Source organism: Georgenia wangjunii, from assembly GCF_036421975.1.
Taxonomy (GTDB): domain Bacteria; phylum Actinomycetota; class Actinomycetes; order Actinomycetales; family Actinomycetaceae; genus Georgenia_A; species Georgenia_A wangjunii.
This window is the reverse complement of sequence record NZ_JAZGON010000010.1, coordinates 1-57,671: the sequence shown is the minus strand read 5'-3', so window position 1 is coordinate 57,671 and position 57,671 is coordinate 1. Positions and strand designations below refer to the sequence as shown.

The 57,671-nt window shown below is 72.8% G+C and carries 44 protein-coding genes and 1 riboswitch (1 of these 45 running past the window's edge); of the genes, 23 read left to right on the top strand and 21 right to left on the bottom strand.

Going from position 1 to position 57,671, the window contains the following annotated elements:
* On the bottom strand, positions 1-612 hold the beginning of the coding sequence (aztD, locus tag V2J63_RS13545) for a zinc metallochaperone AztD (RefSeq protein WP_331230268.1). It extends 780 nt beyond the left edge of the window; 612 of the gene's 1,392 nt are visible here — the first part of the coding sequence; it begins with the start codon at positions 610-612; its stop codon lies off the left edge, out of view.
* A gap of 374 nt (positions 613-986) precedes the next feature.
* Here aztD and V2J63_RS13540 point away from each other — a divergent pair, with 374 nt between their 5' ends.
* Complete coding sequence (locus V2J63_RS13540; protein ID WP_331230269.1) at positions 987-3,893, top strand: amidase family protein; 2,907 nt, start codon at positions 987-989, stop codon at positions 3,891-3,893.
* Positions 3,894-3,948: 55 nt separating this feature from the next.
* Here V2J63_RS13540 and V2J63_RS13535 read toward each other — a convergent pair whose 3' ends face one another.
* The 3 genes from V2J63_RS13535 to V2J63_RS13525 form a co-directional block, all read right to left on the bottom strand.
* Positions 3,949-4,770, bottom strand: a complete 822-nt coding sequence (locus V2J63_RS13535) for an alpha/beta fold hydrolase (protein WP_331230270.1) — start codon at positions 4,768-4,770, stop codon at positions 3,949-3,951.
* Positions 4,771-4,979: 209 nt separating this feature from the next.
* Complete coding sequence (locus tag V2J63_RS13530) at positions 4,980-5,426, bottom strand: DUF4383 domain-containing protein (protein WP_331230271.1); 447 nt, start codon at positions 5,424-5,426, stop codon at positions 4,980-4,982.
* Positions 5,427-5,643: 217 nt separating this feature from the next.
* Positions 5,644-7,776: a hypothetical protein gene (locus V2J63_RS13525; RefSeq protein WP_331230272.1), complete on the bottom strand. Its 2,133-nt coding sequence runs from the start codon at positions 7,774-7,776 to the stop codon at positions 5,644-5,646.
* A gap of 826 nt (positions 7,777-8,602) precedes the next feature.
* Between V2J63_RS13525 and V2J63_RS13520 the strand changes: the two genes are divergently transcribed.
* On the top strand, positions 8,603-9,943 hold the full coding sequence (locus tag V2J63_RS13520; RefSeq protein WP_331230273.1) for an MFS transporter: 1,341 nt from the start codon (positions 8,603-8,605) through the stop codon (positions 9,941-9,943).
* Positions 9,944-9,993: 50 nt separating this feature from the next.
* On the opposite strand, the gene V2J63_RS13515 is transcribed toward V2J63_RS13520, so the two are convergent.
* Both V2J63_RS13515 and V2J63_RS13510 read right to left on the bottom strand, forming a co-directional pair.
* The gene (locus V2J63_RS13515; RefSeq protein ID WP_331230274.1) at positions 9,994-11,160 is read right to left on the bottom strand and encodes a MalY/PatB family protein; all 1,167 of its coding nucleotides are present in this window, start codon (positions 11,158-11,160) and stop codon (positions 9,994-9,996) included.
* Positions 11,157-11,957, bottom strand: a complete 801-nt coding sequence (locus tag V2J63_RS13510) for a helix-turn-helix transcriptional regulator (protein ID WP_331230275.1) — start codon at positions 11,955-11,957, stop codon at positions 11,157-11,159. The genes V2J63_RS13515 and V2J63_RS13510 overlap by 4 nt, the downstream gene beginning before the upstream one ends.
* A 232-nt stretch (positions 11,958-12,189) precedes the next feature.
* Here V2J63_RS13510 and V2J63_RS13505 point away from each other — a divergent pair, with 232 nt between their 5' ends.
* From V2J63_RS13505 to nadE, 12 genes are all read left to right on the top strand, one after another.
* On the top strand, positions 12,190-13,848 hold the full coding sequence (locus V2J63_RS13505) for an ABC transporter substrate-binding protein (protein WP_331230276.1): 1,659 nt from the start codon (positions 12,190-12,192) through the stop codon (positions 13,846-13,848).
* 33 nt (positions 13,849-13,881) lie between these two features.
* On the top strand, positions 13,882-14,817 hold the full coding sequence (locus tag V2J63_RS13500; RefSeq protein ID WP_331230277.1) for an ABC transporter permease: 936 nt from the start codon (positions 13,882-13,884) through the stop codon (positions 14,815-14,817).
* Positions 14,818-14,829: 12 nt separating this feature from the next.
* Positions 14,830-16,242, top strand: a complete 1,413-nt coding sequence (locus V2J63_RS13495; RefSeq protein ID WP_331230278.1) for a metal-dependent hydrolase family protein — start codon at positions 14,830-14,832, stop codon at positions 16,240-16,242.
* Positions 16,239-17,117 carry an ABC transporter permease gene (locus V2J63_RS13490; protein ID WP_331230279.1) on the top strand — a complete coding sequence of 293 codons (879 nt, stop codon included), beginning with the start codon at positions 16,239-16,241 and terminating at the stop codon, positions 17,115-17,117. The genes V2J63_RS13495 and V2J63_RS13490 overlap by 4 nt, the downstream gene beginning before the upstream one ends.
* A gap of 9 nt (positions 17,118-17,126) precedes the next feature.
* Positions 17,127-18,164: an ABC transporter ATP-binding protein gene (locus V2J63_RS13485; RefSeq protein WP_331230280.1), complete on the top strand. Its 1,038-nt coding sequence runs from the start codon at positions 17,127-17,129 to the stop codon at positions 18,162-18,164.
* 38 nt (positions 18,165-18,202) lie between these two features.
* Complete coding sequence (locus V2J63_RS13480) at positions 18,203-19,180, top strand: ABC transporter ATP-binding protein (protein WP_331230281.1); 978 nt, start codon at positions 18,203-18,205, stop codon at positions 19,178-19,180.
* Positions 19,181-19,188: 8 nt separating this feature from the next.
* Positions 19,189-20,592: an MFS transporter gene (locus tag V2J63_RS13475; RefSeq protein WP_331230282.1), complete on the top strand. Its 1,404-nt coding sequence runs from the start codon at positions 19,189-19,191 to the stop codon at positions 20,590-20,592.
* A 160-nt stretch (positions 20,593-20,752) separates the two neighbouring features.
* Positions 20,753-24,946: a phosphodiester glycosidase family protein gene (locus V2J63_RS13470; RefSeq protein ID WP_331231544.1), complete on the top strand. Its 4,194-nt coding sequence runs from the start codon at positions 20,753-20,755 to the stop codon at positions 24,944-24,946.
* A 270-nt stretch (positions 24,947-25,216) separates the two neighbouring features.
* Positions 25,217-28,252: a fibronectin type III domain-containing protein gene (locus tag V2J63_RS13465; protein WP_331230284.1), complete on the top strand. Its 3,036-nt coding sequence runs from the start codon at positions 25,217-25,219 to the stop codon at positions 28,250-28,252.
* A gap of 158 nt (positions 28,253-28,410) precedes the next feature.
* Positions 28,411-28,545 (top strand): hypothetical protein, encoded by a 135-nt coding sequence (locus V2J63_RS13460; RefSeq protein WP_331230285.1) that lies wholly within the window; start codon positions 28,411-28,413, stop codon positions 28,543-28,545.
* A gap of 125 nt (positions 28,546-28,670) precedes the next feature.
* Positions 28,671-33,389 carry a lamin tail domain-containing protein gene (locus V2J63_RS13455; protein ID WP_331230286.1) on the top strand — a complete coding sequence of 1,573 codons (4,719 nt, stop codon included), beginning with the start codon at positions 28,671-28,673 and terminating at the stop codon, positions 33,387-33,389.
* A 237-nt stretch (positions 33,390-33,626) separates the two neighbouring features.
* Positions 33,627-34,496 carry an NAD(+) synthase gene (nadE, locus tag V2J63_RS13450; protein WP_331230287.1) on the top strand — a complete coding sequence of 290 codons (870 nt, stop codon included), beginning with the start codon at positions 33,627-33,629 and terminating at the stop codon, positions 34,494-34,496.
* Positions 34,497-34,603: 107 nt separating this feature from the next.
* Here the strand turns inward: nadE and V2J63_RS13445 are convergent, their stop codons facing one another.
* The 5 genes from V2J63_RS13445 to V2J63_RS13425 all read right to left on the bottom strand — a co-directional run bounded on the left by V2J63_RS13445 (position 34,604) and on the right by V2J63_RS13425 (position 37,175).
* A complete protein-coding gene (locus tag V2J63_RS13445) occupies positions 34,604-35,179 on the bottom strand; it encodes a GNAT family N-acetyltransferase (RefSeq protein WP_331230288.1) in 576 nt (191 codons plus the stop codon).
* A gap of 166 nt (positions 35,180-35,345) precedes the next feature.
* On the bottom strand, positions 35,346-35,708 hold the full coding sequence (locus tag V2J63_RS13440; RefSeq protein ID WP_331230289.1) for a DUF2530 domain-containing protein: 363 nt from the start codon (positions 35,706-35,708) through the stop codon (positions 35,346-35,348).
* 108 nt (positions 35,709-35,816) lie between these two features.
* Complete coding sequence (locus tag V2J63_RS13435) at positions 35,817-36,149, bottom strand: YnfA family protein (protein WP_331230290.1); 333 nt, start codon at positions 36,147-36,149, stop codon at positions 35,817-35,819.
* 96 nt (positions 36,150-36,245) lie between these two features.
* On the bottom strand, positions 36,246-36,701 hold the full coding sequence (locus V2J63_RS13430) for a hypothetical protein (RefSeq protein ID WP_331230291.1): 456 nt from the start codon (positions 36,699-36,701) through the stop codon (positions 36,246-36,248).
* Entirely contained in the window at positions 36,702-37,175 is a 474-nt protein-coding gene (locus V2J63_RS13425; protein WP_331230292.1) for a DUF1648 domain-containing protein, read from the bottom strand.
* A gap of 173 nt (positions 37,176-37,348) precedes the next feature.
* On the opposite strand from V2J63_RS13425, the gene V2J63_RS13420 reads away from it, so the two are divergent.
* Positions 37,349-38,812, top strand: coding sequence for an NCS2 family permease (locus tag V2J63_RS13420; protein ID WP_331230293.1), 1,464 nt, complete (start codon positions 37,349-37,351; stop codon positions 38,810-38,812).
* Positions 38,813-38,881: 69 nt separating this feature from the next.
* Here the strand turns inward: V2J63_RS13420 and V2J63_RS13415 are convergent, their stop codons facing one another.
* Positions 38,882-40,096, bottom strand: a complete 1,215-nt coding sequence (locus tag V2J63_RS13415) for a cobalamin-independent methionine synthase II family protein (RefSeq protein ID WP_331230294.1) — start codon at positions 40,094-40,096, stop codon at positions 38,882-38,884.
* 200 nt (positions 40,097-40,296) lie between these two features.
* On the opposite strand from V2J63_RS13415, the gene V2J63_RS13410 reads away from it, so the two are divergent.
* Both V2J63_RS13410 and V2J63_RS13405 read left to right on the top strand, forming a co-directional pair.
* Positions 40,297-40,761 (top strand): MarR family winged helix-turn-helix transcriptional regulator, encoded by a 465-nt coding sequence (locus V2J63_RS13410; RefSeq protein ID WP_331230295.1) that lies wholly within the window; start codon positions 40,297-40,299, stop codon positions 40,759-40,761.
* A complete protein-coding gene (locus tag V2J63_RS13405) occupies positions 40,758-42,089 on the top strand; it encodes an MFS transporter (protein WP_331230296.1) in 1,332 nt (443 codons plus the stop codon). The genes V2J63_RS13410 and V2J63_RS13405 overlap by 4 nt, the downstream gene beginning before the upstream one ends.
* Positions 42,090-42,277: 188 nt before the next feature.
* Here V2J63_RS13405 and V2J63_RS13400 read toward each other — a convergent pair whose 3' ends face one another.
* Positions 42,278-43,678 carry a TrkH family potassium uptake protein gene (locus V2J63_RS13400; protein ID WP_331230297.1) on the bottom strand — a complete coding sequence of 467 codons (1,401 nt, stop codon included), beginning with the start codon at positions 43,676-43,678 and terminating at the stop codon, positions 42,278-42,280.
* Positions 43,679-44,131: 453 nt separating this feature from the next.
* Here V2J63_RS13400 and V2J63_RS13395 point away from each other — a divergent pair, with 453 nt between their 5' ends.
* The gene (locus V2J63_RS13395; RefSeq protein ID WP_331230298.1) at positions 44,132-45,175 is read left to right on the top strand and encodes a sensor histidine kinase; all 1,044 of its coding nucleotides are present in this window, start codon (positions 44,132-44,134) and stop codon (positions 45,173-45,175) included.
* Positions 45,172-45,846: a response regulator gene (locus tag V2J63_RS13390; RefSeq protein WP_331230299.1), complete on the top strand. Its 675-nt coding sequence runs from the start codon at positions 45,172-45,174 to the stop codon at positions 45,844-45,846. The genes V2J63_RS13395 and V2J63_RS13390 overlap by 4 nt, the downstream gene beginning before the upstream one ends.
* Before the next feature lie 38 nt (positions 45,847-45,884).
* Here V2J63_RS13390 and V2J63_RS13385 read toward each other — a convergent pair whose 3' ends face one another.
* Complete coding sequence (locus tag V2J63_RS13385) at positions 45,885-46,523, bottom strand: TetR/AcrR family transcriptional regulator (protein ID WP_331230300.1); 639 nt, start codon at positions 46,521-46,523, stop codon at positions 45,885-45,887.
* Positions 46,524-46,680: 157 nt separating this feature from the next.
* Here V2J63_RS13385 and V2J63_RS13380 point away from each other — a divergent pair, with 157 nt between their 5' ends.
* On the top strand, positions 46,681-48,210 hold the full coding sequence (locus tag V2J63_RS13380) for an MFS transporter (protein ID WP_331230301.1): 1,530 nt from the start codon (positions 46,681-46,683) through the stop codon (positions 48,208-48,210).
* A gap of 195 nt (positions 48,211-48,405) precedes the next feature.
* Here the strand turns inward: V2J63_RS13380 and V2J63_RS13375 are convergent, their stop codons facing one another.
* The 3 genes from V2J63_RS13375 to V2J63_RS13365 all read right to left on the bottom strand — a co-directional run bounded on the left by V2J63_RS13375 (position 48,406) and on the right by V2J63_RS13365 (position 51,469).
* Positions 48,406-49,101: a biliverdin-producing heme oxygenase gene (locus V2J63_RS13375; RefSeq protein ID WP_331230302.1), complete on the bottom strand. Its 696-nt coding sequence runs from the start codon at positions 49,099-49,101 to the stop codon at positions 48,406-48,408.
* Between the two features lie 24 nt (positions 49,102-49,125).
* A complete protein-coding gene (gene serC, locus V2J63_RS13370) occupies positions 49,126-50,256 on the bottom strand; it encodes a phosphoserine transaminase (RefSeq protein ID WP_331230303.1) in 1,131 nt (376 codons plus the stop codon).
* A 151-nt stretch (positions 50,257-50,407) separates the two neighbouring features.
* Complete coding sequence (locus V2J63_RS13365) at positions 50,408-51,469, bottom strand: citrate synthase (protein WP_331230304.1); 1,062 nt, start codon at positions 51,467-51,469, stop codon at positions 50,408-50,410.
* 147 nt (positions 51,470-51,616) lie between these two features.
* On the opposite strand from V2J63_RS13365, the gene V2J63_RS13360 reads away from it, so the two are divergent.
* The 3 genes from V2J63_RS13360 to V2J63_RS13350 all read left to right on the top strand — a co-directional run bounded on the left by V2J63_RS13360 (position 51,617) and on the right by V2J63_RS13350 (position 54,715).
* Positions 51,617-52,318, top strand: coding sequence for an iron-dependent transcriptional repressor DtxR (locus V2J63_RS13360; RefSeq protein WP_331230305.1), 702 nt, complete (start codon positions 51,617-51,619; stop codon positions 52,316-52,318).
* Between the two features lie 196 nt (positions 52,319-52,514).
* A riboswitch (cyclic di-AMP (ydaO/yuaA leader) is annotated at positions 52,515-52,675 on the top strand.
* 5 nt (positions 52,676-52,680) lie between these two features.
* Positions 52,681-53,568, top strand: a complete 888-nt coding sequence (locus tag V2J63_RS13355; protein WP_331230306.1) for a C40 family peptidase — start codon at positions 52,681-52,683, stop codon at positions 53,566-53,568.
* Between the two features lie 211 nt (positions 53,569-53,779).
* Positions 53,780-54,715, top strand: coding sequence for a universal stress protein (locus V2J63_RS13350; RefSeq protein WP_331230307.1), 936 nt, complete (start codon positions 53,780-53,782; stop codon positions 54,713-54,715).
* 78 nt (positions 54,716-54,793) lie between these two features.
* On the opposite strand, the gene ddaH is transcribed toward V2J63_RS13350, so the two are convergent.
* The 4 genes from ddaH to V2J63_RS13330 all read right to left on the bottom strand — a co-directional run.
* Positions 54,794-55,606, bottom strand: a complete 813-nt coding sequence (gene ddaH, locus V2J63_RS13345; RefSeq protein WP_331230308.1) for a dimethylargininase — start codon at positions 55,604-55,606, stop codon at positions 54,794-54,796.
* Between the two features lie 140 nt (positions 55,607-55,746).
* A complete protein-coding gene (locus V2J63_RS13340; RefSeq protein WP_331230309.1) occupies positions 55,747-56,169 on the bottom strand; it encodes a hypothetical protein in 423 nt (140 codons plus the stop codon).
* A gap of 35 nt (positions 56,170-56,204) precedes the next feature.
* Positions 56,205-57,131, bottom strand: coding sequence for a hypothetical protein (locus V2J63_RS13335; protein ID WP_331230310.1), 927 nt, complete (start codon positions 57,129-57,131; stop codon positions 56,205-56,207).
* Positions 57,132-57,437: 306 nt separating this feature from the next.
* A partial coding sequence (locus V2J63_RS13330) for a hypothetical protein (RefSeq protein WP_331231543.1) occupies positions 57,438-57,671 on the bottom strand: 234 nt, incomplete at its 5' end.

Sequence of the window (57,671 nt, the reverse complement as noted above, 5' to 3'; positions counted from 1 at the left end):
GCTCGAGAAGAGCGTGCCGTCGCTCAGCGCGACGGCGACGCCGTGGTGGGCTGCGTCCGGGGCCGTCCACGTGTCGACGTGCGGCTCGCCGTCGGCGAGCTCGGTCGGGTCGAGGACCTGCACCTCGCCCGTGCCGTCCGCGAACAGAGCCGTCCGGCCGGCGTGGACGACGACGTGCCCGGCCTCCTCGGCCGGGAGGACGAGGTCGGTCAGGCGCGGGTCGCCCGCACGGTAGTGCGCGTGGTCGCCGTGCGCCTCGGCGAGGAGGGCGCCGTCGTAGGCGTGGAACCCCTCGGCGGTGGTGATGAGGACGTGCCGCCCGTCGCCCGCGGCGTTGACCCGCAGGTACCCGGGGAGCTCGACGTCGTCGAGGATCTCGCCCGAGCCGGTGTCGAGGGTCATGATGCCGCCGTCGTAGGTCATGACGATGCGGGGGTCGAGGGTGGCGACCTCGACGAGCGCGGCGCCGTCGTCGTCCCCGGTGGCCGTGGTGGCCTCGGCGGTGGGCGTCGCGGTGGACGCGGCCGGGGTGGTTCCCGCGCCGGAGCATCCGGCCAGGGTGGCCGCGAGGGTAACGGCCGCGAGGGCCGGGAGAGGGGTGGGTCTACGCATGGTCGGGAGTCTCGCTCATCTATCTCGGTGACGGATCTCGGTGCCTCCGATGCGGACTCGTCAGCCCCGAGAGGGCTCGCTGGGTCTGCAGAGGCAGTTCAGGCGCCGCGCCGGGATCGCCGGGCGGCATGATCATGAGACTAGATAGTGAGAACCATTATCGTCAAGCCCGTACGTCCGCCTCGCCGCCTCGCGCCCTTCCGCCTCACCCCCTCGTCAGGGCGGAGTTGTGTCGTGGTGCCTTAACGCCTGCGAAACACCCACCACAACCAGGCGAAACGCCGCCTCAATACGTTGCGGGGGAAGCGGAAACCATCCCTTGGCCGCATCGCGCGCTCAGCCGCTTCAGCGGGCGCGCCGTGCTGGAGAAACCCATGACCCTGGACCCTCGGCAACGCCCGCGCCGGCGCAGACTCGGCGCGAGCGTCGCCGTCACCGCGCTCGCCACGACCGCCATCGCGGCCGGTGCCACGACACCCGCGCTGGCCTACAACACCGTCAGCGTCGCCGGCGGTGACGCCTGGAACGTCCACGACGCGGCGAGCCCGGGCATCGACACCGGCAGCGTCATGGACACCGACGGCCGGGCCCTCATGGGCTACGGCGGCCTGCGCGTCGACGTCGCGGGCGGTGACAGCCCGCTCAACGGGATCCTCCTGCGGGGCTTCGAGCTGACCTTCGACGGGCTCGACACGTTCACGACGGAGCAGGGTGTCTCCGTCGACGGCGTCGTGGTCCAGCGCGAGCTCCACGTCGACCGGGGGACCAGCACGGGCCGCTTCTTCGACTCCTTCACCAACTCGACCGGCTCCCCGGTGAGCGTCTCGGTCGCCTTCGGCGGCCAGCTCGGCTACGACACGGGGACGAACCAGAGCGCGATCGCCGGCACGTCCAGCGGCGACCTCGCCATCAGCGACGACGACGGCTGGGTCTCCTGGTACTCCCCGACGGACGGCGCCGGCTCGGCCAGCCAGAACGGCCCCTCGGCGACGACGGTCGGCACCCCGGGCTACGGCGGCTCCCTCGAGCGGATGGGCACCTTCCTGCGCGACCCGTTCATCAACGACCTCCCCGCGAGCGGTGACGACGCCAACCACCCGGCGTTCGTCAACACCCTGACGATCGACCCGGGCGAGACGCTCTCACTGGCGACGTTCGTCGTCACCGGCCTCTCGGAGACGACGGAGATCACCGACGGCGCGACCATCCCCCCGGCGGGGAGCCAGGTCGCCGCCGTCCAGGAGCGCGCCGCGGCGCTGACGGAGGCGCCCGACTTCAGCGACCTCACGAGCGCCGAGGTCTGCTCGCTGGCCAACTACGACCTCACCGCGCTCGCGGTCGACTGCACCGCACCGGCGGGCGGGATCCAGGACGACGTCCCGGTCGCCTCCCCGGTGACGCTGCGGACCAGCGTGGCGTACGACGTCGTCGGCAAGACGATCACGGACCTGCGCCGCGACATGGACGCCGGCACGACGAGCGCCGAGCAGATCACCCAGGCCTACCTCGACCGCATCGCGGCCTACGACCGCGGGCCCTTCGGGCTGCACTCCGTCATCACCGTCGCCCCGACCGCCCTCGCGCAGGCCCGGGCCGCGGACGCCGCGCGCGCCGCCGGCGACGACCGGCCGCTGCTCGGCATCCCGATCCTCGTCAAGGACATCGTCGACACGATCGACATGCCCACCACCGGCGGCTCGCTCGTCTTCGACGGCTACCAGCCCACCGCGGACTCGTGGCAGGTGGCGAAGCTGCGCGAGGCCGGCGCGATCATCCTCGGCAAGGCCAACCTCGCCGAGTTCGCCAACGACGGGCACTTCAGCCCCAGCGCGTACGGCCAGGTGTGGAACGCGTTCGACCCGTCGCGCAGCTCGATCGGGTCGAGCGGCGGGTCCGCTGTCGCCGTCGCGTCGAGCTTCGCCGCCGCCGCGATCGGCACGCAGACCGGTGACTCGCTGTGGGGCCCGGCCGGGGCGGCGAGCCTGTTCTCGCTGCGCGGCACGGACGGCATGCAGAGCAGCGCCGGCACGATGCCGCTCACGCTCATCCAGGACTACGTCGGGTTCATCACCCAGTCCACGGACGACCTCGCCCTCCTCCTCGAGGCGACCGCCGTCGACAACCCCGACGACGTCCTCGACGACGTCGCCAACGGGCACCGTCCGGACGACTGGATGGAGTACCTGTCCGAGGACGCCCTCGAGGGCAAGGTCATCGGCATCCCCGAGGGGGCGTTCATCGACCCGTTCGGCACGCCCGAGACGAGCGAGGCGCTCCAGGCCCGGTTCGCGCAGTTCGAGGCGGCCGGCGCGACGCTCGTCGAGATGCCGGCGGCCCCGTCCGCACCCGGCACGCGGCCCGGCGGTGACCTCGGCTACGAGGGCTGGGCGCAGTGGATCGACGCCCACCCGGACAACCCGTACACGCTCGCCGAGCAGATCACGCGCAGCCCGCTGCGGATCCCGACGCGCGTCAACACCACGCCCTACACCGGCACCGGCCGGATGAGCGACGCCGAGCAGCGCGCGTTCGAGCAGTGGCGCGCCGGCTGGCGCACCGCCCTGGGGGAGTGGATGGACACGAGCGGAGTGGACGCCGTGCTCTACGCGACCGAGCTGAGCGACATCCACCTCAACGACTCCGTCATCCCGAGCTTCGGGCGGATCGACCCGCAGTCCTCGGGCGCCGGTGTGCCCACCGTCGTCTTCCCCGCGGGCGTCAACGTCCACGGCAACCCGGTGGGCTTCCAGCTCCAGGGCAAGGAGTTCCAGGACGCCGAGCTCCTCGGGTTCGCGTATGCCTTCGACGCCGTCGAGGCCGGCCGGGTCCTCCCGTCCATCTCCCCGGCGCTCGCCTACGCCCCGGCCGCGCCCGCGCAGGTGGTCGCGCCGCTCCCGGCGCTGGCGCAGGCGCAGCCCGTCGTGCCGTGGGAGCCGGAGCCCCCGACGGAGGAGCCGACCGAGCCCCCGGTCGAGGAGCCGACGGAGCCGCCGGTCGAGGAGCCCACGGAGCCCCCGACCGAGGTGCCCACGGAGACCCCGACCGATGTTCCCACGGAGACCCCGACCGGCCCGGCGCCCGGCCAGGGTGACGGCGACGACGACGGCGGCGCGCTGCCGGGCGACGGCGGCCCGGTCTCGGGTGGCCCGGGCACGCTGCCGAGCACCGGCGTCGACGGGATCGTCATGCTCTGGGCGGCGCTCGCCGCAGCAGGGACCGGCGCCGCGCTGCTCGCCGGGACCGGCGTGAGGAAGCGGAAGTCCATCCTCAGCGAGGTGTAGCCGGACCGGCGGAGGCGGCGCCCGTGATCACGGGCGCCGCCTTCGTCGTGGGCCGTCAGGCGGGGCCGAACCAGTCCTCCGCCGCCTCGCGCAGGGCCGCGTCGGCCTCGCGCGGGTAGGGGAAGCACGCGTTGTGCGCGCCCGGGAGGACGACGGCGCGGGCTCCCGCGAGCTCGGCGAGGTGGCGCGACCACGCCGCGGGAGCAAAGCCGTCCCGCCAGCCGGTGGTGACGAGCGTCGGGATCCCGAGCGCGCGCAGCTCGGGGGCGGCGTCCTCGGGGCGGTCGGCCATCGCGTCGAGCAGCAAGCGGAGGAGCGGCACGCCGCCACTGCTCACGTACGACGGGACCGCGGCCGGGAGCTCGCCCCCTGCCTCGCGCGGGAGCGTCGTGAGCGCGCGGGCCACGAGGGAAGGGACGGTCCGCGAGGAGGGGACGAAGGTCGGCCCGGCGAGGACGACGCCGGCCAGCCGCTCCGGTGCGAGCAGCGCCGCCCGGAGCACGCCCTGGGCGCCGGTCGAGTGGCCGAGGAGGATGACGTCGCGCTTGCCGCTCGCCTCGAGCCAGCGGACGATCCCGGCAGCGAGGCCGTGGACCGTCGGCTCGCAGGCGCGCGCCCGGCCGCGGTGCCAGCCCGGGAGGTCGAGCACGGTCGCGCGGGTCCACGCCGAGGCGGCGCGAGCCCACGGCGCGATGTAACCCGGGGCGCCGAGGCCCGGCACGAAGACGACCTCGGGGAGGCCGCGGACCTCGCCGGCGCTGAGCGAGCGGACCGGACGGCCGTCGACGACCGTCGTCGTCCGCGCGAGGGCGTAGTCGCCGTGGAGCTCCTGCCACCGCGCGCGCCACGGCTGGGGGTGACGCTCGGTTGTGGGCATGGCGCACGAGCGTATAGGCCGGGGGGCGGGGATGCCGCGCCAGGCCCGGCGGTCCAGGAGTGCGTTGGGGTGTGGCGCCGCCAGGTGGGACGGCGTCGGCCCCCTGGGCTGCGTGATCGTGCATACGTGCAGGACAACGTCGGGCCCCGGCCCCGCTCGCGTGGAGCGGGAACCGGGGCCCGATGGTCGTGCCGTGCGCGGGGAGCGGCTCAGCGGCGCGTGGTGCTCGTGCCAGCCGCGCGGCCGTCGTCGCGGCGGGGCCAGAGGGCGATCGCGAGGCCCGCGAGGGCGCTCACGACGTGGAGCCAGTTGTCCGCCTGGTTGATGTTGAGGAGGTTGGCGTCCGGGTTGTCGGCCACGATGAAGCCGTAGATCGCCGCGGCGCCGTAGCCGATGGCAAGGAGCCAGCCATAGGTGCGGGCGCTGCTCGCCTTCGACCACATGATGACGCCGGCGAGGCCGATGACGAGGTGGACGATGTTGTGCAGCGGGTTGATCGCGAAGCCGAGGAGCGTCTGGTCGTGGTTGTGCTCGGTGAACCCGTCGAAGCCGGTGACGAAGAATCCAGCGACACCGACCAGCAGGTAGACCACACCGATGACGAGCGCGAGGTACTGGTGCGGAGCCTTGCGGTCCGTCGCCGTTGACTGAGCCATGATTTCCCTCCAGAGGTGACGAGGTGCACGTGCGATCAAGGGTTGCGCATGACCGGTTTGTCCGCACGCCGGGGTGAAGGGCAGATTCCGACGAACCCGGCGGTTCTTCGATTGTTGACTGCCCCACGAGGTGCGGACACCAGGTGGAGATCACTGTTATGTACGTGGGCGGTCGACCTGGGCCAGGAGTCGACTCGCTGACGGGCGAAGCCCGTCGTCAAGCCTCGTTCGACGGCGGCGCCCCCAACCACGCGGCGAGGTCAGCCTCCTTGGGTGGAGCCTTAAGGGAGGCGCCCATGCTCGTGAACAGCTCCGTCACGAGATCAGGACGCTCGCCTGGGACGACCTCGAACTCTCCACGTGAGGTCAGAAGGTCTGCGATCTCCAGGCGCCACGCGCCCAGCCGCCCCGGAACGTCCAGTGTGAGGCGTGCAGTCTGCCGAATTCTCGCGGCTTCGGCTGGCGTCGTGTTCAGCAGTGTGTCGAGGTGCGGGGTCCTCAGGGTGGCGCTGGCCGACGTGGCACCGATGCGCTTGAGCATCGTCGCGTGGGGCTCGATCACCGTCAGTTCGAGGAAGTCGCCGACCGGCTCACGCCCGAATGCGCGTCTGTACGAGCTATGTTCCTTCAGGTGCTTGAGCTGCGGGTCCTCGATCCGCCACTTGTCGAGCCACTCTTCCCCGACGGCGGCGCGCAGATGTTTGACGGCCTCGTTCCATCTGCCGTCCGAGGCGAAGGAGCAGGCCCAGTCATAGGCGACGACAGGGGGCCACAGCCGTGGCTCCATAGCCTGCGCGCTGTCTGCTAAGAGCTTCGCCGCTATGAGAGTTTCCTTGGCCTTACTCAAGGCAGCCTGGGCGGCGTCGGCCCGGGCGGCAGCAGCCGTCCGGATGACGGCAGGCGTTCCCGGCACACTGGCATCGGCCTTCGCCTTGGCAGCCTCCTTCGCCGTGCGGCACTCATACGCCACCAACAGATTGAGCGCCGGCGCCAGGCGGGCGCGCATCGTCCTAAGCCACGACTCATCCACCCCGGGGGCGTACGTCGCGCTGCGAACCGCCGCGTCGAGCGCGTAGATCGCCGCGACGATGTTCGCCCTTTCCGCGCCCTGCGGCCCGTCCGGGCATCGGACGTAGGCGCGGTTGACGAGGGCGGCGAAGCGCGAATATCGAGCACGCAGAATCAACGACTCCGTCGGACTCGGTTCCTCGAGCGCGACGAAGTCACCCAGGAAGCTGGCATACAAGAGAAGGTCGTGCTGGTCAGTCGACTGGCGGAACCGGTGGTGCCAGTACTCGAGCAGCACCGGCCGGTTGTCGGGGTCCTCGGCCAGGGCCCGGCCGAGGATCTCGCCGCGCTCAGGCTTGTTGTGAACCAGATCGGTCTTGGCGACGAAGTGCAGCCCGATCCCTATCCAGTTGCTGGCGCCCGCAAGGGTGGGCATCGCGTAGCGTTCCGCGAACGCCGCGACGACGACCGCCGCACACATGCGGTGCATGTCGGGCAGCACCGGCGTTGCGTCCTTTCCCACCGCGGTCGTCTTTCCAGAGGAATCTGCCAGCGGCACGCGCAGACCAAGCAGGTCGCGTTCGACGACGTCCGCGCGCACCACCCGGCCGTGCTGTGAGACGGAGACCGCGTGCACGTCATCCGACTCGACCTGGATGCGAACCACCCATGGGGTGCGGGGGACGAGGAGCTCGAGGACTTTGTAGACCGCCTTGGCGACGCGGCCCTCGGGCGTCGTCGACAGCCCGGCCATGGCGAGGCCTGTGTCCCCGGCCGGAGCCGGCGTCTCAAGGCCCTTGAGGTCGCCGAGCGTCAGCTCACGGATGAGCGCGGCGACGTGCCCCGACGCGTTGTGGTCGTCCTTCCCGGAGTTGTCGGTGACCCGGACAGACAGGCGGAGCGACTGGCTCATGGCCCACGCCGTCAGCACCGCTCCTACGGCGAGGGTCAGCGCGATGGCCCCGAGCACGTGCTCGTGCTGAGGGAGGACGATCGGTGCCAGGGTCCCCATGGCGAGCACCGCCACGCCGAGTGCCATGCGCACGAGCCGGTCACCTTCACTGACCGCTACCGCCTTCCGGCCGGGGCCGCCCGGGCCGCTGCCGCGCCGCCCGCCGGTGGTGACCCACGTCGTGAGCCACCCGACCGGCCACGTCAGCAGCAGGGAGACGACAACGCCGACGGCGAAGATCGCCAGGGCGCCGACCGCCGTGTCCACAAGCGGGGCGAGGTGCTTCTTCGACAGTGCCTCCCACGACGTCTCCACCTCCTCGCTCCATGTCGGCGACGCCTCGGCGGCGAGCGAGCCCCGGTCGCAGGACCTCGCCGCCGCCCGCAGCACGTCCTCGAGCGTCGGCGCCGGCGGCGTCGCGGGAAGCGCGGGCGCCGAGCACCTCAGCGCCGCCGGTAGCCGGGTTGGCTCCCGATCGAGATCGACGCCGGGAAGGAGCAGAGCGAGCTCCGCCCTCGCCCGCTCGAGCGGACTCGGGGACCCCGTCGCGTCGGAGGACGGCTCCTCGGTTGCGGTCGTCCCTCGCGAAGGACTCGCAGGAGCGGCCGACGGCGAGGGCTCGTCGAGCGTCGCGGCTGCGTCCGCGGCTCGCGCGAGCTGCTTCCCCAGCGCCGTCCGGCGGAGCGCCTCGTTGCGCTCAGCGTGACAGCTCGCCCCCGCCCTGTCCGGGCGCAGGAGGTCCTCCACGCCGTCCGTCCCGACGCCACGGAGGTCGTCGATGAGGGTGAGCGCCTCCGCCGGTTGTCCCTGGGCGTTGAGGGCGGCCGCACGCGCGCAGACGTCGTCGACCGTGGAGATCGGGGAGACGGTGGCGACCGAGGCGAGCCCGGCCGGCGCCCGCGCCCCCGGCCCGGCGTGAGCGGCAGACGCCGCACCGGCGAGGACGGCGAGGGCGAGAGCGCCCACCCATGCCGCGCGCGACCGACGTCGGACGGGGCGGTCAGCACGGTCCATGACGGCTCCTCGTTGAGCAACGCACGACCTTTTCGGCGAGCGTAGTACGAGCGAGGGGCGCGCGGAATGCGCCCGGAGGTAGACGGCCCTTTCGGGAATGCTGTTCGATGACGCAGGGCATCCGCACCGACATCGCACCCAGCGGCGCGGGGCGGGCGGGCACAACCTGGTGCCGCCCGGCTGGAGTGCCCGAGGAGGATCCGTGCCGACGCAAGCAGGCCGACGGCGTCTGACCGTCCTCATCGTCAGCAACCTCCTCGGCGGGGTTGGGATCGCCTCCGGTGCCGCGGTGGGTGCGCTGCTCGTCGAGGAGCACGGCGGCACCGCGATCGCGGGCGTGGGCCAGGCCGCGAGCGTCCTCGGTGCGGCGATAGCGGCGATCCCGCTCGCCACGATGGCCGCGCGCCATGGCCGCCGTCGGTCCCTCGCGACGGGCTACGGGATCGCGCTGACGGGCGCGGTGCTCATCATCACCGCCGCGCTGCTGGGGCAGATCCTCGTCCTGCTCCTCGGGCTCGGGCTCTTCGGGGTCGCCCAGGCGGTCAACCTGCAGTCCCGGTACGCGGCCACCGAGGGGGTGCCCGTCGCGAGCCGCGCGAAGTCGATGTCGATCGTCATCTGGGCCACGACGATCGGCTCCGTCGCCGGCCCGAACCTCAGTGCCGTCGGCGCGCGGCTCGGGGAGTCGGTGGGGGTGCCAGGGCTCGCTGGGCCGTATCTCTTCTCGCTCGTGTCGTTCGCCACAGCCGGCCTCGCCGTGGCGCTGTTCTACCGGCCGGCTCAGGCCCCGGCCGTGGACGAGCTGGACGACGGCGAGGACGCCGTCGCTCCTCCGGTCGAGTCAGCCACCACCACCACGGCCGCCATCGACACGACACCGACGATGGGAGCGATCCAGGCACTGCGGTGGGCGCTCGGCCGACGCGTGCCGCGTTTCGCCGTCGTCCTCCTCGCCGGCGGCCACGCCGTCATGGTCATGGTCATGGTGATGACCCCGCTCCACCTGCAGCACAACGGGATGTCCCTCGAGGTCGTCGGGATCGTCATCAGCCTCCACGTGCTCGGGATGTTCGCCCTCAGCCCGGTGTTCGGCTGGCTCGTCGACCGCTTCGGCGCGATCCCGACGGCGACTCTCGGGGTCTTCGTGCTCGTGCTCGCCGTCGTCCTCGGGTTCGCCGCGGCCTGGACGCACGCGCACGGCTCCCTCACCGCGGTGGCGCTGACGGTGCTCGGGCTCGGCTGGTCGGCGACGACGATCTCCGCCTCCGCGCTCATCACGAGCACGTCGACGGACGCCGTGCGCGTGCCCCTGCAGGGCGTCACGGACGCCGGCATGAACTACGCCGGCGCCAGCGCCGCGGCCGTCGCCGGGCCCGTCCTCGCCGCCGGCGGCTTCCAGGCGGTCAACATCGGCGGTGCGCTCATCCTCGTGCCGGTCATCGTCCTCCTCGTCGGCCTCCTCCGGCGCCCGGAGCACCCGGCGGAACCGCCGTCCACGACGACGCCCGCGACCGCGCCTCCCGCGGCGGCCGGAGGCAGCTGAAGTCCCCGGCTCTCGTGAGGTTCACAGTGCTCGCCTTGAGCGCGAGTCCCTCAGCGGCGCGCGAGCGCCTCGGCCATCTGGGTGACGGCGCGCTCGAGGATCGGCCGCGGCGTCGCGACGTTGAAGCGGGAGAAACCGATGCCGGCCTGCCCGCACATCGCCCCGTCCGTCATCGCCACGCCCGCCTCGTCGAGGAAGAACGTGGCCGGGCTGACCCCGAGGTCGAGCTCACGGCAGTCGAGCCACGCGAGGTACGTGCCCTCGGGTGCGACGTAGCGGATCTCGGGAATCTGCCCCGCGAGGAGCACGCCGAGCGCCTTCCGGTTCGCGTCGAGGTAGCCGAGGACGTCGTCGAGCCACTGCCCGCCGGCGGTGTACGCGGCGGTGTTGGCCACGACGCCGAGGTTCGCCGCGCCGTGCTCAGCCATCATGCCGACCTTCGCCCACACGGCGGCGTCGGCGTCGTTGGACAGGACCAGCTGGGCGCACTTCATCCCGGGCAGGTTCCACGCCTTGGAGGCAGATGTGGCGGTGACCGTGTGGCCGGCGGCGGCCTCCGAGATGGACGCGTAGGGCACGTGCTGGTAGCCGGCGAAGACGAGTGGGGCGTGGATCTCGTCGGAGAAGACGCGGCCGCCGTGGCGCTCCACGACCTCGCTGATGGCAAGCATCTCCGCTCGCTCGAGCACCCGGCCCACCGGGTTGTGGGGGTTGCACAGGATGAGGAGGTTCCCGCCGGCGCGGAAGGCGGCGTCGAGGGCGTCGAGGTCGTAGACGTAGCGGCCGTCCTCGACCGCCATCGGCACCTCGATGACCTCACGGCCGAGGGCGGGCGGCATGGAGACGAACGGCATGTACGCCGGGGTCGGCAGGATGACCGCGGAGCCGGGCGTGGAGAAGTGCCGGATCGCGGCCTCGAGCCCGGCGAGGACGTCGGGCAGCGGGCGCACGCGCTCGGCCGGGACGTCCCAGCCGTAACGGGTGCGGGACCACTCGGCGTAGGCCTCGGACATCCGCGTCGCCATCGCCGTCGGCAGGTAGCCGAAGGAACCGACGTCCACGGCGCTGTGCAGGGCCTGGGTGATGGCCGGGGCGGTCCCGAAGTCCATCTCGGCGACGAAGGCGCCGATCGTTCCCGGGAACGCGGTCCATTTCACGCCTCCGACGCCGCGGAGCTCGTCGATCGTGACCTCGTCAAAGCCGGTCGCCTGAATCATGAGGTTTCCCTTCGTTTGGCCAGGCGCGCCTCGGTGCGCTTGGTGGGTGTGCTGCCGTTCTGGTCGTCGATCTCGTTGAGGTAGTTGTAGATGGTGAAGCGGGTGACCTCGAGGGACGTCGCGATCATCTCCACGGCGTCGCGCAGGAGGAACATCCCCCGCTCCTTGAGGGAGCGCACCACCGCGAGCTTGTGCTCCTTCTTCATGAGGTTGACCGGGACCGCCTGCTCGCGGATCGCCTCGTGGATGAGGGTCGCGGCCAGCTCGTCCACGTCGCGGACGAAGACCTCGCCGGCGGCGCCCGGTTCGTGCGGCTCGGCGTCGGTCGGCGCCGGGGCGCCGCCGTTGGCCCCGATCATCTGGCCGGCCACGCGCTGCAACGACTCCCACAGGGAGAGGTCCGAGTTGATGCACAGGGCGGCGAACGGCTCGCCGCCGCTGTCCCGCAGGACCATCGTCGTCGAGCGCAGGGCCCGACCGTCCGCGAGCTGCGTGCGGTAGCCGATCATGTGGCGCAGGTCGCCCGACGCGGCCTGCTCGAGGAGGAGGTCGGTCGCTGGGTCTCCCACCCGGCGGCCGGTGACGTCCCCGTGGACGGCCACGATCGAGTGGGGTAGGCACCCGAGGTCGTGCAGGACCACCTCGGAGTAGGTCGGCAGCGCCTGGCCGAGGGGTTCGACGAGGTCGACGAACAGGGCCATGAGCCGGTCCCGCTCGTCGGCCACGGCCGCCGGAGGGGTCTCGGCCACGGCCGCCGTCGGGATGTCGGCGGGGCGTGCGGTCGTCCTGGAACTCATCACGGTGTCCTCTCCGGCGCGGGGCGCGGCGTCGCACGTCGACCTTGATGTCGACGTTCTCCCTGGGATGTTGCCGCCGTGTTTCTCGCCCGTCAACAGTTGGTTGCTTCTTTCAACAGACTCTTGTGGGACTCAATCAAGAGTTCCTAATGTCAACAGCACGTCGAAAGTTCCGTCCCCTCAGAGGCGGCGGTGGCCCTCCACCGATCCACCCGGCGTCCAAGGAGGAGCAATGTCTTCTGCGCACAGCCCCCTACGCACCGCCGCAGTCGCGGCCATCGCCGCGCTCGCCCTCGCGGCGTGCTCGAGCACGGACGACGGCGAGAGCGCGGACGCCGGCGCAGCCGGCACCGCTACCGGGGAACCCACCTCCGGTGGCTCCGCCACGTTCGCCGTCGACTCCGGATTCTTCGGGTTCGACCCCAACGTCACGCCCGCCGCGCAGGACGCCCGCGTCCTGCGGCAGGTGTTCGACTCGCTCCTCTACCTCGACGAGGACGGCGCCCTCCAGCCGTGGCTCGCGACCGACTTCGCCGTCAGCGACGACGGGCTCGAGTACACCTTCACCGTCCGGGACGACGTCACCTTCCACGACGGGACGGCCTTCGACGCCGCGGCCGTGTGCTTCAACCTCGACCGGATCGCGGACCCGGAGACGGCGTCGATCTACGCCATCGGCCTCATCGGGTCCTACACGTCCTGCACCGCGCCCGACGCGGTCACCGCCGTGGTGACGATGTCCGCGCCGTTCGCGCCGTTCCTCAACAACCTCACGTCGCCGTTCCTCGGCATGAACTCCCCGACGGCGGCCGCTGCGGTACCGCCCGCGGACTACCTCATCGACCCGACGGGCTCCGGCCCGTACGAGTTCGACAGCTACACCCCGGACGACCGCGTCGAGCTCGTCCGTAACGAGGCCTACGACTGGGCCCCGGGCAACGCCGAGCACACCGGCGCCGCGCACCTCGAGACGTTGACCTTCCAGATCATCCCGGACGCCACCGTGCGGATGGGCTCCGTGCGCAACGGCAGCGTCCAGGCGGGCAGCGGCGTCCCGGAGGAGGAGGTCGCTGCCTTCGAGGCCGACTCGAGCCTCGAGTTCGTCTCCCAGGAGCAGTCCGGCGCGCCGTACCAGCTCCACTTCAACAGCTCGAAGCCGCCGTTCGACGACCAGGCGGTCCGTGAGGCGGCACGCGCGGCCCTCGACATCGACTCCGCGGTGAGCGCCCTCTACATGGGCGTGCGGGAGCGGGCCTGGACAGCCCTCGCGCCGAGCACCATCGCTTACGCCGAGGACCTCGAGGGGGCGTTCGAGTTCGACGCGGAGGCCGCCGCGACGCTGCTGGACGAGGCCGGGTGGATCGAGGGCGCCGACGGCGTGCGCGAGAAGGACGGCGCACGCCTCGAGATCGTCTACATGGAGGCCTCGCCCAACCGGGAGAAGCGCCAGGACCTCGCGACGTTCTTCGAGGCGAACCTCGAGGACGTCGGCTTCGACGTCGAGGTGGTCTTCGAGCAGCTCGCCCAGACGACGACACGGTCGCAGGAGAACGAGTACAACATCAGCGGGCTGAGCCTCGTGGCCGTCGACCCCAACGTGCTCTACCAGATGTACGACCCCGCCTTCATCCCCGCGCCCGGGCGCAACGGCTTCAACGGCAGCCACACGGACGTCCCCGCGATCACCGAGCTCCTGGCCCAGGGTCAGCAGAGCACCGACGCCGACGAGCGGGCCGAGATCTACGCCGAGGTCCAGGCCACCGTCATCGACGAGGCGCGCTCGGTCGCCATCTACGTCCCGACGTACTCCCTGGCCCTCAACGGCCTCGCGGGCGTGCGCTTCGACGCCGAGGGCTACCCGATCCTCTACGACGCGTACCTCGCCGAGTAGGCCTCCAGCCCTCAACGAGAGGAGACGACCGGCATGGGCTACGTCATCGGCAAGCGGGTGCTCGCGGGCATCCCCACGCTCCTGGGCGTCACCGTCATCCTGTTCATCACCCTCCGCCTCCTCCCGGGCGACCCGCTCGCGGCTCTCCTGGGAGGGGCGGCGGCCACCCCCGAGATGGTGGCCAACCTCCGGACGCAGTTCGGCCTCGACCAACCGCTGCTCGTGCAGTACTGGCGGTTCCTCACCGACGCCCTCACGTTCGACCTCGGGACCTCCTACGCCTCCCGGCAACCCGTCAGCGGGATGATCGTGGACAAGATCGGCCCCACCCTCCAGCTGGCGCTCGCGGCAGCTGCCGTCTCAGCGGTCACCGGCATCGTGCTCGGCTCGATCGCCGCCATCCGGCGCAACGGCCCGATCGACAGCGCCATCCGGGTGCTCAGCCTCGTGACGACGGCGATGCCCTCCTTCTGGGTCGGGCTCCTCCTCATCATGGTCTTCTCCCTGGCGCTCGGTTGGTTCCCGGCCACCGGCAACGACGGGCTCATCGCCCTCGTGCTGCCGGCGATCACGCTCGGCCTCTCGGCGGCCGGGACGGTGACCCGGCTCGTGCGCAACAGCGTCATCGAGGTCATGGGCGACACCTTCGTCACGGCGCTGCACGCCAAGGGGCTGCGCTCCGGCGTCGTCGTCATGAAGCACGTGCTGCGCAACGCGATCATCCCCACGGTGACCATCGTCGGGCTCCAGCTCGGTGCGCTCGTGGCCGGCGCGGTCATCGTCGAGGCGGTCTTCACCCGGCAGGGCCTGGGCCAGATGCTCGTACAGGCCATCGCCGGCAACGACTACCCCGTCATCCAAGGCGTCGTGCTCGTCATCGCGGCCCTCTACATCGTCATCAACATCGTCGTCGACATCTCCTACGCCGTCATCGACCCGCGCGTGCGGTCGACCGCGGCGAAGGCATGAGAGCGGAGAACCATGAAGATCCTCATCGCAGACCGTGTCCTGTCCGGCGCCGATCTCGAGCTCGTCGAGCGGGGAGCCGTCGTCATCGACGGCGGCACCATCGCCTGGGTGGGCCCGGCCGCCGAGCTCACCACCGACGTCACGGGGGTTGACCCCGACATCGAGGACCTCGGCGACGTCACCGTGATGCCCGGCCTCATCGACGCCCACGTCCACCTCGCGTTCGACGGCGGCCCCGCCCCCGTCGCGCGGATGAGGGCGGAGAGCGACGCGCAGCAGGTGGCCACGATGCTCGCCAGCGCGCGGCAGCTCCTCAGCGTCGGGGTGACCACCGCCCGGGACCTCGGGGCGCGCGCGTACCTCGACGTCGTCGTCCGCGACGCCATCGCGGCCGGGACGGCCCGGGGGCCGCGCATCATCGCCGCGGGGGCGCCGATCACCGTCACCGGGGGCCACTGCTGGTTCATGGGAGCCGAGGCCGACGGGGTCGACGACGTGCGCAGGATGGTCCGCCGCCACCACAAGGCCGGGGTGGACGCCATCAAGATCATGTCCACCGGCGGCAACATGACCGTCGGCTCGGCGCCCTGGCACGCGCAGTTCACCACGGCCGAGCTCACCGCCGCGGTCGAGGAGGCGCACCGCCTCGGCAAGCGGGTGGCCGCCCACGCGCACGGCACCGAGGGCATCCGGCGCGCGCTCGACGCGGGCGTCGACACCCTCGAGCACTGCTCCTTCCAGACGGAGGACGGTTTCGGGGGAGTCGATCCCGAGCTCGCCGACCGCATCGGCGCCGCGCCGGTCTACGTGTCTCCGACCTGCAACGTGCGGATGCGGGAGATCCGGGCGCTCATGCCGGACAGCGAGTTCGCCCTCGCCGAGCTGTACCGGCGCGGGGCGAAGATCATCGCGAGCACCGACGCCGGGATCGACAACACCCCGCACCACGGCTTCGTCGGCGGGCTCGAGGGGATGACCGACGCCGGCCTGCCCGTCCACGAGGTGCTCCTCGCGGCGACGAGCCGGGCCGCCGAGGCGCTGGGGCTGGCCGGGGTGGCGGGGCAGCTCACCGCCGGAGCCTCGGCGGACGTCATCGCCGTGGCCGGGGACCCGCGGGAGGACCTCGCGGCCCTGTACGCGCTGCGGCTCGTCCTGGCGCGCGGGGTCCCGTTCACGCCCGACGCGCTGCCGCCCATCGCGCCCCTCTCGTTCGAGACCCTGCCCCCGCTCTTCCGGGAGAAGGTGCGGGCACGGGCCGAGGCGGACGCAGCGGCGGCCGGGACGGCGCCGGACGACGACGGCGCGAGCGTCGCGCCGTCGGCGGTCCTCCCCGCAGAGGCGTTGCCGGCGGAGGTGGACCCGTCGCTACCGGCGGTGACGCCGATGCCGCCGGCGCCCGTCCCCACCGGAGGGGGACGGCGATGACCACCCTCGACCCGGCCGTCGCCGAGCCCGTCCTCGCCCGGTCCCGGTTCGACCGCGCTCGCCTGCCGCGCTTCTCCGTCAACAACACCGTGCTCGGCCTGTCGCTCGGGTGGTTGGTGCTCGTCGTCGTCGCGGCAGTCCTGCCGGGCCTCCTCGCCGGCGGTGACCCCACGGAGCTGAACCCGGCCCGGGCGATGACCGAGCCGGGGACCGAGACGGTCCTCGGCACCGACCACTACGGCCGCTCGATCCTCACGCTCCTCGTCCACGGGGCCCGTAGCGCCATGATCATCGGCTTGTTCGCCACGGCGTTCGGGGTGGCGGTCGGCGGGCTCATCGGGCTCGTCGCGGGGTACGTCGGCGGCTGGGTGGACATGGTGGCGGGACGGCTCATGGACATGTTCATGGCGTTCCCCGGCGTGCTGCTCGCCCTCATGATCACCGCCGCGCTCGGCCCGACGACGACGAACCTCATCCTCGCCGTCGGCGTCGCCACGGTGCCGCAGTTCTACCGCGTCATGCGCGGGCAGGTGATGTCCGTGCGGGGGCGCCTGTACATCGAGGCCGCGCGCTCGAACGGCTTCCGCCAGAGCCGCATCCTCCTGCGCCACGTCCTGCCGAACGCCATCGCGCCGATCATCGTGCTCGCGACCGTGAGCGTCGGCGTCGCGATCGTCATCGCCGCCTCGCTCAGCTTCCTCGGGCTCGGCCCGCGCACCGACGTACCCGACTGGGGCCAGCTTCTCTCGATGGGTCAGCCCTACCTCGCCAACGCCTGGTGGATCTCGACGTTCCCCGGCGTGGCCCTCACCCTCACCGTCATCGCCGTCAGCCTCCTCGGGGACTGGCTGCGCGACACCCTCGACGCGGACTAGGAGAACGCCATGACCAGCTCGAAGGACACGCTCCTCGATCTCAGGGGCGTCCAGGTGGAGCTCGACCGCGGCCGCAGCCGGGTGCCGCTCGTCCGCGACGCGACGCTCGAGGTCCGTCGCGGGGAGGTCGTGTGCCTCGTGGGGGAGTCCGGCAGCGGCAAGTCCGTCACCGCCCGCACGATCATGGGGCTCACCCAGCTCGACGGCCGTATGCGGGTCAGCGGGCAGGCCCTGTTCGAGGGCACCGACCTGTTCGGCCTCGGCAAGGAGCAGATGCGCCGGCTGCGGGGGCGGGACCTCAGCATGGTGTTCCAGGAGCCGCTCAGCTCCCTCGACCCGGTGTACACCGTCGAGTCCCAGCTGCGCGAGGGCCTGCGGCGCCGGGAGAAGCTGAGTGGCAAGGCCGAGCGGGCACGGATGAGCGAGGCGCTCGCCGAGGTGGGCATCCACGACGGCACGCGCGTGCTCCGCAGCTACCCGCACCAGCTCTCGGGCGGGATGTGCCAGCGGGTCATGATCGCCATGGCGCTGCTGACCCAGCCCCGCCTCCTCATCGCCGACGAGCCGACGACGGCGCTGGACGTGACGATCCAGGCGCAGATCCTCGAGCTCCTCGACCGGCTGCGTGTGGAGACGGACATGTCCGTCCTCCTCGTCACCCACGACATGGGCGTCGCGGCGGACCTGGCCGACCGGGTCGTCGTCATGTACGCCGGGCGCGTCGTCGAGGACGCAGACCCGGGCGCCGCGTTCACCGCCGCGCAGCACCCGTACACCGCCGGGCTGCTCGCGTGCATCCCTCCGATGGTCGGTGCGCGGCCGGAGAAGCTGCCGGCCATCGGCGGCACCGTGCCCGATCCCTCAGCACTGCCCCCGGGGTGCTCGTTCCACCCGCGCTGCCCGCGCGCGACCGAGCGGTGCACGACGGAGACCCCGCCCTTGGCGAGCGTGGGGGTCAGCACGGCCGCCTGCTGGCACCCTCTCGGTGAGCGACCACCGACGGACCCGCGCAGCGCGACGCCGGTGCCGGACGGGGCGCTGCTGTGAGCGCGCCGGTCACGCACCCCACCGCCGCGGGGGAGGTCGTGAGCGACCCGATCCTGTCGATGCGCTCGGTGTCCAAGCACTTCCAGGTGCGCACCACGGCCAACCCCTTCCGTCCGCCGAGCGTGCTCAAGGCCGTCGATGGCGTCACGCTCGACATCGCCCGCGGCGAGACGTTCGGGCTCGTCGGGGAGTCCGGCTCCGGGAAGTCGACCCTTGGCCGGCTCGCCGTCCGCCTCGCGACGCCCACCGCGGGGACCATCGACTTCGACGGGCACGACATCACGAGCATCGAGGGGGAGGTGCTGCGGCGGACACGGCGGCACATGCAGGTCGTCTTCCAGGACCCGCTGGGCTCGCTCAACCCCCGCATGCGCGTGGGGGACATCATCGGGGAACCCCTGCGGGTCTTCGACAACCTCCGTGGCTCCGCGCTGGAGGACCGGGTGGCCGAGCTGCTCCGAGCCGTGGGCCTCGACCCCTCGCGGGCCACGGCCCGGCCGCGCGCACTCAGCGGCGGCCAGCGCCAGCGCGTCGGGATCGCCCGCGCGATCTCGGTCAACCCGAGCCTCATCCTCGCCGACGAGGCGGTCTCCGCCCTCGACGTCTCGGTCCAGGCGCAGATCACCAACCTCCTCGGTGATCTGCGTGAGCGGCTCGGTCTCACCTATCTGTTCATCGCGCACGGGCTGCCCATCGTCCGGCAGGTGGCGCAGCGGGTCGGGGTCATGTACCTCGGCCGCATCGTGGAGGTCGCGGGCGTCGACGAGCTCTTCGACAACCCGCAGCACCCGTACACCAAGGCGCTGCTCGCAGCCTCGCCGGTGCCGGACCCCTCCCTCAAGCGCGAGCGGGTGGTGCTGCGCGGGGAGCCGCCCACGCCGCTCAACATCCCCAGCGGCTGCCGCTTCCGCACCCGCTGCCCCATGGCGCAGGACATCTGCGCCGACATCGCACCACCCGTGGTGAGGGTCGGCCCCGGACACACGTCCGAGTGCCACTTCGCCGGACAGCTCTAGGAGGACCCGTGCGGACGGAAGCAGACAGCCGGCCCATCGGGGTCCTCATCGCGAGCAACCTCCTGGGAGGCGTCGGGGTCGCCTCGGGCGTCGCCGTCGGCGCGCTCCTCGTCGAGGAGCACGGCGGGACCGCGATCGCCGGGCTCGGTCAGGCCGCGAGCGTCCTCGGCGCGGCCATCGCCGCGATCCCGCTCGCGACGATGGCCACGCGTCACGGGCGCCGGTGGTCCCTCGCCACCGGGTACGCGATAGCGCTGACCGGGGCGGTGCTCATCATCACCGCCGCGGTCGTCGGGCAGATCCTCGTCCTCCTGCTCGGACTCGGGCTCTTCGGCGTGGCGCAGGCGGTCAACCTGCAGTCCCGCTACGCAGCCGCCGAGGGGGTGCCCGCCGCCAGCCGGGCCAAGGCGATGTCGATCGTCATCTGGGCCACGACGATCGGCTCCGTCGCCGGCCCCAACCTCAGCGCCGTCGGCGAGCGGCTCGGGACGTCCGTCGGGGTGCCAGGGCTCGCGGGCCCCTACCTCTTCTCGCTCGTCTCGTTCGCCGGTGCCGGGCTCGCCGTGGCGCTGTTCTACCGGCCGGCGCGGGTCGCGGCGGTGGGGGCGGACGCTGGCGGCGCGCCGACCGGTGCCAGCGCGTCCCGGGTTCCGGCCGCCGCTCCGGCCGGGGGCCTCGCTCCCGGCCTGCCCGCCAGTGGCGAGGGTGCTGGGGGCCGCGTCGGCAGCGCGGCGAGCCATGCGCCGACCATGGGCGCGGTGCAGGCGCTGCGGTGGGCGCTCGCGCGTCGGGTGCCGCGTTTCGCCGTCGTCCTCCTCGCCGGCGGCCACGCCGTCATGGTCATGGTCATGGTGATGACCCCGCTGCACATGCAGCACAACGGGATGTCGCTCGAGGTCGTCGGGATCGTCATCAGCCTGCACGTGCTCGGGATGTTCGCCCTCAGCCCGGTGTTCGGCTGGCTCGCGGACCGCTACGGAGCGATCCGCACGGCGACGCTCGGGGTGGCGATCCTCGTCGTCGCAATCGTCCTCGGGTTCGTCGCCGCCTCGACGCACGCGCACGGCTCGCTCACCGCGGTGGCGCTGACGGTGCTCGGGCTCGGGTGGTCGGCGACGACCATCTCCGCCTCCGCCCTCATCACGAGCACGTCGAGCGACGCGGTGCGCGTGCCCCTGCAAGGAGCCACTGATGCCGGCATGAACTACGCCGGTGCCTCGGCGGCGGCCCTCGCCGGGCCCGTCCTTGCTGCCGGGGGCTTCCACGCCGTCAACATCGGCGGTGCGCTCATCCTCGTGCCGGTCATCGTCCTCCTCGTCGGCCTCCTCCGGCGCCCGGAGCACCCGGCGGAACCGCCGTCCCCGACGACGCCCGCCACCGCGCCCGCCGCAGGCGTCGTCGGCAGCAGCTGAGCGCCCACCGGCGGAGCAGCCCCTCTGGCGGAGAGCCTTCCCGCCGGGTGCATGTGTTCAGTGCGGCGTCGTGCTCGAGCCACGTCAGGGTCACCTGTCGGACATCCCGGTCCGGTGGACTGCGGGGGCCATAGCCGACCCCTGCAGCCAAGGAAGCCACGTGTCCCTGCGCAACGATCACCTACTTCGACGGCGTCCACGTGACGTCGCCCTCGGACTCCTCGCCGTCATCGGCCTCGCCGTGGGGCCCGCCACCGTGGCGGCCGCCGCACCGCCCGGGGACTCCCTCGACCTGACGAGCTCGGGGACCGCCATCGTCCACCGGCAGGACGAGACGACCGTCTCCCCGGGCGTGCGCCTGACGGAGTTCACCCGCTACGAGGCTGCGGGCTGGCTGCGGGGCGCGGTCCTCGAGATCGACCTCGAGAACCCCGCGATCTCGATCGACTACCTCCACCCTGGCGCCGTGGCAGGCAACAAGACGGTCCTCGACATGGTCGAGGAGGAGGGCGCGTTCGCCGGCGTCAACGGCGACTTCTTCGACATCAACAACTCCGGCGCGGCGAACGGGATCGGCGTCGACGCGGAGGACGGCATCGTCAAGTCGCCCGTCCCGGGCCACAACAACGCCCTCGTCATCGACTCGCGCGGCCTCGGGCACATCACCGAGGTCTTCCTCGAGGGCACGGCCGTCATCAACGGCGGCGAGAGCCGGATGCCCCTCACGGGCGTCAACACCTCGAACTTCCCCGGCGACGGCGTCGCCGTCTTCAACTCCGAGTGGGGCACGTACGCCCGTGCGAACAACCTGCCGGACCGCGCCGGGGCCGTCGAGGTCTGGATCGACGCCAGCTCCTCGGTCATCACCACGGCTCAGCCCGTCGGTGAGGGGGAGATCCCTGCGAGCGTGCGCGTCATCGTCGCGCCGGCCGGCCCGCTCGCGGATCAGCTGCGCGGCCTCGACGCCGGCGACACGGTCCAGACCTCCTACTCGGTCCGCTCCGACGCGGACAGGGCGGTCGTCGCGGTCGGCGGCCAGGCGGGGCAGACGCTCGTCGGTGATGGCGAGGTCCGGACCTTCGGCGACAAGAGCGTCCACCCCCGCACGGCCGTGGGCCTCGACGACGGCGGGACGCGCCTCATCCTCGCCGCGGTCGATGGCCGCACGACGCTGAGCCGCGGGCTCTCGCTCGACGAGCTCGCCGTCTTCATGCGCGACCTCGGCGCGGACAACGCGCTCAACCTCGACGGCGGCGGCTCGACCACGCTCGTCTCCCAGGAGCCGGGGGAGGACGGCGCGGAGGTCATCAACTCCCCGTCCGACGGCGTCGAGCGCGAGGACGCGAACGGGCTCGGCGTCATCGTCGAGAAGGGGTCCGGCGTCGTTCAGGCCTACACGGTCCGCCCGGCCCTCGCGGCCGACGACGCCGCGCGCGTCTTCCCCGGCCTGCACCGCCCGCTCGAGGCGCTCGGCTACGACGAGAACCACCACGCCGTCGCCAGCCCCGCCGAGGCATGGACCTCGAGCGACGAGGCCGTCGCCACGGTCACGGACGGCGTACTCACCGCCGTCGCACCGGGGCGGACGACCGTCACCGCTGCGGCGGGGGACGCCACCGGGCAGCTCGGCGTGCACGTCCTCGGCGACCTCGCGCGCATCGAGGCGACCCGCTCCGTGCTGGCCATGCCCTCGCCCGAGGCTGTCGCCCAGCTCGGTGTCATCGGCTACGACGCCCGGGGCTTCTCCGCCCCGATCGACGCCGCGGACGTCACCGTCACCGGCGCCGACGGGCTCCTCTCGCTCGAGGCAGGATCGGCGTCGACGTTCGACGTCTCCGCGCTCGTCGAGACGGGCTCGGCGAACCTCACCCTCGCGGTCGGCGACGCCGAGGCGGAGGTCTCCGTCCTCATCGGGGTGAACGATGTCGCGGTCACGACGTTCGACGACGCAGCGAGCTGGTACACGGCGGGCGCGCGCTCGACGAACGTCCTCGCGCCGGGTGAGGGCCGGGACGGCTCGGGCCTCGCGATGACGATCGGGTTCGACGAGCAGAGCGGCACCCGCACCGCGAACATGTACCCCTCGACCGACCTCAGCTTCTTCGAGCCGTTCGACGGTCAGCTCCAGGAGGTCGGCGCCTGGTTCAAGGGCGACGGTGACGGCAACCCCGCGACCTACTTCACGCTCATCGACGCGGACGGGCGCGCGCAGTACATCTACGGCCCACGCGTCGAGGGGACCGAGTGGCAATACATCAGCGTCCCCGTCCCGCAGACGCTCGCCTCCCCGGTGCGCTTCCGCTCGCTCGCGCTCTACGAGTCGGCGGCGGCGAACCAGTACCGGACCACCGTCCAGGTCGACGACGTCCAGGCCGTCGTCGCCCCGCTCGCCGAGGCGCCGCAGGTTGAACGCTTCCACGACGCCGCTGTTGTGCCGGCCGGCGCGACGGACGACGCTCCGCTGCGGGTGGCGGTCATGTCCGACGCGCAGTTCGTCGCACGCAACCCCACCTCACCCGCCGTCGCCGGTGCGCGCGAGGCGCTCCAGGAGATCGTCGCGGCCAACCCGGACGTGCTCGTCATCAACGGTGACTTCGTCGACGAGGCAGCCCCCGAGGACTTCGACCTCGCCCGCGCGATCCTCGACGAGGAGCTCGCGGCTGCGGACTTCCCCTGGTACTACGTGCCGGGCAACCACGAGGTCATGGCCGGCCCGATCGACAACTTCATCGCGGAGTTCGGACCGACGCACCAGCACTTCGACATGGACGGGACGCGGTTCATCACCCTCAACACCGCGACCGGCACCCTCGGCTCCGAGTTCGCGCAGGTCGCCATGCTGCGCGCCCAGCTCGACGCGGCGGCGGTGGACCCGGCCATCTCCGGTGTCCTCGTCTTCGGGCATCACCCGACGCGTGACTTCCTCCCGACGGCGGCCAGCCAGCTGAGCGACCGTCAGGAGGCCGCGATGCTCGAGGACTGGCTCTCCGACTTCCGCGAGTCGTCCGGGAAGTCGACGGCGTACATCGGCTCCCACGTGGGGGCGTTCAGCGCCCGCAGCCAGGACGGCGTCGTCCACCTCATCAACGGGAACTCGGGCAAGAGCCCGAGCTCGACACCGGACAACGGCGGATTCACAGGCTGGAGCATGCTCGGGGTCGACCCGGCTCAGGGCGCCTGGGCCTCGGCCGCGGGCGAGTGGCTCGACGTCGAGATCATGGCGCGCGTGGCGTCCATCGAGATCACGGCGCCCGCATCGATCACCGGTACCGACTTCGCCGTCGTCACCGCGACCCTCACCCAGGACGACACCCGCGAGGTGCCCGTCCAGTGGCCCGTCTCGGCGGCGTGGGCCGGGAGCGACGGCGTGCACGTCGGGACCGCGGGCTCGGCGCCGACCGACGCACTCGTCGCGCTCGACCCGGTCACGGGACTGCTCAGCTCGCTCGACCGCCGCTGGGACGGCGAGGCGCTCGTGCCGGCGGCCCCCGAGCAGGAGCTGACGGACGTGGTGCGTACCGAGGACGTCGAGATCTCGGTGACCGTCAACGGGGTGACCGCCACGCACGCGATCGCGGTGGCCGTGCCGGCGCTGGCGGAGCCCGAGCCGGAGCCGACCGAGGAGCCGACCACGGAGGAGCCCTCGGACGAGCCGACCGAGGAGCCGACGACGGAGGAGCCGACCGAGGAGCCGACGACGGAGGAGCCGACCGAGGAGCCGACGACGGAGGAGCCGACCGAGGAGCCGACGACGGAGGAGCCGACCGAGGAGCCGACGACGGAGGAGCCGACCGAGGAGCCGACGACGGAGGAGCCGACGGACGAGCCGACCACCGAGGAGCCCTCGGAGGAGCCCACCGACGAGCCCGGCCCGGCGCGGGTCTCGCTCAGCGCGCGGAGCGTCGCGGTGGGCGGCGAGCTCGTCGTCACGGCGCAGGGCTTCCTGCCCGACGAGCAGGTCGAGATCGAGCTGCTCGGCGGTGGCGTCCTGGCCGCGGTGGCGACCGACGACAACGGCATCGTCAGTGCGACGGTCCGGATACCGGCCGGCACGCCGGTCGGGGAGCACGTCCTTGCCGTCACGGGGCTGGCATCGGGCCTCGTGGCCGAGGTAGAGCTCACGGTCACGGCCGCGACGTCTCCCGGTGGCGACCCCACCGGCGGCGCGGACGATGACGGCGTCAGCGGTGACGGCACTGACGGCGTCAGCGGTGACGGCACCGCGGGCGGCGGCGGAAGCCTCCCGAGCACGGGCGCACCGGTCGAGGCGCTCGCGGGCGGCGCCCTGGTGCTGCTCCTCGCCGGTCTCATGGTGGGCGTGGTCCGCCGGACGCGGGCGACCCCGCTGTCCTGACCGACGCAGCGACCGAGGGCCCCGCGAGCGATCTCGCGGGGCCCTCGGCCGTTCCGCGAACGTCGCTCAGCCGCCGGCGCACCTAGCGGGAGGAGATCAACGGGGAGCGTGGCTGTGCCTATGTCGCCGGAGCACTCCCCGATGTGCACGGCCCAGCCGGCTCGGCGATGTTCATCGCCCGGCCATGGTGCGTGCTCCTTCTCTTCACCCCACGTCATTAGCGTCACGGCGACACCGCCACCAGAAAGGCGCCCCATGTCCGATCCCCGCATGACCGTCCACGGTTCCCGACGCCGTCGGCGCACCAGCAGCGTCGCCCTCGCATCCATGGTCGCCCTCGGTGCGGCGCTCGCCGTGACGGCGCCTGCCGTCGGGGCCGAGAGCGTGACCGACGCCCGCCCCGACCGGGTCGTGCTCACGCCGGCCTCCGATCCCTCGACGGCCCAGTCGTTCAGCTGGCGCACCGGCGCCGAGGTGCTCGACGGGGCGGTGCACATCCGTCTCGCCGGCAGCACCGACGACTGGCGCGTCGTCGAGGCGTACACGAACGCGCCCATCTCGACCGACGGTCCCGCCACGGTGAGCCACTCGGCCACCGTCACCGGTCTCGTGCCGGGGACCGAGTACGAGTACTACGTCGGCTCTGACGAGGCCGTGGACGAGACCTGGACCTTCCGCACGGCCGGCCAGCCGGGCGAGGAGTTCACGTTCCTCTACTTCGGCGATGCGCAGAACGAGCTCGACAGCACGTGGCGGCCGGCGGTGGAGGCCGGGTACAGCGCCTTCCCCGACGCGATCGGCACCGTCAACGCGGGCGACCTCATCAACAACTCGAACAACACCGAGTGGGACCAGTGGTTCGCGGGCATGGACGGCTTCTCGCAGACGAGCAACGTCATCGCCGCCCCCGGCAACCACGAGTACAGCGACGACAGCTTCTTGCGCCAGTGGAAGTCGAACTTCGAGTACCCGGCCAACGGCCCCGAGGCGGGCACCGTCGAGGGCGACTCGGCAGCGGCCGCGCAGGAGCGCGCGTACCGCGAGCACATGGCCGAGGTCATCGAGGAGACCGTGTACTACACGGACTACCAGGGGGTCCGGTTCATCGCGCTCAACGCGAGCCGAAGCCAGGCGACGGCGCTGTTCACCCCGGAGTACCTGCCGCCGTGCCTCATCGGCTGCGCCGACCCGGTCGCGCTGTGGCTCGACCTCCAGGCCGCGTGGCTCGACCACGTGCTCTCGACGAACCCGAACCAGTGGGCAGTGGCGACCTTCCACCAGCCGGTGTTCTCGACGGCGGTCGGGCGCGATGAGGTGGACCTGCGCGAGGCATGGCTCCCCGTCTTCCAGGAGAACGACATCGACCTCGTCCTCATGGGGCACGACCACACCTACGCGCGCGGCTACGTCTCGAGCGACGCCACGACGACGCCGGGCATCACGACGGGGCCGGTCTACGCGGTGTCGGTGGCGGGCCCGAAGTACTACGACCAGCAGCCCGAGGACGACAACGTCTGGACGCGCAACGGCGCCACGCAGGTGGTGCGGGCCGGTCAGACGTCCACCTTCCAGGGCATCACGGTGAGCGGTGGAACGCTGCGGTACGAGTCGTACGTGGCGGCGAAGTGGGACGGGGACGAGGCGTCGACGACCGATGTGCCCGTCGGCGGACTGCTGGACTCGTTCACCATCACCAAGCGCGACGACGGCACCAAGTGGGTCACGGAGGACGGCGTGGACGTCCCCGCACCGGGTGAGGGACCGGACCCGGTCAACCCCGTCGACCCCGCGGACCCGGAGGAGCCGACCGACGAGGAACCGGCCGAGGAGCCTGCTGACGTGCCGCTCGGTCATGTCGCGCTGGGTGAGCTCCGTTCGCCCTCAGCCGCCGTACCCGGCCCGAGCGCCTACGACGAGCGCAACGGCGTGCTGTTCGTCGCCGACCAGGCGACCGACGGCACGGGGCGGATCGAGGCGGTCGACGTCGCCACCGACACCGTGCTGCGCTCCTTCGAGGTCGGCGGACCGGTCATCGACCTCACCTACTCGACCGTCGAGGGCGGCATGATGCTCGTCGGCTGGGAGCAGGACGGCGCCTACCTGGCCAACGGGTTCGTCGCGGGTGCGGCGGGGTTCGGCGCGCCGCTCCTCGACGAGCCGCTCGCCCTGCCCGCTCCGTTCGACGTCGCACCGATCCGCGGCGTCGGGTTCGACGCGGGGGCGCAGATGGCCTACCTCGCGCTGGACGCGTCGGCGCTGGGCGCCGGCAGCATCATCGTCGCGATCGACATCGACAACGGCTCGCTCGCGGGCCAGACGGTTGTCCCCGCCGGCGTGCAGCGCATGAAGGTCGACCCCGCCACGGGGATCCTGTACGTGACGTTCGACGACGGCGACGCCGGCGCTCTGCGCCTCTACAACGGTCGTGGTGGCCTCGAGGTCGTGCAGGAGCACACGCTGGACGCGGGAACGCGCAGCGTCGAGCTCGACCAGGGCAACGGTCGCGTGTACGTCGGTCACGCCACCGCGGATGGTGGTGTCTCGGTCGTCGATGTCCTCACCGAGACGGTGCACCGCGAGAGCGGGCTGGCCGCGGACGTCGAGGCCGTGTCGATCGATCGCGAGCTCGGGCTCGTCTACCTCACCAGCACGTCCGCGGAGGCCCCGGTCGTCGTGGCGGGGCGCCACCAGGCTCCCCGGATCACATCGTCGCCGTCACCGGTGACCGTGGACGCGGGCGAACCTGCCAGCTTCAGCGCGAGCGCCTGGGGCGTGCCGACGCCGGCCGTGCAGTGGGAGCTGCGCACGGCGGGTTCGGACGCGTGGACCGCGGTCGTGGGCGCGACGTCCGACACGCTCGTCGTCCCCGACGCTACGGACGGCGCGCAGTACCGCGCTGTGTTCACCAACGACGTGGCCGGCGAGACCTACAGCACCAGGTCGGGCACCGCGACAGTGACCGTCGTCGGCGGCGAGGTGCCCACGGACCCGGGGACCGACCCGACGGACCCGGGCACGGACCCGACGGACCCGGGGGCCGACCCGACGGATCCGGGCACCGGCCCGACCGACCCGGGCACGGACCCGACCGATCCCGGGACCGACCCGGCTGGTCCGGGCACCGACCCGAACGAGGGAACCGGTAGCGGTGGCGGCGACGATGACGGAGACGACGCGCCCGGCGGCGGAAGCCTGCCGAGCACCGGCGCGCCCGTCGAGGCGCTCGCGGGCGGCGCCCTGGCGCTGCTCCTCGCCGGTCTCATGGTGAGCGTGGTCCGTCGGACGCGGGCGAACCAGATGTCCTGATCGACGCAGCGACCGAGGGGCCCCGCGAGCGATCTCGCGGGGCCCCTCGGCGTTCCGCGCGAACCCCGGCGCCGATCGGCCGAGCGGCGCACGGCCAGGTCAGGCTCACCCGCGGCGGCGAGGCGGGCGGGACGAGCGAGTCGTGGGGCTATGTCGCCGTGCGCCTGTCGGTCTCGTTCCGCCGCCGCCGGGTCGTCACGCTCAGACCGACGCAGTGGCAGGAGCTCGCGGCGATGACCGCACTGCTCGATGCCCGCCTCTCGGGCTGGGAACGGGCCGACCAGGCGGTCTGAGCGACGCGCCACGCCAGACGCCCGTCAGCCGCTGTTCGGATGACGGACAGTCGTGGTTCACCTTCCGGTCACCGGGGCCGCCTACGGTCCGAGCGTCCCCACCTGACGGAGGAGTTTCCTTGCTCATGCGCGCCCCATCCGCTCGACCGCCCCGAGCCGCGACCCCGCGGTCCCGGGCCGCGATCTCCCGGCCCCGCGCCGGCGTCGCCGCGGCCGCCCTGGCCGCCCTCGTCCTCGGCGCCACCGTGCCGGCGACCATCGCCACCGCAGCCCCGGCGACGAGCTGGCCGCTCGTCGTCACCGAGGTCGTCCCGAACCCGGACAGCTACGACCACTTCGAGTACTTCGAGGTCACGAACACCACGGCCGAGGACCTCGTCATCGGCGAGGGCGGCTACACGTTCTCCTACGCCTTCGACGACTCGGCCGACACCGGCAACAACGTCCCGCTCGCGGCCCCGGCCGGAACGGTCGTCCCCGCCGGCGGCACGACGGTCTTCTGGGTCTCGTACGAGAGCGCCGACGGCAACGTCAACTCCTTCGCCTACGACGAGGCGTACTTCCGCGCGTTCTGGGCGTCACGCGGCGGTTCCCTCGCGGGTTACGACGTCGTCCGCGTCACCGGGCAGGCCGGCATGGCCAACGGCGGCGGGCGCACGATCCGCATCGCTGACGCGACCGGCGCCGTCGTCGGCTGGTCGCACTACCCGGCCGGATCCACGGGCATCGACGAGGCGGCGCAGTTCCGCACGCCGGTCGAGGCGTCCCAGGGCTCGATGGACCTCCTCGCCGGCAACGCGGCGCCGACCCCCGGCGTCGTCGACCCCGCACAGCTCGAGGACCGCGGCGGCTCCGAGGAGCCGACCGAGGACCCCACGGAGGAGCCCACCGAGGACCCGACGACGGACCCGACCGACCCGATCCCCGGCCCGGCCGCGGACTCAGCTGTCGGCAACCTCCTGCTCACCGAGCTCGTCGTCGACAGCACGAACGTCGGCGCCAGCGACGGCTACGAGTTCATCGAGCTCTACAACACGACCACCGAGCCGATCGACTACGCCGACTACCAGATCCGCTACCTCTACCCGGACAGCGGCAGCAGCGCGCTGTGGCCGGCCACCCCCGAGGACGCCGTCGTCGCCCCCGGCGGCACGCTCGTGCTGTGGATCAAGAACGGCCCGAACAACGACCTCACCCGCGCGGACTTCAACGCCTTCTACGGCACCGCGGTCCCCGAGGCGCAGATCCTCGAGATCACGGCCGGCGGCATGGCCAACGGCAGCGCCCGCGGCATCGAGGTCATGACGGACACCGGCGTCACGGTCAACCACGGCTTCTACAACATGGCCGGCGTCCGCGACGTCCAGACCAACCAGGGCCTCACGTACGCCGTGGACCCGGCTGACTTCGCGCTCCAGCGCCTCCTCGGCTCGCGCCCCGCCACCCCCGGCGCGGTCGACGCCGACCAGGTGCCCACCGAGCTCACCGCGATGACGGCGGACGCGACGGCTCCCGTCGTCGCGGACACGACGCCGGCCACGATCGACCCGAGCGGCGACTTCACCGTCTCCGCGACGATCACGGACGACACCCTCGTCCGCAGCGTCACGCTCGAGCTGCGCTCCGACGTCGAGGACGCCCCGCGCACGGTCAACCTGCTCCGCGGCGACGCGGACGGCTTCGCGCACACGATCGGCGCGGTCGACCTCATCGGCAAGGCGTACTACGAGTACCGGTTCGTCGTCTCCGACGGCACGAACGTCACGGCGACCGACGTCGTGCGCGTCCCGGTCGAGGGCGTCAACGCGGACCCGGTCCGCCTCAGCGTCTCCGACGGCGACGTCCTCGCCGGCACCGCGACGGTCTCCGCCGCGGGCGACGACTTCCCCTCCGGCATCTCCCTGGCGATCGACGGCACCGAGCGCACCCCGACGACGGCGCAGCTCGAGTCCGCGCCCGTCTTCGCCGTCGAGGTGACGGCCACGGACGACCGGTTCCGCAACGCCGTCGTCATGCCCGGCGATGGCGAGACGGTCAACGACCAGTGCGCCTCCGGCGAGGTCCTGACGATCTTCGAGCGCGGGACCTACGCAGGCGTCGAGACGGTCACCGCGCCGGTCCCGCTCGGCTACCTCGAGCAGGGCGCCGACCTCACCGTCCTCGTCTCCTCGGGCACGAAGGCCTGGCCGTGCGAGGACGACGACGAGAACAACGACGACTTCTCCATCTCCAACCCGCGCCTCATCCTCCCCGACGGCCGCACGCTCACGCCGGCCGGGTACACGGGCGGCTCGCTGTCGATGGGTGACTCCAACGACGGCCAGTACGACAACTACCCCGCGGTCTTCACCATCCCCGACGACGCGTACGTCGCCGTCGGCTACGCATGGGACACGACCGAGGCGGCCGACGGCGAGCACACCGTCACCGCGACCGACGGCGAGTTCACGGCCACCGCCGCCGTCGTCGTCGACAACACCGCGCCCGTCATCACGTCCCGCGTGAGCGCGGACCGCACCGAGGGGGAGCGCCTCCAGGGCGCCATCACCCTCGACGCCGAGGTCACCGACGCCACCACCGAGGTGGCCGACGTGCTCGCCACGCTCGACGGCACGCCCGTCGAGCTGCCGTACGTGACGTCCTCGACCGACCTCGCCGTGGGCGGGCACACGTTCGTCGTCACGGCGACGGACGCTGCGGGCAACACCGCCGAGCTCGTCGAGGCGTTCGAGGTGCCGGAGGAGAACCCCTCGGTCGAGCTCCTCGCGCCCGAGGACGGCGCGTCCGTCGAGGCGCCCGCGCTCGAGCTCTCGGCCCGGGTGACCGACCCGACGGGTGACGACCTCGACGTCGTCTTCCGCGAGGCCTACGCCTACGACCCGACGGACGCGGCGGTCACGGCGCGCTCCGGCGAGACCCGGGACGCGCTCGCTCCCGAGCGCGACGGCGCCGACCTCGACGACGCCCAGCTCGCCGCGCTCGCCGGCATCGACGGCGAGTCCGTCGACGTGTCGAGCGCGGACGCGCTGCCCTACCAGGCGTTCGACGTCGCCGTGCCCGCGGACGCGGGCGACGGCGCGTCGGTGCGCGTGCGCTGGGACGGCACCGCGAACGAGGCGGCCAAGGTCCTGCTCTACGTGTGGAACACGCACCTCGGCGCATGGGAGGAGGTCGACCGGCACCTCACCGACGGCGAGGCGTTCACCCTCGAGGCGGACGTGCCGGCGGCGGACCACCTCACGGACGGCACCGCGCGGTTCCTCGTCCAGCACTCCGAGGGGTACGCGGGGGAGGACCTCTCGACGCGCGAGTCGGTCGTCGAGCCGGCGCACCCGCTGGACACCCCCCGCTCGGAGTACGACTTCACGCTCGCGTGGGAGTCGGACACGCAGTACTACAACGAGGAGTTCTACGACCACCAGCTCAACATCCACCGCTACCTGCTCGACCAGCGTGCGGACATCAACCTCCAGTACCTCTTCCACACGGGCGACATCGTCGACAACTTCGACCAGCCCTACCAGTGGGCCAACGCCGACCCGGCCTACCGGATGCTCGACGAGGCGGGCCTGCCGTACGGGGTGCTCGCGGGCAACCACGACGTCGGCAACTTCGACAGCGACTACACCGAGTACAGCCGGTACTTCGGCGAGGCGCGCTTCGCCGGCAACCCCTGGTACGGAGGCTCGTACAAGGACAACCGCGGCCACTTCGACCTCATCACCGCCGGCGGCATCGACTTCATCGTCGTGTCGATGGGCTGGGACCCGGGCGACGCCGAGATCGCGTGGATGAACACCGTGCTCGCCGAGTACCCCGAGCGCGTGGCGATCATCAACCTCCACGAGTACCTCCTCACCACCGGCGGGCTCGGCCCGATCCCGCAGCGGATCCAGGACGAGGTCGTCGCGACGAACGCCAACGTCTCGATGGTCATGTCCGGGCACTACCACGACGCCTACACGCGGTACGACTCGTTCGACGACGACGGTGACGGCGTCGACGACCGGACCGTCACGCAGATGCTCTTCGACTACCAGGGCCTGCCCGAGGGCGGCCTCGGGTTCCTGCGGCTCATGCAGTTCGACAACGAGGACGAGGAGATCCGCGTGCGGACGTACTCCCCGTCGCTCGAGGTCTACAACTCCGACGACCCGTCGCTCGACCTGGAGAACCAGGACTTCGTCATCTCCTACGAGACGGCGGGGATCGTCAACCGCGTCAAGGAGCTGAGCGGCGACGCGTTCCGGGCCGAGGTGCTGACGGACGCCGAGCTCGGCGCGGGTGCGGGTGCCGGGGACGACGACAGCGAGGCCGGCGTCGTCGGTCGGGTCGAGGGCGTGCCGAGCGGGTCCGAGGTGTCGGTGTCGTGGACGCCGGCCGACGGCACGTACGGCTGGTACGTCACGGCGACCGACGCCTTCGGCGGCGAGGCCGACTCGGAGGTGTGGGAGGTGACGTTCACCGGCACCGAGGTCCCGACCGACGAGCCGACGGACGGCGGCCCGACGGACGGCCCGACCGACGGCGGCCCCACGGACGGCCCGACCGACGGCGGCCCGACGGACGAGCCGACCGACGGCGGCCCGACGGACGAGCCGACCGACGGCGGCCCGACCGACGGCGGCCCGGACGACGACGGTCCGGGTGCTGGTGGCCCGGACGGTGACGGCGACGGACCTGGCGCCGGCGGACCGGGTGCGGGTGGCTCGGACGGCTCCGGCTCCGGCTCTGGCGGCCTGCCGACGACCGGCGTCGGCATCGGGAGCGCCGCCCTGGCGCTCCTCCTCCTGGCCGCCGGTGGCGCTCTCCTCGCCAACCGCCGCCGCGAGGTCCGCGCCTGATCCGCTGCCGGCCCACCTCCTCAGGTTCGTGATCATGCAGAAGTGCCGCGCACCTCACCCATGATCGTGATCATGGAGAAGTGCCGGTCACGCTCCATGGTCGTGATCACGGAGGAGTGCCCGACCTGAGTCAGATCGACCGCGCCCCGGCGTAGCGAACCCGCTACGCCGGGGCGTCGTCGTCGTCCATACCCGAGCTGCGCCGTCGGCCGGGCGCTGCGCAGGACTCCCCGAGGCATGATCGCTAGATTTGGGCAGATGACGGACAAGGGCACACAGTCAGAGATCATCGCCGCGCTCGAGGTCATCGACCCCGAGACCTTCGACGCCACCGCCGAGGCGGAGCGCAGGGTCCAGTTCCTGGCCCAGTACCTCCAGGACACCGGTGCCAAGGGCCTCGTGCTCGGCATCAGCGGCGGCGTGGACTCGACCGTCGGGGGGCGGCTGTGCCAGCTCGCGTGCGAGCGCGTCCGGGAGAACGGTGGCGACGCCCGGTTCGTCGCCGTGCGCCTGCCCTACCTCGTCCAGCGGGACGAGGACGACGCCGCCGCCGCGCTCGGGTTCATCCAGCCGGACCTCAGCGCGACCATCGACATCGGCCCCGCCACCGACGCCCTGTGGGACCAGGTCCACGCGACCGGCATGCCGATGGACGCGGAGAAGGACCACTACCACAAGGGCAACGTCAAGGCGCGGATGCGGATGATCTCCCAGTACGCCATCGCCGGCGCGCGCGGGATGCTCGTCGTCGGCACCGACCAGGCCGCGGAGGCCATCGTCGGTTTCTACACGAAGTTCGGCGACGGCGCGGCAGACGTCACCCCGCTGTTCGGCCTGCCCAAGCGCCGGGTCCGCGAGATCGGCGCGTACCTCGGCGCACCCGAGCGCCTGCTGACGAAGGTCCCGACGGCGGACCTCGAGTCGGACCGGCCGCTCCTCGCGGACGAGGAGGCGCTCGGCGTGCGCTACGAGGCGGTCGACGACTACCTCGAGGGCAAGGACGTCGCGGAGCAGGACGAGGCGACGATCCTCGGGTGGTACCGGCGCACCGGCCACAAGCGCGCCCTGCCCGTCACGCCCGACGGGTACCTGGGCGACCGCTCCTGAACGACGGGCAAGACGCCCGGACGCCCATCGCGGCGTCGACGGCCAGGCCGGTGACGACTCCTCCTACGACGGATGGGAGAGCGCCCTCGACGTCCTCGCTGAGCACGTCACGGCAGTGGGGTCCCGAGCTCGCGGCGCATGAGCCAGCGCGGCCGGTGGCCGCTGTGGCCGGTGGTCGGGGCGGCGCGGTGGAAGCCCGCGCGCTCGAACGCCTCGACCGTGCCGACGTAGCCGGAGATGACGTCGACCTTCTCCGCGCCCTTCTCGATGGGGTAGCCCTCGACCACCGCGGCCCCGTGGGTGGCCGCGTGCTCGACCGCGCCGGCGAGGAGGTCGTGCATGAGCCCCCGACGGCGGAACCCCGGGCGCACGACGAAGCACACGATGCTCCACGGTTCCGGCCCGTCGAGGAGGGGGAGCGTGCGCGAGCGCAGGAGGCGCCGGTAGGAGCTGCGCGGGGCGACCGAGCACCAGCCGGCCACCTCGCCGTCGACGTAGGCGAGGACGCCCGGGCCGGGCTCGCTGTCGCACTCGCGGCGCATGAAGTCCGGACGCTCGAGGTTCGGCACGCGCGAGTCGCGGAAGCTCATGCACCAGCAACCGCCGGCGTCGGGCCGCTTGGTCCCGGCGACGAGCGCGAAGTCCTCGAAGCGCCCGACGGCGGAGCGCACCTCGGTGGCCATGGGAGAACGCTAGGCCGGACGCGCCCGCGGCGACAGGCGTTTCGCCGCTTGACCGGGGATACCGGGGAAGCGCTGCGGCCACGTGAGCACACCGCTGCTCCCGGATCGCCCGCGCTAGAGACCGGTCGGGCTCTCCCGGGCGCTGGCCCCCGACAGGCGCGGAGCCTCAGTGACCGGGGCGGGGCGCCGCGTCGTCGGCAGGCGGCGCGGGCGGGGCGTGGCGGGCGGCGTCGTCTGCAGGCGAGGCGGCCGAACCGTGGCGGGCGGCGTCGTCGGCCGCGGTCTTCTCCGACTCTGCGCGGAGGACGCCGCGGTGCTGGGGGATGGCCCACGCGAGGGCGAGAAGGCCGAGGAGGATGCCGGCGCCGCACACCCGGAGGATGCCGTCGGCCAGGTCGACGCCTGCCGCGCGCAGGATGAGGACGACGACGAGCGCCACCACCCACACGCCGATGCCCGTGAGCACCATCGTCACCGTGTTGACCTTCATCGGCGGAAGGTCCTCGGGACGGGTCTGGGGCAGCGGCATGCTCTGATCGTAGGCGCCGTGACGGCGCCGTGACGGCGGCGTCGGGAACGTGTCAGCTCGCGCCTCCGCCGTCCCACGTGGAGCCGACGGTCGGGCCGGCCGGCCCCGTCACGCAGGGCGGGGTGCGTACATGATCACTGCGACGCCGACGAGGCAGACGAGCGCACCGAGGACGTCCCACCGGTCGGGCCGGAACCCGTCGACGACCATCCCCCACGCGAGCGAGCCGGCGACGAACACCCCGCCGTACGCGGCGAGGATCCGGCCGAAGTTCGCGTCGGGCTGGAACGTGGCGACGAGCCCGTACAGGCCGAGGGCGATCACCCCCGCGCCGACCCAGACCCAGCCCTTGTGCTCGCGCACCCCCTGCCACACGAGCCAGGCGCCGCCGATCTCGAAGAGCGCGGCGACGACGAAGAGCAGCATCGAACGTGCTGGCATGGCATCTCCCTTCTCCGTCGACGGACGCTAGCGGTGCGGGCCGGTCGGTCCCGGGAGGCGGGCCGCCGCCGAGCTCCCGCGGGAACCGGACCGGCGTCAGGCGGGCCGGGCGCGGTCGGCGGCGGTGTTGACCGCGCCGGCGACCTCCTCGGCGTGACGGGTCGTGACGACCCACGTGCTGCCGTCCGCCTTTCGGAGCTCGACCCCCGTCCGGCCGCGGCCGATGAAGCCGTACCGGCGGCCGGCCGGCGCCTTGCGCAGCCCCCAACCGCCGAACTCCCCGGCGCTCACGGTGACGGGCCGCGCGTCCTCGACCTCGGCGGCGTCGATCCGCAGCGCGGTGCGACCGAACCAGCGCACGACGACGGCGCCGTCCTCGACCCGGAGCCGCCCGGACATCCCGATGGCGTGCTCCGCGACGCTCGACGTGCGCGAGCGGGGCAGGTCGGGATCCGGCCGGGCTCTCGCGTGCACGACCGGCTCGAGGTTGCGCGGCACCCGCGCGCAGAGGAACCCGACGACGACGCACGGCACGGCGAGCGCGGCGAGCATTCACCACTCGACGGCGCGGGCGGTGCCTCCGCGCTGGACGGCCAGGCTGAGGACGCCGGTCGCGGCGAGGAAGAGGGCGGTGCCGACCCCGAACCCGAGGAGGCTGGCGCGCAGGGCGGACCAGAGGCGCCCGAGGCCGGCGAACAGGCCGATCACGCCTGGCACGACCACCACCACCGCGGCCATGAGGGCGACGAAGCCCCTCCGGGACCCGAAGCTGTCCGCCTCACCCGAGGGACCCCAGTGGGTGGCGATGCGCTCGCCGAGGTCGTCCGCCCAGACTGTGCCGGCGACGACGACGGCCGCGCCCGCGAGGAGCGGGACGCCGACGCCGAGCGTCAGGGCGGGGACGTCGATGAGCGGCGCGCTCCGGAACGGGGCGGCACCGTCGGGGAGGCGGCCGGACGCGCCGTCACCGCCGTCGGACGGGCGGCCGGACCGGCCGCGGGCATCGGCGCTGGGAGTGGTGCTCATCGGACCTCACCGTCGGAAGGGGCGGTTCCCTGCCAGGTTAGTGACTGCCGGCTATGCGTCGGTGAACCGCCGTCCTGGTGACCACGGCCAGGCGTGCCGGCCGACCCGCGCGCAAGGCTGACGCTGTGAGACGCGCTTCCGGCGCGCAGGCGCGCTCTGGCACCATTTCGCCCATGCCCTCCCAGTCGCAGACGCGCACCCATGACATCAGCCGGGTCGACCGGTACTTCCACATCACCGAACGCGGCTCCACCGTGGGCCGCGAGGTCCGTGGCGGCATCGTCACGTTCTTCGCGATGTGCTACATCCTCGTCCTCAACCCCCTCATCCTGTCCACGCCGGACAGCACGGGCGCGTACCTCGGCGGGGGCACCGACGGCCCGAACTTCGCCGCCGTCGCCGCCGGCACCGCCCTCATCGCGGGGCTCATGTCGATCCTCATGGGCGTCGTCGCCCGCTTCCCGCTCGCGCTCGCGGCCGGCCTGGGCATCAACGCGCTGCTCGCCTACACGATCGTCGGGATGCCCGGCATGACGTGGGGCGACGCGATGGGGCTCATCGTCCTCGAGGGCATCGTCATCCTCGTGCTCGTCCTCACCGGGCTGCGCGAGGCCGTCTTCCGCGCGGTCCCGCAGCAGCTCAAGGTCGCCATCTCCGTCGGCATCGGCCTGTTCATCGCGCTCATCGGCCTCGTCAACGCGGGCATCGTCCGGCCCGGCGGCACGCCCCTCCAGCTCGGCGTCAACGGCTCGCTCGTCGGCTGGCCGGCGCTGGTGTTCGTCGTCGGCCTCTTCACCATCCTCATCCTCATGGTGCGCAAGGTCCGTGGCGCCATCCTCATCGGTGTCATCGCCGCGACGGTGCTCGCGGCGATCGTCCAGGCCGTCGCCAACCTCGGCACGATCGCCGACGGCGACGTCAGCGGCTGGGGCCTCACGGTCCCGGCCATCGACGGCTCGCCCTTCTCGGCGCCGGACTTCGGCACCATCGGCGAGTTCTCGCTCTTCGGGGCGTTCGGGAAGATCGGCATCGTCGCCGCGCTCCTGCTCATCTTCTCCCTCATGCTCGCCGACTTCTTCGACACGATGGGCACGATGGTCGCCATCGGCGCCGAGGCTGACCTCCTCGACCCCGAGGGCAACCCGCCCCGGACCCGTCAGATCCTCGTCGTCGACTCCATCGGCGCGATCGCCGGTGGCGCGGGCGGGGTCTCCTCGAACACGAGCTACATCGAGTCGGCCACCGGCGTGGGCGACGGCGCGCGCACCGGCCTCGCCCCCGTCGTCACGGGCGTCGCCTTCCTGCTCTCGACGTTCCTCGCCCCGCTCGCCGAGTTCGTCCCCTACGAGGCGGCGACGCCGGCGCTCGTCGTCGTCGGTTTCCTCATGATGCAGCAGGTCACGCAGATCTCGTGGCGGGAGCTGTCCATCGCCGTCCCGGCGTTCCTGACGATCATCCTCATGCCGTTCGCGTACTCCATCACCGTGGGCATCGGTGCGGGCTTCATCGCGTACGTCGTGCTCGCCGCGGCGCGCAAGGGTGGCGCGCGCTCGGTGCACTGGCTCATGTGGGTGGTGGCGGCGCTGTTCGTCGTCTACTTCGCGCTCGGCCCGATCCAGCAGCTGCTCGGGATCTGATCCTGCGGCCGCTGGAGAGCAGAGTCGTAAGGGCCGACGGCGAGTGGGCCCCGCCGTCGGCCCTGCGGATCAGGACCAGAGGCGGCGGGTGGCGATCTCCGCGCCCTGCGCGAGGGACTCGAGCTTGGCCCAGGCGAGGTCGGGGTGGATGCGCCCGCCGAGGCCGCAGTCCGTCGAGGCGATGACGTTCTCGCGCCCGACCCGGCTGGCGAAGCGCTCGATGCGGTCCGCGACGAGCTCGGGGTGCTCGACGACGTTCGTCGCGTGCGAGACGACGCCCGGCAGGATGAGCTTGCCCTCGGGGAGCGTGACGTCGTCCCACACGCGCCACTCGTGCTCGTGGCGCACGTTGCCCGCCTCGAACGAGTACGCGCCGGCGTTGACCTCGAGCATCGTCGAGACGATGTCCGCCATGGGCAGGTCGGTCGTGTGCGGGCCGTGCCAGCTGCCCCAGCACAGGTGGAAGCGGATCCGGTCCTCCGGCAGGCCGCGCAGGGCGTGGTTGAGTGCCTCGACCCGCAGGCGGGTGAACGCGACGTAGTCCTCGACGCTGGGCTCCGGCTCGATCTGGTCGAAGTTCTCGGCGATCGACGGGTCGTCGATCTGGAGGACGAGGCCGGCGTCGATGATCGCCCTGTACTCCTCGTGGAGGGCGTCGGCCCAGGCGAAGAGGTACTCCTCGTCGGTGGCGTAGAAGCGGTTGGCGATGCGGGAGGCGCTGCCCGGGGCGATCGAGGTGATGAACCCCTCCTGCGCGCCGGTCCGCGTCAGGGCGGCCTTGAGGTTCGCCACGTCCGAGGCGATGGCCTCCTGGCCGGTGTACGTCAGCGGGCCCGTGCACGCCGGGAACTGCGGCGCACCGTTGGCGCCGCCGGTGAAGATGCCCGACGTCGGGTCCGCGTACGCCGCAGCGAAGCGCTTGCGGTCGCGGCGGTGGAGGAAGCCGGTGAGGCGGACGTCGCCCGGGGCGGACAGGTGCTGGTCGACGGCCCACGAGGAGTCGGTGTCGAGCGTGAGCCCGCCCGTGCGCTGGAAGGAGTAGGACCACCAGGCGCCGTAGTCGATCGGCGAGCTCATGCCCTTGCCGTACTCGCCGTCGCCGACGACGGTGATGCCGGTGTCGAGCTGGCGCTGGACGAGGTCCGTGACCTCGGCGGCGAGGAGGTCGGCGAAGCCTTCGGGCTCCTCGCCCTGGGCGCGCGCCGCGTTGGCGGCGAGCAGGGCGTCGGTACGCGGCAGGCTGCCGGCGTGGGTGGTCTGGATCCGGTCGGCGCTGCTGAGCATGGGCATCTCCGTGTGTCTGCGTGGCGGGGCTACGCGCATCGTCGCACCGGGCCGACGGCGGCGGCTCGGGCGTCTCGGAGCGTGGGTCCGGGCGGGGGGCGAGGGCCCGAGGCGCGGACGCGCCGGCGGTCGCCTGGCGGGTGAGTGGTCTCACCTGGGCGCCTATTTCGTTAGCGGTACTAACGAGTTATGATGGAGCCATGCCAACGAACTCGTCTGCGACAGTCATGCCGGCGAGCCGCACCACCCGACGCCCCGACCTGGCCACCGAGCTCCGCGTGCTGATCCTGCGCCTGTCACGGCGCATCCGCACGGAGTCGAACCCCGCCGATGTCAGCGAGTCCCAGTACTGCGTGCTCTCCGGCCTCACCCTCAACGGCCCGATGACGCCGCGCGCTCTCGCCGAGCGCGACCACGTCCAGCCGCCCACGATGACGCGCACCATCGCGACGCTCGAGGCGGCCGGCCACGTCACGCGCAGCAGCCACCCCTCGGACGGGCGCCAGGTCCTCATCGAGCTGACGCCGTCGGGCGCGAGCCTCGTGCGTGAGACGCGCAAGCGGCGCAACGTGTGGATGGCGGAACGACTCAAGGGCATCACCGCCGAGGAGCGCGAGGTGCTCACCGAGGCCGTCCGGATCCTCGAGAGGATGGCGACGGATTGAGCACGACCTTCCACTCGCTCCGCTACTTCAACTACCGCCTGTGGTTCACGGGCGCCCTCGTGGCCAACATCGGCACGTGGATCCAGCGCGTCGCCCAGGACTGGCTCGTCCTCACGCACCTGTCCGAGGACTCCGGCCTCGCCGTCGGCATCGTCACCGCGCTGCAGTTCGCGCCGACGCTCCTCCTCAGCCCGTACGCGGGGGTCCTCGCCGACCGCCTGCCCCGGCGCCAGATGCTCATGGCCACCCAGGGCGCCATGGGCGTGCTCGCCGGTGGGCTCGGTGCGCTCGTGCTCTCGGGCAACGCCGAGCTGTGGCACGTCTACCTCTTCGCGCTCGGCCTCGGCGTGGTCAGCGCGTTCGACTCACCCGTGCGCCAGACGTTCGTCGCCGAGATGGTGCCCGCCAAGAGCCTGCCGAACGCCGTCGGGCTCAACAGCGCCTCCTTCAACGCTGCCCGCCTCATCGGCCCCGGCGCCGGTGGGCTGCTCATCGCGGCGGTCGGGCCCGGCTGGGCGTTCCTCATCAACGCGGTCAGCTTCGGCGCGACGATCTTCTCCCTCAGCCTCATGCGCCGCGCCGAGCTCCACGAGATGCCGCACAGCGGGCGCTCCAAGGGTCAGGTCCGTGCGGGGCTCGCGTACGTGCGCCACCGTACGGACATCCTCGTCATCATGGTGGTCATGGGCGTGGTCTCCGCGTTCGGCCTCAACTTCCAGCTGACGAGCGCCGTCATGGCCCGCGAGGTCTTCGACAAGGGGGCCAGCGGGTACGGCATCCTCGGCTCGATCATGGCGATCGGCTCGCTGGCCGGCGCGCTCATGGCCGCCCGCCGCAAGCACCCGCGGGTCCGGCTCGTCATCGGGTCCGCCTTCGCCTTCGGCGTGCTCGCCGGCGTCATGGCGCTCATGCCGACGTACGAGACCTACGCGATCTCGACCATCGCCGTCGGCTTCGCCTCGCTCACGATGATGACGGCGGCCAACACCGTCATCCAGATGTCCACCGAGCCGGCCATGCGCGGGCGCGTCATGAGCCTCTACATGATGGTGCTGCTCGGCTCCACGCCGATCGGCGCGCCCCTCGTCGGGTGGGTCTCGGAGGCGTTCGGCGCCCGGTGGTCGATCGGCGTCGGGGCGATCGCCGCGCTGCTGGTGGCCACGGTCGCGGCGGTCTGGACGAAGCGGACGTGGCAGGTCAAGGTCACGTACGAGCTCCGGCCGCGCCCGCACGTCACGCTCACCGGCCCGGGGGAGCGCCGCGCCCGCGAGCTCGCCCGCGCCGACCTGGCCCGTCAGGACGCGCAGCACTCCTCGCACGTGGCCTGACGACGACGGCGCCCGGCTCGGCGCCGTCCTTGCCGCCCCGGCGCCGTCGCCCCGGCCAGCCTGCAGGCGCACGGCCCAGCGTGGCCGGCCCGGGCGCCGGCCCGGGCGCCGGGCGGCGGGGGCCCGGGCGCCGGCTGGCGGGGACCCGCGTCGCGGCGTCGGCCTGCCCCCGGTGCCGGGCACCGCCCTCAGCCGATGAGCGCGGTGGTCTCGGGGTAGCGGAACGCCTGCTCGCGGGTACGCATGGCTAGCGCCGTGCCGAGCGTGATCGGCCCGAGCCGGCCGACGAACATGAGTGCGCACAGGAGCAGCTGGTGGGGGAGCGCGAGGTCCGCCGTGATCCCCGTCGAGAGGCCGACGGTCGCGAAGGCGGACACGACCTCGAAGAGGATCTCGTCGAGGGTGAAGGGCGACGTCATGGCGATCGTGATCGTCGACGCCATGACAAGGGCGACACTGAGCAGCGCGACCGTGAGCGCCTGCCGGAGCGTGACCGAGGAGATCCGCCACCCGTAGGCGGAGACGTCGCGGTCCCCGCGCAGCTCTGACCAGATGGCGAGGCCGAGGACGGCGAACGTCGTCACCTTGATACCGCCGGCCGTGCCGGCGCTGCCACCGCCGATGAGCATGAGCACGTCCATGCCGAGCCACGTGCCGGTGTTGAGCTCGGCGACGTCGACGCTGTTGAAGCCCGCGGTCCGGGTGGTGACGGACTGGAACAGTGCCGCGAGCACCTTGCCCGGGCCGCTGAGCGACCCCAGCGCCGCGCCGTTCCACTCCGCGACGAGCACGAAGAGTGTGCCACCCGAGACGAGCAGCGCCGTCATGAGCAGCGTGAGCTTCGTCTGCAGGCTCCACCGCGCGGGCCGCCGGTGCTGGCGGTACAGCTCGAGCAGCACCGGGAAGCCGAGCCCGCCGACGACGAGCGCGGCAGCGATGGGCAAGCAGATCCACGGGTCGCTGCCGTAGGGGACGAGGTTGTCGCTGAACAGCGCGAAGCCAGCGTTGTTGAACGCCGAGATCGAGTGGAACAGCCCTAGCCATGCCGCCCGCCCGAGCGGCACGTCGTAGCCGATGGACCACCGCAGCGTGAGCGCGAGCGCGGTCACCGTCTCGACGACAACAACGGTGCGCAGCACGTTGAGCAGGACGGTGCGTACGTCCCCGAGCCGGGCGGTCCGCGTCGCCGTCGCGGCCACGACCTTGCTCTGCAGGCGCAGCCGGTGGGAGAGCATGAGGCCGAGGACGGACGCGAGCGTCATGACGCCGAAGCCGCCGACCTGGATGAGGCCGAGGATGACCACCTGGCCGAAGGTGCTCCAGTACGTCGGCGTGTCGACGATGATGAGGCCGGTGACGCAGACCGCCGAGACGGCGGTGAAGAACGCCTCGATGAGGCTCGCGTCCTGGCCAGTCGCGGACACGGGCAGCAGCAAGAGGGCCGTGCCCCCGACGATGGCGACGGCGAAACCGAGGACCACCACCTGGACCGGGCGTCGGCGGCTGATCTCCCGGTGCGCGCGCGTCGCGGTGGAGCGGCGGGAGGGTGGGAGCAGCCGGTGCAGGCGCCCTTCGGGTGCTGCGGGCACGGCCGGCGGCGGCGTGGACCGCCGGCGCGGCGGAGTCGTCGGATGGATGTCGGGGGAGGTGGTCACCAGTGCCTGGGCTCTCGGGTCGTCTCGCGCCACGGCGCCCGTGCGGGCACGCGGAGTGGCGCATCTGAGCGTAGGAAGTCCGGGGCAGCCGGAGATGCGCGGAAGGCTCCGCGAGGCATCAGGATTTCGTTAAGAGGCCCGCGCCGACGCCGGACGTCGTGTTCCGGGCCGCTGTGCCAGGCTGAGCGCGTGCCCACCCCGACGGCCCCACGGCGTATGAGACGCGCGCCGCTGGACGGGAGCTCCAGCGCGGGCCGGAGCGCCCGCCCGGGCAGCGGCGCCCGCCCGGACGAGAGCGCCCGCCTTGGTGCGGTCGCCCGCGCGAGCTGGCGCGCGCGGCTGACCGCCGGGACAGGGGTGTCACCGACGCGGCGGATATCGGCGCTCGTGCTTGCCGCCGCGGGCCTGCCCCTGGCGACCGTCGCGCTCGCCGCCGCGCGTGCCGAGCTCGCGCTGGGGAGCTTGCTCCTCATCTACCTGCTCGCCGTCGTCGTCATCGCCGCGCTCGGCGGCCTCGTGCCCGGCGTGCTCGCCGCGGCGGCGTCGTTCATGCTCGCCAACTGGTTCCTCACCCCGCCGTACCACACGCTTGCCGTCGCGGAGGGGGACAGCGTGGTCGAGCTCGTCGTCTTCGTCGTTGCAGCCGTCGTCGTGAGCGCGACCGTCGAGCTGGCTGCGCGCGACCGCGCGACGTATCAGGAGGAGATCGCCGCGCAGGAGGTGGCGGCCCGCGAGCTAGCCGCGGCGGACCGCGTGCGCTCGGCGCTCATCGCCGCCGTCGGGCACGATCTCCGCACGCCTCTGGCCAGCACGAAGGCGGCGGTGAGCACGCTGCGCCAGGACGACGTCGAGTGGCGGCCGGACCAGCGCGCCGAGCTCCTCGCGACCATCGAGGACTCCACCGACAGGCTGACTCGCGTCATCACTAACCTCCTCGACATGAGCCGCCTGCAGTCCGACGCGGTCGCGGTCCACCTCGCTCCCGTCACGCTCGACGAGGTCGTCGCTCGGGCGCTGCTGGCGGAACGCGGCGCTCCCGTCGTGACGACGATCCCGGACGACCTCCCGCCGGTCCTCGCGGACGCCGGGCTGCTCGAGCGCGTCGTCGACAACCTCGTGCGGAACGCGCTCCGCTTCAGCCCAGGCGCCACCCCCGTCGAGGTGACGGCGGAGATCGTGCGCGGCCACGACGGCGGCGACCGCGCTCGGCTGCACGTCGTCGACCACGGCCCGGGCGTGCCGGCAGAGCGCTGGGCGACGATGTTCGTGCCCTTCCAGCGGCTCGACGACCGCGAGCACACCTCCAACGCTGGGCTCGGGCTCGCCATCGCACAAGGTTTCGCCCAGGCCATGGACGCCGTCATCACGCCGTCGCACACCCCCCGGGGTGGACTCACCATGACGGTGGACCTGCCGGTGGCAGCGAGGTGACCCGCCTCCTCCTCGTCGACGACGACGTCGCCCTCGTGCGCACGCTGACGATCAACCTCGAGGCGCGAGGCTTCGACGTCGTGTCGACCGGGCGCGGCAACCGGGCCATCGCGCTCGCCCGCGCCACCCCGCCCGACGTCGCAATCATTGACCTCGGGCTGCCCGACACCGATGGGATCGAGGTCGTCCGCGCGCTGCGCGTGTGGTCGAGCGTCCCGGTCCTCATCCTCTCCGCGCGCGAGGCGCAGGAGGAGAAGGTCGCCGCCCTCGACGCCGGCGCGGACGACTACGTCACCAAGCCCTTCGGTGTCGACGAGCTGCTCGCCCGGCTTCGCGCCGCGCTACGCAGGACGACGCCGACACCCGCCCCCGCCGTCGTCCACGCGGGTGCCCTCACCATCGACCTCGAGGCGCGACGGACCGAACGCGCGGGTCTCGCCGTGCACCTCACGCCCACCGAGTGGAACCTGCTCGAGACGCTCGTTCGCTCCGACGGCGCGCTCGTCACGCACCGTGACCTGCTCCAGGCGGTGTGGGGCCCGAGCTACGCCGACGAGACCAACTACCTGCGCGTGTACATGGCGCAGCTCCGCCGCAAGCTCGAGGACCAGCCGAGCTCCCCGCGGTACCTCCTCACCGAGCCGGGTGTCGGCTACCGGTTCGAGCGGTAGCGCCCGCGAGCGGACCCTGCACCGGTGAGCGCGTGAGATCAGCCGCGGGTCGCGGCGTGGCGCTTGAGGAGCTCGACGACGCCGAGGAGTGCCGCGATGTCGTCGTCGGCCTCGGCCTCGGGCTCGGACGCGGCCGGACCGTCCGCGCCGTCGTCGCCGCCGTCGTCGCCCGCACCGCCGCCGTCGCCCGCGCTGCCGCCCGGCGTGGGCGCGCTCGAGGGGCCGCCGGCCAGGGCGGCGTTGTAGTAGAGCCCGTCGCCGATGAGGAGGATGGCGCGCGCGGAGGCCGGATCGCCTACCTCCTCGGCGATGAGGGCGTACCACTGCTGCTGGATCTCGCGCATCGCGTCGCGGGCGTTCGGGCTCGCGTTCTGGGCGAGGCGCGCGGTCGCGACGAGGGCCCGGTCGAGCGGGGAGCCCGCGAAGTCCGAGGAGCTGACGTAGTACGCGGAAGGGCCCTCGGGGGCGACGCGCATCGCGGCGACGTCGGCGGCTGCGAGCTCGCGGAGGCGCTCGATGAGCCCGTCGACGAGCGCGTCGCGCGACTTGAAGTGGTAGAGCAGGCCGCCCTTGGACACCTGCGCGCGGGCCGCGACGGCGTCAAGGGTGGCTGCTCGTTCCCCGTCGCCGATGAGGAGGTCGGCGAAGGCGTCGAGCACGGCGTCCCTGGCTGACATACCCGCAACGGTAGCCGCGTGACACATGTACCGTCCAGACGGTACAGTAGACGACGGACATGCAGCGCCGATGGGGTCGCCGCGCCGTGTCCCGAGCCCGACCCGCCTACGCCGGCGACTTCCCGTCGCCCCGCCCGACCCCGCAGTGGAGCACCGCATGACCGCTCACCCGACCGTCCCCACCCAGGACGCCCCACCCACCCTCAGCACGAGGCGGCGGTGGGCCGCGCTGGCCGTCCTCATGCTTCCCGTGCTCCTCGTCGCGGTGGACAACACGGTGCTCAGCTTCGCCGTACCGTCCATCTCGGAGGACCTACGCCCGGGCGGGACCGAGCTGCTGTGGATCGTCGACGTCTACCCGCTCGTCCTCGCCGGCCTGCTCGTCCCCATGGGCAGCCTCGGGGACCGGATCGGGCGCCGCCGGCTCCTGCTCGTCGGCAGCATCGGCTTCACCGTCATCTCGGCCCTCGCCGCGTTCGCCCCGAGTGCCGCGATGCTCATCTCCGCGCGCGCCGGGCTCGGGTTCTTCGGCGCCATGCTCATGCCGGCGACGCTCTCGCTCATCCGCAACATCTTCGTCGAGCCCACGGAGCGCCGGACGGCGATCGCCGTCTGGGCGGCCGGCTTCTCCGGCGGCGCGGCCCTCGGACCGATCGTCGGGGGCTTCCTCCTCGAGCACTTCTGGTGGGGCTCGGTCTTCCTCCTCGCCGTGCCGGTCCTCCTCCCGCTCCTCGCGTTCGGACCGTTCCTCCTGCCCGAGTCGCGCGACCCCGCGCCCGGGCCGATCGACCCGCTGAGCATCGGCCTTTCGCTGGCGACGATGGTCCCGCTCGTCTACGGGATCAAGAGCCTCGCCGAGTCCGGCTGGGGCGTCGAGCCGCTCGTGCCGGTCGCGCTCGGGATCCTCGCCGGCGTCGTCTTCGTCCGGCGCCAGCTGCGCCGCGCCTCGCCCATGCTCGACGTCCGCCTCTTCACCAACCCCGTGTTCAGCGGCGCCGTGGCGGCGAACCTGCTCAGCGTCTTCTCCCTCGTGGGCTTCCTCTTCTTCATCTCCCAGCACCTGCAGCTCGTGAGCGGGCGCGCACCGATGGAGGCCGGGCTCGTCCTCCTGCCGGGGCTCGCGGTGACGATCATCGCCGGGCTGGCGGTCGTGCCGGTCGTGCGGCGCGTGCGGCCGGCGCGGGTGGTCGCGTCCGGGTTGCTGCTCAACGCCGTCGGGTACGCGGTGGTGCTCCTCAGCGGCACGTCCGGCTCCGACGTCGGGCTGCTCGTTGCGTTCATGATCCTCGGCGCCGGGGTGGGCTCGGCCGAGACGATCTCCAACGACCTCATCCTCTCGAGCGTGCCGGCCACGAAGGCCGGCGCGGCATCGGCGATCTCGGAGACGGCGTACGAGGTGGGCGCGGTGCTCGGCACCGCCGTCCTCGGCAGCATCCTCACCGCCGCCTACCGCACGCGGGTGGCCGTGCCCGACGGGCTCGGCGCCGCCGACACCCGCGCCGCGGAGGAGACGCTCGGCGGCGCGCACGAGGTGGCGTCGCGGCTGCCGTCCGGGCCGGGGGAGGCGCTCCTCGAGTCCGCGCGGCACGCCTTCGACTCCGGGGTCGTCGTCACGTCGGCGATCGGCGTCGCGACCATGCTCGTCGCGGCGTGGATCGCGCTGCGGACGCTGCGCACCGCGCGGTAGGTCCGAGGGGTCGGCGACCGCGGCTGGAGCGCGAGCCCCGGCCGCGCTGCTTCGCGCCGCCACCCGCCCGCGGCCGGTCCGTGTCGAGGTCCGTGCGCCTCGACACGCTCGACCCCGGCCGGTCCGTGCCGAGGCGCACGGACGTGCGTCCTCCACCTGGCAGGGACCCGCGCGGCGGCGGCGGCGACACCGGCGTCAGGCGGGGAAGTGCTGCCCGAGCTCGACCGTCATGCCGGCGTTGAGCTCGAAGGCGAGACGGGCCTCGGCGAGGACCTGCTCGCGCTCGCGCTCGGACCACGGCGCCTCGTCGAGCGCGCGGCGGTAGCCGTCCTTGAAGAGCTTCGGCTTGGGGATGGCCGGGAAGTGGTAGAACCGCACGCCGTCCTCGCCGGGGGCGAGGTCGTAGGTGCGCGCGAGGATGCGGCCGATCGCGAGCCCACCGGAGAGGTCACCGAGGTAGCGCGTGTAGTGGTGGGCGACGAACGGGCCGGCCTTGTCGAGGGCGGCGATGCGCTCGGCGTACCGGGCGGTCGCCGCGAGCGGCTCGATACGCGCGCGCCAGTCGGCACCGACGAGGAACGTGAGGTCCGCCTCGATGCTCGGGAGCCGCTCGAGGTCCGCGGTGATGAACGCGCCCGCCACCGGGTCCGCCGCGAGGACCCGGCCGCGCTCCTCGAGCGCGGTGTAGACGAACCAGTGCTGCGTCACCAGCGCCGCGTAGCCCTCGCGCGGCATCTCGCCGGCGAAGAGCCGCTTCATGAAGCCGACGTTCTCCGCGTCCTCGTGGACGTCGCGGGTACTCAGGCGCAGCGTCGTCGAGAACGGCGGCACCGCCTGCGCGAGCGCCGGGGCCGGCGGGTCGAGCAGGGCGCCGGAGGTGGCGTCGGCCATTCGGGCTCCTTCGGAGGGTGCGGCTCAGGCCAGCTTCTCGACGACGTGGTCGACGCACGCCGTCAGGGCGCGCACGTCCTCGGGATCGACGGCCGGGAACATGCCGACGCGCAGCTGGTTGCGCCCGAGCTTGCGGTACGGCTCGACGTCGACGATGCCGTTGGCCCGCAGCGCCGCCGTCACCCCCGTCGCGTCGATGGCCTCGTCGAGGTCGATCGTCCCGACGACGGGGGAGCGGTGCTCCGGCACGTCGACGAACGGCGTGGCCCAGGCCCGCTCGGCCGCCCAGCCGTAGAGGATCTCGGCCGATGCTGCGGTGCGCTGCGCGGCCCAGGCGAGGCCGCCGTTGCCGAGCATCCACTCGACCTGCTCGGCGAGGAGCACGAGCGTGGCGATGGCCGGGGTGTTGAGGGTCTGGTCCTTGCGGGAGTTGTCGACCGCGGCCTGGAGGGAGAGGAAGTCCGGGATCCAGCGGTCTGAGGCGTCGATCTCCTCGATGCGGGCGAGCGCGGCGGGCGAGCACACCGCGAGCCACAGCCCGCCGTCGGAGGCGAAGCTCTTCTGCGGCGCGAAGTAGTAGACGTCGCTCTCGGCGAGGTCGACGGCGACGCCGCCGGCGGCGGAGGTCGCGTCGACGAGCATGAGCGCGCCCGCGTCGGCGCCGGGGACCCGGCGCACGGGGGAGAGGACGCCGGTGGAGGTCTCGTTCTGCGGCCAGGCGTAGACGTCCGCGCCCGGCGCGGCGTCGACGACGGCGAGCGCCCCCGGCTCCGCGGTCACGACCTCGGAGTCCTCGAGGAAGGGGGCGCCGGTGGTCGCCGCGGCGAACTTCGCGCCGAACTCGCCGAACGCGGCGTGGCGGGCGCGGCGGTGCACGAGCGAGAACGTCGCGGCGTCCCAGAACGCCGTCGACCCTCCGTTGCCGAGGACCACCTCGTACCCCTCGGGCGCGCCGAGCAGCTCGGCGATGCCGGCGCGGACCCGGCCGACGAGTGAGCGCACCGGCGCCTGGCGGTGGGACGTGCCCATGAGCGTCGCGCCGACGGCGGCGAGGGCGTCGACGTGCGAGGGGCGCACCTTGCTCGGGCCGCAGCCGAACCGGCCGTCGGCGGGGAGGAGCTCGGTCGGGATGCTGATCGTCGGCGTCGTGCTCATGGCGCGATCCTCCCACCCCGGTGCCGGTGCCCGGGCGGACCGCTCACGGCCGCGCCCCTGCTCGCGAGGCGCCCGCGCGCGGGCCGGCCCCGACCGCCGCTCACGGCCGCGCCCGGCGGGGCCGCACCCGCGCCCGTCGCCGGCCGCCCGGTCACCTCGCTCCGGGTCCCGGCGCGAGCCGGAGGAGGGAGCGCTGCACGTCGAGGATGTGCGCGGACCACCCCGCCGTCCGCCCGCAGATGAGCAGCGCATTGAACAGCCGCGGCTCGACGCCCGCGAAGTCGAGGAGGACGGCCGCCCAGAACGTCGCGCTCGCGCGCACGGGCCGGTCCGACAGGTCCTGGAGCGCCTCGCCCGCGGCGCGCTCGACGGCCTCCGCCGCGTCGAGCAGCGGGACCTCGAGCCGCGCGCAGACCGCGTGGACGAGGTCGGCGCGGGTGTCGTCGACGAGCTCGTCGCTGCGGGCGAACCCGGGGACGAGGTGGGTCTCCTCGAGGACGGTCCGGACCGTCGTCGCCGCGTCACCGGCCCGGTCGGCGTCGCGGATGAGCCCGACGGCGCGGACGGCGGCCCCACCCGTGAGCGGGCCCCCGACGGCGGCGACGGCGCCCGAGAGGCACGCGGCGGCGTCGGCGCCCGTGCTCGCGACGAGCCGCGCGACGCGGGTGGAGGTGGTGAGACCGTTCTCGGCCATGACGGTCCACAGGCTGTCGAGGGCAGCGGCGGACTCCGGTCTGGCCTCGCCCCGCCAACGGATGAGGAACCGCTCGGCGATCGTCGAGCCCTGCTCGACCTCCTGCTGAGGCACCGCCGGCAGGTCGAGGCCGCGCGCGGACTGGGCGACGAAGGACAGCGCCATGACGGAGGCGCGCGCGAGGTCGTCCCGGGCGCGCTCCGCGGAGACGTCGAGCAGGGGACGGAACCCCCAGACGGGCGCGAGCTGGGCGAGGGCGCTCTGGACGTCGACCCGCACGTCACCCGTGCGCACCGGCAGCGGGAACGGCTCGGCCGGCGGGAGCCCCGGCGTCGGGGACCCGTCGACGAGCAACCCCCACACCGCCTCGAAGTGCTGGCCGAGGAGCGCGGTGAGCGGCTGGCCGCGGTAGGTGACGGACCCGTCGGGCAGGCGGGCGTAGATGGTGGGATCGGCGGCGAAGGGCGTCCGCCCTCCCGCGGGGCTGCCCGCGGCGGGTTCCGAGTGCTCGTGGGTCATCAGGGGTGATGCTAGCCGTGACGCGGGTCACTCCCGACGCCGTCCTCGGCCGGCGACGCCGGCCGAGGTCGTGCGCCGGTGGCGGGTCCCCGCGCCGTCCGACGCCATATCCTGGCTGGAGAGCCCAAGGACTAGAGAGCAGGCGACATGGCTGACCTGATCGATACGACGGAGATGTACCTCAAGACGGTCTACGAGCTGGAGGAGGAGGGGGTCCCGCCCATGCGCGCGCGGATCGCCGAGCGCCTGGGGCACTCCGGTCCCACCGTGTCGCAGACGGTCGCCCGGCTCGAGCGCGACGGTCTCCTCATCCTCACGGGGACGCGCCAGCTCGAGCTGACCGCTGCGGGCCGCGAGAAGGCGACCAGGGTCATGCGCAAGCACCGCCTCGCCGAGCGGCTCCTCACCGACGTCGTCGGCCTCGACTGGGAGTACGTCCACGAGGAGGCGTGCCGCTGGGAGCACGTCATGAGCGAGCGCGTGGAGAAGCGCCTCGTCCAGCTGCTCGACCACCCGCACCACGACCCGTACGGCAACCCCATCCCCGGCCTGGAGAACCTCGGGGAGACCCCGCTCGACCCGCCGGCACGCGCCGTCATCAACCTGCTCGAGGCGGCCGGACTCACGACGCCGCCGGAGCGCGACGCCCCCATGACCCTGCGCCGCATCGGGGAGCCGCTCCAGGTCGACGTCGAGCTCCTCAAGCGCCTCTCCGAGGCCGGGGTGCGGCCCGGCGCCGCCGTCCTCGTCCAGCGCGGCACCGAGGTGGTCTCTGTTCGATCGCCCGCCTCCCACCTCGTGCTGGACCTGCCCGACGACGTCGCGCGACACCTCTTCGTCGACGTCTGAGGGCGCCGGACGCACCGGTTGTTAGCGCACGCCACCGGCAGCACCGTGCCACTTCACGTGTGACGTCCAGCACAATCTCCACAGGACCGTGACCGGAACGTGACATGGCCGTGTGCGGTGTGTAGTGTCGCGAACGCTTCCCGCACCCTCCATATCGGGGAGCCCCCGGACGGACGCCGAACCCTGCCGCCGCCCGAGGTCCAGAACGAAACCGTCGGCAGGGACGGGGGAACCATGATTGGCGGTCGGCTCCGGTCGGCCCCTAGGGGTAAAGCTCGGACTGCGAGAGCGGGACGAGCCGGGTGAATCTCCAACCCGCACCCGACAGCTCACCTCGCAGGCGACAGGAGAGGCACACACACGTGACCGTTACCACCACAGGCGCGCGCCACCGCGCAGCACGCCGCCCCCTGACCCCGCTGAGCACCTTCGGCCAGGCCGTCACCGGACCCGTCGCCCGCCGCGGCATGGTCGTCGCGGCGTCCTCCGGACTGGCCATCACGATGGCCGCCAGCACCGCGATCGCCTCCACGGACGGCACGACGACGGCGCTCCCGTCGGTCGACGTCGCCTCGCTGGCGGGAGAGGCCCGCGCCGCGCTGTCGACGCTCTCCCCGAGCGTGGCCGTGCCGACCGACGTCGAGTGGAGCGTCGAGGTGGCCGAGGCCGCCGCGACGCCGCCCAAGGCCGAGGTCGCCGCCGAGCCCGTCGCGGCCCGGGTCCAGGAGATCGCCGCCGCCGAGGCTGCCGCTCAGGCCGCTGCCGAGGCCGAGGCCATCGCCGCGGCTCGCGCCGCCGAGTCCGCCTCGCGCACGAGCGCCCGCTCCGAGGCACCCGCCGCCGCCGCCTCCTCCTCCGCCGCCGAGGCGCCGGCCCAGGCCGCCCAGGCCGCTCCCGCGCAGAACTACTCCAGTGGCTCGATCGTCGACATCGCCTACCGCTACGTCGGCACCCCGTACGTGTGGGGCGGCGCGACCCCGGCCGGCTTCGACTGCTCCGGCTTCACGTCGTACGTCTTCGCGCAGGTCGGCATCAGCATCCCGCGCTCGAGCGCGGCCCAGCGCAACGCCGGCACCGTCGTCAGCGCCTCCGAGGCCCGCCCCGGTGACCTCGTCTGGTGGCCCGGCCACGTCGGCATCTACCTCGGTGACGGTCAGCACATCGCCGCCCGCAACCCCTCCAAGCCGCTGCAGGCCGGCCCCATCTCGCACGTCGGGCGCGGGGCGCCCACCTTCATCCGAGTCGGCTGAGCCCTCTCCTTCATCGACGGCCCGTACCGGGCGTCGGCACCCACTGCGTTGCGGATCGACCCGGCGAAGGCCGGACGGATCGGCAGCACGGACGGGGCGTCGCGCCAGGTGCGGGCCGTCGTCGTCCGTCCGGGAGCGAATGGCGGCCCGGGACGGCCGGCATGGACCATGATGGGAACGAGCAGTTCCCCGATCGGCGGAGATGGTGATCATGGCTCGTGAGAACGTCGTACTCGTCGGGGTGGATGGCTCGGAGGCGAGCCTTGCCGCCGTCGACTGGGCGGTCGCCGAGGCGAAGACCCTTGGCTGGCGCGTGCACGTCGTGTGCGCCTACGCCGTGCCGTCCTTCACGGTCGCGTCCCTCGACGGCGGGTTCGCCGCCGTCGACGACTCGGCGATCCAGCAGGGCGCCCAGACCGTCCTCGACGAGGCCGTCGCCCGCGCGAGCGCCGCCGGCGTCCACGTCACGTCCGCGCTCGAGACCGGTGACCCCGCCGGCGTGCTCGTCGAGCTCTCCCGCCAGGCCGGGATCGCCGTCGTCGGCACCCGTGGCGGTGGCGGGTTCACCGACCGGCTCCTCGGCACCGTCTCCTCGGCGCTGCCGGCGCACGCGCACTGCCCCACCGTCGTCGTGCCGCAGCCGCCCGAGGGGCAGCCCGCGTACACGCCGGTGCGGCGCATGGTCGTCGGTGTCGACGGCTCGGAGTCGGCGAAGGTCGCACTGCGCCGCGCCGTCGACGAGGCCATCGCCTGGAACGCCCACCTCACCGCCGTCGCGACCGTGCCGATCGGTGGCGGCGTGGGGTCTCTCGCCTGGCTGCCGGCCGCCGTCGACCGCGACGAGGTGCTCGCCGACGTCAAGGAGGGGCTGAGCGTCGCCGTCGAGCGGGCCGTGGACGGGCGGGACATCGTCGTGAGCCAGCACGCCCTCGACGGGAACGCCGCGGCCCTGCTCGCCGAGTTCTCCACGGCGGTCGACCTCGTCGTCGTCGGCTCCCGCGGGCGCGGCGGGTTCGCCGGTCTGCTCCTCGGCTCGACGAGCCAGGCGGTGCTCCACCACGCGGTGTGCCCGGTGCTCGTCGTGCCCGCCCGCTGCGCGGACGAGGGCACGTCCCCGAGCGACGTCCCCTGGCGCCGCCGCCCCTGAACGCGCCGCCCGCCCGCCCCCGGGCGGGACGGGCGGGACGGGTGCGCGTGAGGGTCGGGCTGCGGCGGCGCGCGGAGGTCAGGGGCGGATCTCCAGGGTGCAGCACTTGGCCCCGCCGCCGCCCTTGAGCAGCTCGGACGTGTCGATGCCGATCGGGTTGAAGCCGCGCTCGGCGAGCGCGCCGGCGAGGTCGGTCGCGCGCGGGTTGTGGATGACGTTCCTGCCGTCGCTGACGCCGTTGAGGCCCAGCACGACCGCGTCGGCCTCCGTCGCGATGACGGCGTCGGGGAAGAGGTGCTCGAGCACACGACGGCTGCCCGGGGAGAACGCCGGCGGGTAGTAGGCGATCTCGGAGTCGGAGAGCACCATCATCGCCGTGTCGAGGTGGTAGAACCGCGGGTCCACGAGGTGCATGGAGATGACCGGCTTGCCGATCGCCTCCTGCAGCTCGAGGTGCGAGGCGTGCGAGGTACGGAACCCGGTCCCGGCGAAGACGAGGTCGCCGACGGTGAGGATGTCTCCCTCGCCCTCGTTGGTCTGCGTGGCGGTGACCGTGGGGAAGCCGGCGTCGGCGAACCACTTCTCGTAGGCGGGCCCCTCGGGCATGCGCTGCGGGTAGGTGAACTTCGCCGAGTAGACGACGCCGTCGCCCATGACGGCGCCGTTCGCCGCGTAGACCATGTCCGGCAGGCCGGCGATCGGCTCGATGAGCTCGACGTCGTGGCCAAGCTCGAGGTAGGTCCCGCGGAGGGACTCCCACTGCTCGACCGCCCGCTCCGTGCTCGTCGGGACCTCCGGGTGCATCCACGGGTTGATCTCGTAGCTCACCGTGAAGTACGTCGGCGGGCACATGAGGTAGCGACGGGCGGTGGCCTCGCGGGTAGCGGGCATGGAGGACCTTCCTTCGTGAGCGGGGGTCCGCCGAGCGTACGCAGCGCACGTGGGCGGTTCGCGGCGGCGCGCGGGTGCGCGTGAGCGGCTCGATCGCACGACGGCGCGTCGAGGTCCCGTGAGAGCGGACGGTCAGGCCGTCAGTCGCGCCAGCCGAGCTCGCGTGCGCGGTCGATCCACCCGAGCTCGTCGCTCGGGGTGCGGGCGGCGACGTCCATGACGTGCTGCGCGTGCTCGACCGCGGGGGTCACCGTCTCGATGAGCCCGCTCCAGAGGTCGCTGAGGGTGGCTCGTGCATCGGTGACGGCCGCGTCGACGAAGGCGTGGGCGGCCAGCGCACGCCCGGCGCACTCCGCAGCGACGGGCGCGGAGCCGGCGCGCGGCGCCCGCGGGGCGGCCGGAGGGCCGTCCGACGCCGTGGTCGACCGCCCCACGTGGATGAGGCGAAGGTCGGCTGCGGCCGGGAGCGCGGCGGCAGCGTCGACGGCCGGGGTCGGCGCACCGTCGTCGACCAGACCGACGCTTCTGCGCGTCGTCGTTGGCGCGCTCTCCCCGATGGTCATCTCGTGACCCGTCTGTCAGAGGGGAACGGAGGTGGTCAGAGGAACTCGTCCGCGTGCAGCAGGCGCGTGAGCGCGCTCAGGAGACGGGTCCGGACCGTGCACATGGTGGTGCGCTGGAGCGTCACCTTGTCAGCAGTGGCGCTGAGCAGCTCGATGATGTCCGCCCCGGTCCACACCCAGGCGCCCTCGAACGCGAGCTGATCGGCGCGCATCTCGGGGCGGCCGGTCGGGCTGCGGTAGGCGAGGATCTGCACGCCGCCGGTGAGGGCGGTGGAGGTGGTGCCGAGCGCGCCGAGCGCCGTCGCGTCGAGCCCGAAGAGGTGGGGGACGACCTCCTGGCGACCGCGGCGCATCGCGTCGGCCACCGTGTGCGACATCGTCCACCCGGTCGTCACGGGCCCTCCGACGGTGTCCGGGCCCGTGGTGTCGTCACCGAGGGGGAGCGCTCGCAGGATCTCCTCGACGAGCGAGCCGTCCGAGGCGAGGCTGATCTCGACCGTGCTCTCCTGCTCGTACTGCAGCTCGCCCGAGCGGGCCGGTGAGGCGAGCCGGCGGCGGCGGGAGAGGGCGACCGTGTGGCCGTCGCGCCAGGCCGTGCTCTGGGCGACACCGACGGCGCCGGACCACGACCGCACGTCCACGCGGACGTCGGCGAGCGCGAGGGTCATGAGGCCGGCCGCGAACGGCTGGACGACGGCGTCGAGGTCGTCGTTCGACGGGACGTAGCGCGCGAGGCCGCGCTGGGCGAGCATCTGCCACGAGCGGCGGCGCTCGGCCTCGGTCAGCGGGGCGAACTCCGTCAGGCCGAAGGCGGCCGGTGCGAAGTCCGCCGGCACGGGTGCGTCAGGGACCGCGTCGAGGACGGCGCCGCGCAGGACGAGCCACTCGCCGATGTCGAGGCGGAACCTGGTCGAGCGAGCCTTGCGCTGGCGCACCAGCGGGCGGACTGTCTGTGCAGTCATGAGAACCTCCCCGTTCGACCGGGCGACGTGGTCCCGCCGCGGGCTCTCGGTGCGCCGCTCCAAGGAAAAGTTTCTCCCTATGAAACATGTGCGCCGGGAGCCGTTGTTGGGCATCGCGGTTAAGCAATTGTCGTGACGCCCGCCACTTCGGCACAGGCCCGGAGATCCGCGCCTGCGCCCCGACGGGGTCAGGCACTGACGCTATCCCGCTCGCGGACCCGTAAAAGGCTCCCAGAGCCCCCGTGGAGGATCCGACGGCCGTTTCTAGACCAATGTCTAGACGCAGGTCTAGACGTTGGTATGGACTCAGGTTTTTGGTGCGGCGTCGGACTTTAAAGAGCGTGCGATGCGCCAGAGGGCGAGCGCCCCCATGGCGTCGAGGAACGGCGCGAGGACGACTCGGGTCACGGCACGCGGTACGGGGCCGCGGAGCCACACGTCCTCGTCCCACCGGACGCGGGCACGGGAGTCGTCGACCCCGTGGACGGTGATCCGGGCGACGCCGAGGAGGAGCGGCCCGGACTTGCGCAGGACGGCGAC

Bases quoted from the DNA above. Each gene is read 5' to 3' on its own strand.
- serC (WP_331230303.1), bottom strand. From the start codon at position 50,256: ATGAGCACGACGCCGACGATCAGCATCCCGACCGAGCTCCTCCCCGCC.
- V2J63_RS13495 (WP_331230278.1), top strand. From the start codon at position 14,830: ATGAAGATCCTCATCGCAGACCGTGTCCTGTCCGGCGCCGATCTCGAG.
- V2J63_RS13430 (WP_331230291.1), bottom strand. From the start codon at position 36,701: ATGCTCGCCGCGCTCGCCGTGCCGTGCGTCGTCGTCGGGTTCCTCTGC.
- V2J63_RS13505 (WP_331230276.1), top strand. From the start codon at position 12,190: ATGTCTTCTGCGCACAGCCCCCTACGCACCGCCGCAGTCGCGGCCATC.
- V2J63_RS13530 (WP_331230271.1), bottom strand. From the start codon at position 5,426: ATGGCTCAGTCAACGGCGACGGACCGCAAGGCTCCGCACCAGTACCTC.
- V2J63_RS13435 (WP_331230290.1), bottom strand. From the start codon at position 36,149: ATGCCAGCACGTTCGATGCTGCTCTTCGTCGTCGCCGCGCTCTTCGAG.
- V2J63_RS13535 (WP_331230270.1), bottom strand. From the start codon at position 4,770: ATGCCCACAACCGAGCGTCACCCCCAGCCGTGGCGCGCGCGGTGGCAG.
- V2J63_RS13410 (WP_331230295.1), top strand. From the start codon at position 40,297: ATGCCAACGAACTCGTCTGCGACAGTCATGCCGGCGAGCCGCACCACC.
- nadE (WP_331230287.1), top strand. From the start codon at position 33,627: ATGATCGCTAGATTTGGGCAGATGACGGACAAGGGCACACAGTCAGAG.
- V2J63_RS13440 (WP_331230289.1), bottom strand. From the start codon at position 35,708: ATGCCGCTGCCCCAGACCCGTCCCGAGGACCTTCCGCCGATGAAGGTC.
- V2J63_RS13485 (WP_331230280.1), top strand. From the start codon at position 17,127: ATGACCAGCTCGAAGGACACGCTCCTCGATCTCAGGGGCGTCCAGGTG.
- ddaH (WP_331230308.1), bottom strand. From the start codon at position 55,606: ATGCCCGCTACCCGCGAGGCCACCGCCCGTCGCTACCTCATGTGCCCG.
- V2J63_RS13425 (WP_331230292.1), bottom strand. From the start codon at position 37,175: ATGAGCACCACTCCCAGCGCCGATGCCCGCGGCCGGTCCGGCCGCCCG.
- V2J63_RS13335 (WP_331230310.1), bottom strand. From the start codon at position 57,131: ATGACTGCACAGACAGTCCGCCCGCTGGTGCGCCAGCGCAAGGCTCGC.
- V2J63_RS13350 (WP_331230307.1), top strand. From the start codon at position 53,780: ATGGCTCGTGAGAACGTCGTACTCGTCGGGGTGGATGGCTCGGAGGCG.
- V2J63_RS13420 (WP_331230293.1), top strand. From the start codon at position 37,349: ATGCCCTCCCAGTCGCAGACGCGCACCCATGACATCAGCCGGGTCGAC.
- V2J63_RS13360 (WP_331230305.1), top strand. From the start codon at position 51,617: ATGGCTGACCTGATCGATACGACGGAGATGTACCTCAAGACGGTCTAC.
- V2J63_RS13445 (WP_331230288.1), bottom strand. From the start codon at position 35,179: ATGGCCACCGAGGTGCGCTCCGCCGTCGGGCGCTTCGAGGACTTCGCG.
- V2J63_RS13465 (WP_331230284.1), top strand. From the start codon at position 25,217: ATGACCGTCCACGGTTCCCGACGCCGTCGGCGCACCAGCAGCGTCGCC.
- V2J63_RS13510 (WP_331230275.1), bottom strand. From the start codon at position 11,957: ATGAGTTCCAGGACGACCGCACGCCCCGCCGACATCCCGACGGCGGCC.
- V2J63_RS13490 (WP_331230279.1), top strand. From the start codon at position 16,239: ATGACCACCCTCGACCCGGCCGTCGCCGAGCCCGTCCTCGCCCGGTCC.
- V2J63_RS13415 (WP_331230294.1), bottom strand. From the start codon at position 40,096: ATGCTCAGCAGCGCCGACCGGATCCAGACCACCCACGCCGGCAGCCTG.
- V2J63_RS13515 (WP_331230274.1), bottom strand. From the start codon at position 11,160: ATGATTCAGGCGACCGGCTTTGACGAGGTCACGATCGACGAGCTCCGC.
- V2J63_RS13365 (WP_331230304.1), bottom strand. From the start codon at position 51,469: ATGACCCACGAGCACTCGGAACCCGCCGCGGGCAGCCCCGCGGGAGGG.
- V2J63_RS13380 (WP_331230301.1), top strand. From the start codon at position 46,681: ATGACCGCTCACCCGACCGTCCCCACCCAGGACGCCCCACCCACCCTC.
- V2J63_RS13455 (WP_331230286.1), top strand. From the start codon at position 28,671: ATGCGCGCCCCATCCGCTCGACCGCCCCGAGCCGCGACCCCGCGGTCC.
- V2J63_RS13540 (WP_331230269.1), top strand. From the start codon at position 987: ATGACCCTGGACCCTCGGCAACGCCCGCGCCGGCGCAGACTCGGCGCG.
- V2J63_RS13340 (WP_331230309.1), bottom strand. From the start codon at position 56,169: ATGACCATCGGGGAGAGCGCGCCAACGACGACGCGCAGAAGCGTCGGT.
- V2J63_RS13375 (WP_331230302.1), bottom strand. From the start codon at position 49,101: ATGGCCGACGCCACCTCCGGCGCCCTGCTCGACCCGCCGGCCCCGGCG.
- V2J63_RS13385 (WP_331230300.1), bottom strand. From the start codon at position 46,523: ATGTCAGCCAGGGACGCCGTGCTCGACGCCTTCGCCGACCTCCTCATC.
- V2J63_RS13500 (WP_331230277.1), top strand. From the start codon at position 13,882: ATGGGCTACGTCATCGGCAAGCGGGTGCTCGCGGGCATCCCCACGCTC.